The 56,458-nt window shown below is 65.1% G+C and carries 52 protein-coding genes (2 of these 52 only partly in view); 18 read left to right on the plus strand and 34 right to left on the minus strand.

The window, feature by feature from the left end; translation table 11 throughout:
• On the plus strand, window positions 1-1,105 hold the 3' portion of the coding sequence (locus llg_RS17475) for an SUMF1/EgtB/PvdO family nonheme iron enzyme (protein WP_338286078.1). 1,529 nt of this gene lie to the left of the window's left edge; only the last 1,105 of its 2,634 coding nucleotides appear in the window; the start codon falls outside the window, past its left edge; it ends in the stop codon at window positions 1,103-1,105.
• Window positions 1,098-1,508, plus strand: a complete 411-nt coding sequence (locus tag llg_RS17480; protein ID WP_338286079.1) for an OsmC family protein — start codon at window positions 1,098-1,100, stop codon at window positions 1,506-1,508. The genes llg_RS17475 and llg_RS17480 overlap by 8 nt, the downstream gene beginning before the upstream one ends.
• Before the next feature lie 146 nt (window positions 1,509-1,654).
• On the opposite strand, the gene ftsY is transcribed toward llg_RS17480, so the two are convergent.
• A complete protein-coding gene (ftsY, locus tag llg_RS17485) occupies window positions 1,655-2,563 on the minus strand; it encodes a signal recognition particle-docking protein FtsY (RefSeq protein ID WP_338286080.1) in 909 nt (302 codons plus the stop codon).
• A 45-nt stretch (window positions 2,564-2,608) separates the two neighbouring features.
• On the opposite strand from ftsY, the gene llg_RS17490 reads away from it, so the two are divergent.
• Window positions 2,609-3,913, plus strand: coding sequence for a DUF5690 family protein (locus tag llg_RS17490; RefSeq protein WP_338286081.1), 1,305 nt, complete (start codon window positions 2,609-2,611; stop codon window positions 3,911-3,913).
• A gap of 131 nt (window positions 3,914-4,044) precedes the next feature.
• Here the strand turns inward: llg_RS17490 and llg_RS17495 are convergent, their stop codons facing one another.
• The 3 genes from llg_RS17495 to llg_RS17505 form a co-directional block, all read right to left on the minus strand.
• The gene (locus llg_RS17495; protein WP_338286083.1) at window positions 4,045-6,771 is read right to left on the minus strand and encodes a fibronectin type III domain-containing protein; all 2,727 of its coding nucleotides are present in this window, start codon (window positions 6,769-6,771) and stop codon (window positions 4,045-4,047) included.
• A 119-nt stretch (window positions 6,772-6,890) separates the two neighbouring features.
• The gene (locus llg_RS17500) at window positions 6,891-9,224 is read right to left on the minus strand and encodes an endonuclease/exonuclease/phosphatase family protein (protein ID WP_338286085.1); all 2,334 of its coding nucleotides are present in this window, start codon (window positions 9,222-9,224) and stop codon (window positions 6,891-6,893) included.
• Window positions 9,225-9,448: 224 nt separating this feature from the next.
• On the minus strand, window positions 9,449-10,930 hold the full coding sequence (locus llg_RS17505; protein WP_338286086.1) for a sulfotransferase: 1,482 nt from the start codon (window positions 10,928-10,930) through the stop codon (window positions 9,449-9,451).
• Window positions 10,931-11,133: 203 nt separating this feature from the next.
• Here llg_RS17505 and llg_RS17510 point away from each other — a divergent pair, with 203 nt between their 5' ends.
• Window positions 11,134-13,035 (plus strand): HAD-IA family hydrolase, encoded by a 1,902-nt coding sequence (locus tag llg_RS17510; RefSeq protein WP_338286087.1) that lies wholly within the window; start codon window positions 11,134-11,136, stop codon window positions 13,033-13,035.
• 56 nt (window positions 13,036-13,091) lie between these two features.
• On the opposite strand, the gene llg_RS17515 is transcribed toward llg_RS17510, so the two are convergent.
• The 4 genes from llg_RS17515 to llg_RS17530 all read right to left on the minus strand — a co-directional run bounded on the left by llg_RS17515 (window position 13,092) and on the right by llg_RS17530 (window position 16,472).
• The gene (locus llg_RS17515) at window positions 13,092-13,742 is read right to left on the minus strand and encodes a DUF1080 domain-containing protein (RefSeq protein WP_338286089.1); all 651 of its coding nucleotides are present in this window, start codon (window positions 13,740-13,742) and stop codon (window positions 13,092-13,094) included.
• Window positions 13,743-13,849: 107 nt separating this feature from the next.
• Window positions 13,850-14,341 carry a hypothetical protein gene (locus llg_RS17520; RefSeq protein ID WP_338286090.1) on the minus strand — a complete coding sequence of 164 codons (492 nt, stop codon included), beginning with the start codon at window positions 14,339-14,341 and terminating at the stop codon, window positions 13,850-13,852.
• Window positions 14,342-14,433: 92 nt separating this feature from the next.
• Window positions 14,434-15,564: an 8-amino-7-oxononanoate synthase gene (locus llg_RS17525; RefSeq protein ID WP_338286091.1), complete on the minus strand. Its 1,131-nt coding sequence runs from the start codon at window positions 15,562-15,564 to the stop codon at window positions 14,434-14,436.
• Window positions 15,565-15,572: 8 nt separating this feature from the next.
• Window positions 15,573-16,472: a D-alanyl-D-alanine carboxypeptidase family protein gene (locus llg_RS17530; protein WP_338286094.1), complete on the minus strand. Its 900-nt coding sequence runs from the start codon at window positions 16,470-16,472 to the stop codon at window positions 15,573-15,575.
• 113 nt (window positions 16,473-16,585) lie between these two features.
• Here llg_RS17530 and lexA point away from each other — a divergent pair, with 113 nt between their 5' ends.
• Window positions 16,586-17,200, plus strand: coding sequence for a transcriptional repressor LexA (gene lexA, locus llg_RS17535; protein WP_338286096.1), 615 nt, complete (start codon window positions 16,586-16,588; stop codon window positions 17,198-17,200).
• Window positions 17,201-17,254: 54 nt separating this feature from the next.
• Here the strand turns inward: lexA and llg_RS17540 are convergent, their stop codons facing one another.
• Entirely contained in the window at window positions 17,255-17,944 is a 690-nt protein-coding gene (locus tag llg_RS17540) for a hypothetical protein (RefSeq protein WP_338286097.1), read from the minus strand.
• 14 nt (window positions 17,945-17,958) lie between these two features.
• On the minus strand, window positions 17,959-18,438 hold the full coding sequence (locus tag llg_RS17545; RefSeq protein WP_338286098.1) for a low molecular weight protein-tyrosine-phosphatase: 480 nt from the start codon (window positions 18,436-18,438) through the stop codon (window positions 17,959-17,961).
• 18 nt (window positions 18,439-18,456) lie between these two features.
• Between llg_RS17545 and llg_RS17550 the strand changes: the two genes are divergently transcribed.
• From llg_RS17550 to llg_RS17565, 4 genes are all read left to right on the plus strand, one after another.
• Window positions 18,457-20,118, plus strand: a complete 1,662-nt coding sequence (locus llg_RS17550; RefSeq protein WP_338286099.1) for a sulfatase-like hydrolase/transferase — start codon at window positions 18,457-18,459, stop codon at window positions 20,116-20,118.
• A gap of 71 nt (window positions 20,119-20,189) precedes the next feature.
• The gene (locus llg_RS17555) at window positions 20,190-21,596 is read left to right on the plus strand and encodes a hypothetical protein (RefSeq protein ID WP_338286100.1); all 1,407 of its coding nucleotides are present in this window, start codon (window positions 20,190-20,192) and stop codon (window positions 21,594-21,596) included.
• Between the two features lie 60 nt (window positions 21,597-21,656).
• Complete coding sequence (locus tag llg_RS17560; RefSeq protein ID WP_338286101.1) at window positions 21,657-22,088, plus strand: AP2 domain-containing protein; 432 nt, start codon at window positions 21,657-21,659, stop codon at window positions 22,086-22,088.
• Window positions 22,089-22,146: 58 nt separating this feature from the next.
• Complete coding sequence (locus llg_RS17565; RefSeq protein ID WP_338286103.1) at window positions 22,147-22,593, plus strand: hypothetical protein; 447 nt, start codon at window positions 22,147-22,149, stop codon at window positions 22,591-22,593.
• 67 nt (window positions 22,594-22,660) lie between these two features.
• Here the strand turns inward: llg_RS17565 and llg_RS17570 are convergent, their stop codons facing one another.
• Both llg_RS17570 and llg_RS17575 read right to left on the minus strand, forming a co-directional pair.
• Window positions 22,661-23,341 (minus strand): metal-dependent hydrolase, encoded by a 681-nt coding sequence (locus llg_RS17570; RefSeq protein ID WP_338286104.1) that lies wholly within the window; start codon window positions 23,339-23,341, stop codon window positions 22,661-22,663.
• A 61-nt stretch (window positions 23,342-23,402) separates the two neighbouring features.
• Entirely contained in the window at window positions 23,403-24,248 is an 846-nt protein-coding gene (locus llg_RS17575; RefSeq protein ID WP_338286106.1) for an FKBP-type peptidyl-prolyl cis-trans isomerase N-terminal domain-containing protein, read from the minus strand.
• Window positions 24,249-24,372: 124 nt separating this feature from the next.
• On the opposite strand from llg_RS17575, the gene llg_RS17580 reads away from it, so the two are divergent.
• Window positions 24,373-24,642 (plus strand): hypothetical protein, encoded by a 270-nt coding sequence (locus llg_RS17580; protein ID WP_338286107.1) that lies wholly within the window; start codon window positions 24,373-24,375, stop codon window positions 24,640-24,642.
• A gap of 8 nt (window positions 24,643-24,650) precedes the next feature.
• Window positions 24,651-25,238 (plus strand): YdcF family protein, encoded by a 588-nt coding sequence (locus llg_RS17585; RefSeq protein WP_338286108.1) that lies wholly within the window; start codon window positions 24,651-24,653, stop codon window positions 25,236-25,238.
• A gap of 87 nt (window positions 25,239-25,325) precedes the next feature.
• On the opposite strand, the gene llg_RS17590 is transcribed toward llg_RS17585, so the two are convergent.
• On the minus strand, window positions 25,326-25,847 hold the full coding sequence (locus llg_RS17590) for a hypothetical protein (RefSeq protein ID WP_338286109.1): 522 nt from the start codon (window positions 25,845-25,847) through the stop codon (window positions 25,326-25,328).
• Between the two features lie 130 nt (window positions 25,848-25,977).
• Here llg_RS17590 and llg_RS17595 point away from each other — a divergent pair, with 130 nt between their 5' ends.
• On the plus strand, window positions 25,978-26,559 hold the full coding sequence (locus llg_RS17595; protein ID WP_338286110.1) for a GNAT family N-acetyltransferase: 582 nt from the start codon (window positions 25,978-25,980) through the stop codon (window positions 26,557-26,559).
• A gap of 51 nt (window positions 26,560-26,610) precedes the next feature.
• Here llg_RS17595 and llg_RS17600 read toward each other — a convergent pair whose 3' ends face one another.
• The 4 genes from llg_RS17600 to llg_RS17615 all read right to left on the minus strand — a co-directional run bounded on the left by llg_RS17600 (window position 26,611) and on the right by llg_RS17615 (window position 32,327).
• Window positions 26,611-28,908 (minus strand): tetratricopeptide repeat protein, encoded by a 2,298-nt coding sequence (locus llg_RS17600; protein WP_338286112.1) that lies wholly within the window; start codon window positions 28,906-28,908, stop codon window positions 26,611-26,613.
• A gap of 109 nt (window positions 28,909-29,017) precedes the next feature.
• Window positions 29,018-29,860, minus strand: coding sequence for an alpha/beta hydrolase (locus tag llg_RS17605; protein ID WP_338286113.1), 843 nt, complete (start codon window positions 29,858-29,860; stop codon window positions 29,018-29,020).
• Window positions 29,861-29,997: 137 nt separating this feature from the next.
• Complete coding sequence (locus tag llg_RS17610) at window positions 29,998-31,128, minus strand: M20 family metallopeptidase (RefSeq protein ID WP_338286114.1); 1,131 nt, start codon at window positions 31,126-31,128, stop codon at window positions 29,998-30,000.
• A gap of 62 nt (window positions 31,129-31,190) precedes the next feature.
• Window positions 31,191-32,327, minus strand: a complete 1,137-nt coding sequence (locus tag llg_RS17615) for a HEAT repeat domain-containing protein (protein ID WP_338286115.1) — start codon at window positions 32,325-32,327, stop codon at window positions 31,191-31,193.
• A gap of 131 nt (window positions 32,328-32,458) precedes the next feature.
• On the opposite strand from llg_RS17615, the gene llg_RS17620 reads away from it, so the two are divergent.
• The 3 genes from llg_RS17620 (at window position 32,459) to llg_RS17630 (ending at window position 34,715) form a co-directional block, all read left to right on the plus strand.
• A complete protein-coding gene (locus tag llg_RS17620; protein ID WP_338286117.1) occupies window positions 32,459-32,899 on the plus strand; it encodes a DoxX family protein in 441 nt (146 codons plus the stop codon).
• A 70-nt stretch (window positions 32,900-32,969) separates the two neighbouring features.
• Complete coding sequence (gene pyrF / locus llg_RS17625) at window positions 32,970-33,746, plus strand: orotidine-5'-phosphate decarboxylase (protein WP_338286118.1); 777 nt, start codon at window positions 32,970-32,972, stop codon at window positions 33,744-33,746.
• A gap of 51 nt (window positions 33,747-33,797) precedes the next feature.
• Window positions 33,798-34,715: an MBL fold metallo-hydrolase gene (locus llg_RS17630; protein ID WP_338286119.1), complete on the plus strand. Its 918-nt coding sequence runs from the start codon at window positions 33,798-33,800 to the stop codon at window positions 34,713-34,715.
• Between the two features lie 18 nt (window positions 34,716-34,733).
• Here llg_RS17630 and llg_RS17635 read toward each other — a convergent pair whose 3' ends face one another.
• Entirely contained in the window at window positions 34,734-35,660 is a 927-nt protein-coding gene (locus tag llg_RS17635; protein WP_338286120.1) for a prolyl oligopeptidase family serine peptidase, read from the minus strand.
• Between the two features lie 178 nt (window positions 35,661-35,838).
• On the opposite strand from llg_RS17635, the gene llg_RS17640 reads away from it, so the two are divergent.
• Together llg_RS17640 and llg_RS17645 are read left to right on the plus strand one after the other, a co-directional pair.
• Complete coding sequence (locus tag llg_RS17640) at window positions 35,839-36,435, plus strand: protocatechuate 3,4-dioxygenase (protein ID WP_338286122.1); 597 nt, start codon at window positions 35,839-35,841, stop codon at window positions 36,433-36,435.
• Window positions 36,436-36,667: 232 nt separating this feature from the next.
• On the plus strand, window positions 36,668-37,570 hold the full coding sequence (locus tag llg_RS17645; protein WP_338286123.1) for a helix-turn-helix domain-containing protein: 903 nt from the start codon (window positions 36,668-36,670) through the stop codon (window positions 37,568-37,570).
• A 98-nt stretch (window positions 37,571-37,668) separates the two neighbouring features.
• Here the strand turns inward: llg_RS17645 and llg_RS17650 are convergent, their stop codons facing one another.
• The 16 genes from llg_RS17650 to llg_RS17725 form a co-directional block, all read right to left on the minus strand.
• Window positions 37,669-38,085, minus strand: coding sequence for a DUF5069 domain-containing protein (locus llg_RS17650; RefSeq protein ID WP_338286124.1), 417 nt, complete (start codon window positions 38,083-38,085; stop codon window positions 37,669-37,671).
• Between the two features lie 67 nt (window positions 38,086-38,152).
• Window positions 38,153-38,767: a lipoyl(octanoyl) transferase LipB gene (gene lipB / locus llg_RS17655; RefSeq protein WP_338286125.1), complete on the minus strand. Its 615-nt coding sequence runs from the start codon at window positions 38,765-38,767 to the stop codon at window positions 38,153-38,155.
• A gap of 43 nt (window positions 38,768-38,810) precedes the next feature.
• Window positions 38,811-39,512, minus strand: a complete 702-nt coding sequence (locus llg_RS17660) for an NAD-dependent deacylase (protein WP_338286126.1) — start codon at window positions 39,510-39,512, stop codon at window positions 38,811-38,813.
• Window positions 39,513-39,938: 426 nt separating this feature from the next.
• Complete coding sequence (gene ruvC, locus llg_RS17665; RefSeq protein ID WP_338286128.1) at window positions 39,939-40,442, minus strand: crossover junction endodeoxyribonuclease RuvC; 504 nt, start codon at window positions 40,440-40,442, stop codon at window positions 39,939-39,941.
• A 27-nt stretch (window positions 40,443-40,469) separates the two neighbouring features.
• The gene (locus llg_RS17670) at window positions 40,470-41,351 is read right to left on the minus strand and encodes a transglutaminase family protein (RefSeq protein WP_338286129.1); all 882 of its coding nucleotides are present in this window, start codon (window positions 41,349-41,351) and stop codon (window positions 40,470-40,472) included.
• Window positions 41,352-41,355: 4 nt separating this feature from the next.
• Window positions 41,356-43,818: a circularly permuted type 2 ATP-grasp protein gene (locus tag llg_RS17675; RefSeq protein ID WP_338286130.1), complete on the minus strand. Its 2,463-nt coding sequence runs from the start codon at window positions 43,816-43,818 to the stop codon at window positions 41,356-41,358.
• Window positions 43,819-43,834: 16 nt separating this feature from the next.
• Window positions 43,835-47,125, minus strand: a complete 3,291-nt coding sequence (locus llg_RS17680; protein ID WP_338286131.1) for a transglutaminase family protein — start codon at window positions 47,123-47,125, stop codon at window positions 43,835-43,837.
• A 43-nt stretch (window positions 47,126-47,168) separates the two neighbouring features.
• Entirely contained in the window at window positions 47,169-47,465 is a 297-nt protein-coding gene (locus llg_RS17685) for a KH domain-containing protein (RefSeq protein WP_338286134.1), read from the minus strand.
• A gap of 103 nt (window positions 47,466-47,568) precedes the next feature.
• Window positions 47,569-47,892, minus strand: a complete 324-nt coding sequence (locus llg_RS17690) for an Hsp20/alpha crystallin family protein (protein WP_338286135.1) — start codon at window positions 47,890-47,892, stop codon at window positions 47,569-47,571.
• Entirely contained in the window at window positions 47,889-48,251 is a 363-nt protein-coding gene (locus llg_RS17695) for an Hsp20/alpha crystallin family protein (protein WP_338286137.1), read from the minus strand. Before llg_RS17695 ends, llg_RS17690 begins: the two co-directional genes overlap by 4 nt.
• Window positions 48,252-48,638: 387 nt before the next feature.
• Entirely contained in the window at window positions 48,639-50,228 is a 1,590-nt protein-coding gene (locus tag llg_RS17700) for an Rne/Rng family ribonuclease (RefSeq protein ID WP_338286139.1), read from the minus strand.
• A 45-nt stretch (window positions 50,229-50,273) separates the two neighbouring features.
• A complete protein-coding gene (locus tag llg_RS17705; RefSeq protein ID WP_338286140.1) occupies window positions 50,274-52,412 on the minus strand; it encodes a penicillin-binding transpeptidase domain-containing protein in 2,139 nt (712 codons plus the stop codon).
• A gap of 6 nt (window positions 52,413-52,418) precedes the next feature.
• A complete protein-coding gene (locus llg_RS17710; RefSeq protein WP_338286141.1) occupies window positions 52,419-53,009 on the minus strand; it encodes a hypothetical protein in 591 nt (196 codons plus the stop codon).
• Window positions 53,006-53,821 carry a rod shape-determining protein MreC gene (mreC, locus tag llg_RS17715; RefSeq protein ID WP_338286142.1) on the minus strand — a complete coding sequence of 272 codons (816 nt, stop codon included), beginning with the start codon at window positions 53,819-53,821 and terminating at the stop codon, window positions 53,006-53,008. The genes llg_RS17710 and mreC overlap by 4 nt, the downstream gene beginning before the upstream one ends.
• Window positions 53,822-53,845: 24 nt before the next feature.
• Window positions 53,846-54,874: a rod shape-determining protein gene (locus tag llg_RS17720; protein WP_338286143.1), complete on the minus strand. Its 1,029-nt coding sequence runs from the start codon at window positions 54,872-54,874 to the stop codon at window positions 53,846-53,848.
• 202 nt (window positions 54,875-55,076) lie between these two features.
• On the minus strand, window positions 55,077-55,871 hold the full coding sequence (locus llg_RS17725; protein ID WP_338286144.1) for a ParA family protein: 795 nt from the start codon (window positions 55,869-55,871) through the stop codon (window positions 55,077-55,079).
• Between the two features lie 251 nt (window positions 55,872-56,122).
• Between llg_RS17725 and llg_RS17730 the strand changes: the two genes are divergently transcribed.
• Window positions 56,123-56,458, plus strand: partial view of an arylsulfatase gene (locus llg_RS17730; protein WP_338286146.1) — the 5' end (the start) only. The gene runs 1,068 nt beyond the window's last position; only the first 336 of its 1,404 coding nucleotides appear in the window; it begins with the start codon at window positions 56,123-56,125; its stop codon lies beyond the right edge, outside the window.

Below are 56,458 nucleotides of genomic sequence, written 5' to 3' on the forward strand. Positions count from 1 at the left end.
TGTCGCGGGCAGCGAGCAGGCGAAGGCGGCGGGGCTGAGGCCGTTCCACGTCCTCGTGCGATTGATCCCCTACGGACGGATCGTGATCACCACCAATCCCTCTGGAGCCTATGTACTGCTGAACAACAAGCCGATCGGCGACACCACCGTTCCGCTGGAGTATTCGAGGGTCAAGCCGGGCAAATTCTCCCTGAACGTGGCGTTGGAAGGCTACAAGCCGTGGACACAGGAGCCGGTGATGGAGGAAAATGGCAGCCTGACCTTCAATCTGGTGATGGAGGAGAACAAGGGCGTGCGCCTCGACCGGCCATGGAAGAACAGCCTGGGCATGCAGTTCGTGCCGGTCGGCGCGGAGCGCGAGCTGATGGTGTCGATCTGGGAGACGCGGATCGCGGACTACGAGGAATACAAGCCGGAGCTGAAGCGGAACCAGCGGAACAACAAGGACAAGGACGCCAAGAACCACCCGATCGCGGGGGTGAGCCGTGAGGCCGCGAAGGATTTCTGCGTGTGGCTCACCAAGAAGGAACGGAAGGAGGAGCGCATCACCTACTCCCACGAATACCGGCTGCCGACCGACCTGGAATGGAGCCAGATCGCGGGGCTGAACGAGCTGGCCAACCATACGCCGGAATGGCGGGATGTCCACGCCGCGCACGTTTTCCCATGGGGGCCGAACTGGCCGCCGCCGGATGGCTTCGCGAACCTCGCCGATGTTTCCGCTGCAGGAGGGCGTGGCATGCAGCCGGACCGGGTGATCCCCGGTTACAAGGATGGCTTCGAGCGCACCGCTCCGGTGGGGTCGTTCCCGCCGTCCCACGTTTACGCCGGGGACAAGCAATACGACATCTTCGATCTGTGCGGAAACGTTTACGAGTGGGTATCGGACGATCTCAAGCCGGTCGTGCCGCCGCATACCCACTACGGCGTGCTGCGCGGGGGCTCGTGGAGCAGCTTCCAACCGAGCAATCTCTACACCGGCTACCGCAACGCGGTGCCGCCCACGATCGCGGATGATATTTACGGATTCCGGGTGGTGCTTGCCAAAATCCCGATGAAGACGGAGAACGACGAGGAATCCACGACCGATCCCGACAATGGTTGAAATCCGCATCGATTACGAAGGAGACCTGCACTGCAACGCGCTCCATGTGCCCTCCGGCAACCGCATCGCCACCGACGCGCCGGTGGACAACAACGGCCGCGGCGAGGCCTTCTCGCCGACCGACCTCGTCGCCACCGCTCTGGGTGCCTGCATGGCCACCGTGATCGGCATCGTGGCACGCCGGAAGGAGATCCCGGTGGAGGGGATGAAGGTGGTGGCCCGCAAGCACATGTCGGAAGACCAGCCGCGACGGATCTCCAAGATCGAACTCGATATCGACGTGCCGCTTTCCGCCGATCATCCGGAGCGCAAGGTGCTGGAAAGCGCCGCCCGCGGCTGCCCGGTGCACCATTCGATCCACCCGGACATCGAGGTGGTGATGAACTGGCGCTGGAATGGCTGATCGAAAAGGTAGGGTCGCACCGCCGGGGCGACCGGGGTGCGCGGCCCGCTTGGAGTTTAGATCCGATCCGTTCCTGTTGGGGCGGAGACGTTTCTGTGAATGACGTCTTCCGCCCGGTCATCTCGGCGAGATGACCCTACCTCACCTCACAAAATCTCCTGCACGAACTTGTCCTTCTCGAACACCGAGAAGGCGTCGGGCTCTTCGCCGGTGCCGATGAAGCGCGGCGGGATGCCGAGCTGGTCGTGGATGGTTACGGCGATGCCGCCCTTGCCGGAGCCGTCGAGCTTGGTGACCACCAGTCCATCGAGCGGGCTGGCCTTGTGGAATTCCTTCGCCTGCTGGAGCGCGTTCGAGCCGGTGGTGGCGTCGACCACGAGCAACGTGAGGTGCGGCGCGGTTTCGTCCTGCTTGGCGATGGTGCGGCGGATTTTCGTCAGCTCCTCCATCAGGTTGTGGCGCGTGTGGATGCGGCCCGCGGTGTCGCAGAGCAGGAAGTGCGCGCCATCGGAAATCGCCTTCTGGTGGGCGTTGTAGCATACCGAGGAGGGATCGGCGTTCGGCGCGCCCTTCACCACCGGCAGGCCGAGGCGGTCGCCCCAGCGCTGGAGCTGCTCGACGGCGGCGGCGCGGAAGGTATCGGCGGCGGCGAGCACCACCGGGTGGCCCTTTTTCTTCAGCCAGTTTCCGAGCTTCGCGGTGGAGGTGGTCTTGCCGGTGCCATTGACGCCCACGACGAGGATCACGAACGGCTTGCCATCCGGACGCGGCGCAAGGGCCGGGGCATCGGCGGGAAGTTTCGCCGAAAGGTGCCGGCGGGCGGTTTCGACGACATCCTCGGCGGAAATCTTGCGGCCGAGATCCTTCAGCTCGTCGATGATCGCGCCAGCCGGACGCACGCCCAGGTCCGCGCCGATCAGATCGGCCTCGAGTTCATCCCAATCGATTTCGGCGCGATTGGTGATCTTGTTGAAGAGGGATTTGAAGAAGCCAGCCATGGTGCGGGTGCGCGGGAGAGTATCCCGGAGCGGGCCGCGGTCAATGGCCGGTTGCACGACAGGATTCTTGCCCGCCGGACGTTAGGCGGGGTAATGGATGGCGTGGGCAAGGACGGACTGGTGGCGCGATGGCAGCGGAAGCTCGATGACTCGGCGTTCTGGCTGGCCGTCCATGCCGCCTTGGCGGCCTTCACCGCGTATTTCTGCACCTACGCCTTTCGTCGCCCGTTCAGCGCGGCGGGTTACGCGGATGTGGAGTTTGGCTGGAGCTGGCTGAGCCCGCACCTCACTCCGAAAACGGTGTTCGTGATCGCCCAGCTCATCGGCTACGGCGTGGCGAAGTTCTGGGGCATGAAGTTCTGCTCGGAGATCCGCCGCGACCAGCTCGGGCGGGCGACGCTCGGGATGATCGGGCTCGCGTGGCTGGCGCTGCTGGGGTTCGCGGTGCTGCCGCTGCCGCTGAAAATCGTGGCGATCTTCCTGAACGGCATCCCGCTGGGAACGGTGTGGGGATTGATTGTGCGGCAACTGGAGGGGCGGAAGGTGTCCGAGCTGCTGCTGGCTGCGCTCTCCTGCTCCTACATCCTTGCCAGCGGCGAGGTGAAGCGCGTGGGCCAGTGGTTGATGGCGCACGGCGTGACGGAATTCTGGATGCCCTTCGTGACTGGCGGGCTGTTCGTGCCGCTCCTGTTCGTGGCGGTGTGGATGCTCGGCCTGCTGCGGCCACCGGGTCAGGAGGACATCCTGGAACGGTCGGCACGTGGGCAGCTCGATCACGAGGGGCGGCACGCGTTCCTGAAGCGCTTTCTGCCGGGGCTGGTGCTGCTGTGCCTCGTGTATCTCTTCCTCACCGCCTACCGCGATTTCCGGGACAACTACCAGAGCGACCTGTTCGCCGAGATGGGCATCCATGATCCGGCGGCGTTCTCGCGCACCGAGCGGCCGGTGGCCTTCGGCGTGATGGCGGCGCTGGCGTTGATCTTCCTGGTGAAGGACAACCGCGCCGCGCTGCGCTGGGTTTACGGGCTGATGATCGGAGGCCTGGTGCTGCTCGGCGGCTCGACGTGGCTTTACGCGCAGGGACGGCTCGGCGGGGAAATGTGGATGATCGCCACCGGCCTCGGCGCGTATCTGGCCTACGTGCCCTTCGGCAGCGTGTTGTTCGACCGCACCATTGCCGCGACCCGGTTCCAGGGCACGGCGGTGTTCGCGATCTACGTGGCGGACGCGCTCGGCTACACCGGCTCGGTGGTGGTGCAGCTCTACCGCGATTTCTTCGCGCCGAAGGAAACGTGGCTCGGGTTCTTCCAAGGCTTCAGCACCGCGATGGCGATCGGCGGAGTGCCGCTGATGGCCATCGCGATGGTGTATTTCCTGAGGTGGAAGCCGCGGGGGGAATGTAGCTGAAAGCTCCGGCTTTCAGAATGTAGGGGGAAGCTCCAGCTTTCCCTCTTCGGGGGTGGCGGTCGTTTGGCCTAACCAGCCGCCGCCAACGGAGCTGGCGGCGACAATCCGAAAGCGGAGCTTCCGGCTACATGTCACTCCTGCAGCAGGATGCGGAAGAAGCAGTTCGGATTCACCGAGCGATCGAAGTCCACGAACTCCTCGTGCGAGGCTCCGGAGGGCACGACGGTGCGCACCGGCACCCAGGTGTTCATGTCGTGGCTGCGCTGGACGGTGTAGTTCTTGCCGGGCTGGGAGCTCCAGCGCAGGCGCATCTGGTTGCCCTCGATGCTGGACTGCTCCATTTTCAGCGGCGCGGGCGCGGTGACGGTGAAATTGAAGCGGTTCGACACCTCGGTGTAGGAATCGTTCGTATACATCGCCACGAAGTAGTCCCCCGGCGAGAGGTTCGGCAGGTGGAAGGTGGCGCTGCCGTTGGTCTTGCCGTCGAAGTAGAGGTAGGCGGTGAGCACGTCCACGCCGGGTGTCTGGCCCTGTTTGAAGATGCCGAGGTAGTCCTTCGGGATGCCGGGACCGTTGGTGAAGTTCACGGTGAAGTCCTGTCCGGCGGGCACCTGGTTCGAGGCCATCGAGACGCCGGAGATCTGGCTGCCCACGGAGAAGGCCACGCGCTGGCTGATTTCGAAATAGCCGTCGTTCACCAGATAGACCGCGTAGTAGTAGCCCTTCGCCAGGTTCGCGAAGGCCTTCGTGCCGGAGGCCGCGGGCGTGTATTGGTAGGCGGTGGAGAGCACCCCGCTGGTGCCGGGCGTCTGGCCGACCTTGTAGATGCCGATCCAGTCCTTGGTGCTGCCGGGCGCGTTGGTGAAGCTGACGTTCACCGTCTCGCCTTGGGCGTAGGCGGCCTTGTCGGTGGTGAGCACCGGCGTGCTGCCGACGTAGAAGGGAACGCGCGGCGCGATCTCGGTGTAGCTGTCGTTGCTGAAGAACGCGGCATACCATTCCTGGCCCGCGGCGAGGTCGGTGGTGAAGTTCAGCGTGCCGCTTTTGCCGGTGACATACTTCCAGGTCGTGGATGGCGTGGATGAGCCGGCGGTCTGGCCTTTCTTGTAGATGCCCACCCAATCCTTCGCGTTGCCCGGACCGTTCTCATACACCACGGAGAAATCCTCGGCGAAGGGATAGACCTTCTTCGCGAGCGTGAGCTTCGGATCCGCCACCACGCTGCCGGTGACCTCGAAGGTCTTTGCCGCCGACCAGGCCGACCACGCGGCGTTGCTGTCGCGGTGGCGCACGCGGGTGTAGTAGGAGCCATTCGGCAGCGAGTTCGCGGCGATCGGGAACTGGAGGAGATTGAGGCCCGCGTTGATGTTCACCGGCTCGTAGAGCGGCGCGCCGGTGTCGCCATACATGTTCTCGAAGTCGCGGATCTTGTCGACTTTCAGACTGGTGAAAGCGGCATCGGTGGCGACCTGGAACCAGGTGCTGTTCAGCGTCTCCGCGGTGCTGGTGGCGAAGGCCGTGCTTTGCAGGGAAAGCGGCAGCGTGACGGTGCCCGCGAAGGTGTTGGTGAGCGAGGGCTGCGACGGCAAGGCCAGGCCGAGCTGGCGGTGGAAGGAATCGATGACGCGGCTGTTGTAGTCCCAGCGGGTGGCGGCGGGCAGCTTCACGTTCGCCTCGGCGTAGCAGGTCACATCCATGCGGCGGGCGGCCAGATCGAAATCCATAAGCTGCCAGGCCCAGTGGGCGATGGTCTTCTGGACGTCGTCGAAATCACTCTCGGTCGATTGGCCCCAGTACTGGTCCCAGGCGGTGCCGCCGGAGATGATGTGGTAAACCGGCCACTCGCGGGTCTGGCCGCGGGCGTAGAGGTGGTGGTGCGCGCCGATGTTCAGCACGTGTTTCTCGGTCTCCGCCAGCATCGGCATGATGTCGGTGCGGAACCATCCGGAGATGTCGCCCACGTATTGCTCGGCCTGGTAGGGGCGGTGGCAGACGCTGATGCAGAGGTCGGCGGTGGTGTCGGTCTTGAGCGTGTCCACCAGCGAGCGCACCCAGCCCTTCTGCTCCGTGCCGGTGTGTTCGCTGCTGGTGTGGATGAAGGCGATGTTCGCGAGCTGGTAGGAGTAGTATTTCTCGCCGCCCGGGCTGGTGACTCCGCCGTAGTTGATGTCCTCGTAGCGGAAGATCCGGCTGTAGAGGTTCATGCCGGTGTCGTAGTAGGTCTCGTGGTTCCCGATGGTGGTCATGATCGGGATGTTCGGCGAGATCAGCCCGCACTGCTTGAAGTGCAGGTTCCGGTAGTGGTCGAGCGTGCCGACGTCCACCTGGTCGCCCGGCATCAGGATGAAGTCGACGACTTCCTCGATCGGCTTGTTGTAGGTCGACTCGATCTTCGCCTTCGCGCAGGCGATCAGTTTCTCGTAGCGGTTTTCGGCGATGATCTGGTTGTCACCCATTACCAACACGCGCATGCGGCCGGTCTTCGTGCCCACCGGCGGCGGGGTGCGGAAGCGGAAGACCTCGGAAACGGTCGCGCCGTTGCTGACGCGGTAGTAGTAATAGCTGTTCGGCGACAACCCGGTGATACGGCCCGCGTGGTAGTTGTAGCCGGTGCCGAGGATGTCGAGATCCGCGGCGATGGAATTGACCAGCGTTTCCGGTGAGGTGCCCCATTCGATCAGACCGGCGGGGGCATTGTCGCTGAACCACGAGACCCAGATGGAATCGGGGCGGGGGACCTGGAGATACGGGCGGATGCCGGCAGGAATGCCGGTGTAGCCGGCGGGCAATGCGAAGCCCCGCGTGGCGAGACCGAGGGTGCCGAGGGCGGACAGACGGAGGAATTGGGCGCGATTCATGGGCGGTGGGAACTTGGAGAAACGAACGGCGAAACCGGATGGGGGAATCCGCCGGACAAGCGGGCATTTTCGTCCGCGCGGAGGCACGGATCGTCACCGAGTGTCACTGGACGGGGCGGTCACTCCGGCGTGACGGCGAGGCGGAAGAACTGCACGGGCGAACTGGAGGGCGGGGTGACCTTCACGGACATCTCCTCGCTCTCCGCACCCGCGCTGGTGACGGCGGCATCGCTGCACCAATCGGCGGCGGGGAACCAGGAGGAGAGATCCTCCGAACGCAGCACCCGGTAACGCAGGCCACCGGCGCGGTAATCGCAACCGCCACCGGTACCGCCCTTGCGGCGGAGGTAGCTGACGTGCAGGCCATCGACTTCGGTGGTCGTGCGGCAGAGTCGGGAACCATCGCCGAAGCCCGCCGGCATGCCGGAGGCGTAGTCGAGGAAGTTGCTGATGCCGTTGCCATCGTCATCACCGGTCGCGCCCTGCGGGGCACTGCCGCCGAAGCGCTGGTTCTCCCAGTGATCGGGCAGGCCGTTGGCATTGGCATCCACGGCCTTCACGCTGAACTCGGTGAGCACCGCCGCGTGGTCGGACGGCCAGGTGTTGCCCGCGATCGCGGTGATGTCGCTGTTGTAGTTGTTGAAGGTGTTTTCCACGGCGGTGTGGTAAACGGCGGAGGTCAACGCGGTGAGGCGGTTGCCCTTCGCGAACACGAAGTCGATGCGGTCCTGGGGCTCATCGCCGGTGTAGATCGGGGCCCAGGTGTTGCCGGGCATCGCCACCGGATCGGGGTGGAGCTGGCGGTAGGTGTCCACGAGCCCGGCGCTGGTGAGCGTGACGGTGGCGGGCCACGCGACCGTCTTGCCGGAGTGCAGCGAGGCTGCGGCGGGCGTCCAGTCCTGGTGGGACGGGCAGTTGAAATCGCCGCACACCAGCACCGGTGTTTGATCGGCGGCATCGAGCTGGGCTTGCATCGCGGCCATCAACGCGGTCGCCTGCTCATCGCGGTTCGAGGCGGTCTCCTCGGCCAGCGTGCTTTCGTTGGTCGATCCCGCTCGGGCCGCCTCATAGGGACCGTAGTGGAGGTAGTCGAGATGCGCCGAGTAAACGATCACCTCCTGGAGTGGATTGGCACAGAGGGTGACACGCGCGCCCACCGCCACCGAGGCGGAATAGGTGTCACTGATCGGATAACGGCTGAGCACGCCGACATCGCCGCCGCCGGGAATGCGGGTGTAATACCAGCCGATTTCGGCGGCCACGGCCTGCGGTTGGAATTGGTTCGAACCAGTGACATTGTCCGTGCTTTCCACGGTGCACACCACATCCGCACCGGAGAGCAGGATGCTGTCGATGCCCTTGCGGACGCCATTGGTCACCTTGCCCCAGCCATGGAAGAGGTTGTAGGAAAGCACCTTCAGGCGGTCTACATGCGCGGAGCCGGGAGCGAAGACCTCCACCGTGCAGGTGGCGCTGGCGTTGTTGCCCTGGAGGTCGGTGGCTTTCACCGTGAAGGTGTTCACGCCCGTGTCACCGGCGCCCGGGGTTCCACCGAGCGTGCCGTTCGCGGCGACCGTCAGCCACGCCGGGCCGGAGACCTTCGTGAACGCCAGCGTGTCGTTTGCATCCGCATCCTTCGCGTAACCGCGCACACAGCCGGTGTAGGCGGTGCCGGTGAGGGCGTAGCGCAGCGGGAATCCATTCACCACCCACTGCGGCACGGCGGGGCCGCCGCTCGCGACGATGGTGAAGGGCACGGCGGCGGCGAGGTCGGTGTAGCCATCGTTCGCCATGAAGTGGGCGACGTAGGAACCCGCGGGCAAGGTGGGCGAGGTGAAGGTGACGGTGCCGTTCTGCACCGCCGTGGCGGGCGCGGTGTGGCTGCCGTTGAGATAGTTCCAGATCAGCGAGTAATCGGTGCCGACGGTCTGGTTCGAGCGGTAAATGCCGATCCAGTCCTTCACCGTGAGCGTGTTTCCGGTGGCGCGGCCGAAGGTGGCGACGATGTTCTCGCCGGTGTTGTAGCTGGCCTTGTTCAGGCTGAAGGTCGGCGGCGCGGGCAGCACCGTGAAGGCCACGGAGGGCGCGAGCTCGGTGTAGGTGTCGTTCGAGAAGAAGCGCGCGACGTAGTTGCCCGCGGCGAGGCCGGGATTGGTGAAGGTGATGCTGCCGTTCTGCACCGCCGCGCCGGGGGCGGTCTTGGTGTTGTTGAGGTAAAACCACCGCTGCGACGGGCTGCTACCGCTGGGTACCTGGCTCGGGGTGTAGATGCCGATCCAATCCTTTGCCGCCTGGGTGTCCCCGGCCACGCGGGTCCAGGTGGCGGTGATGTTGTCACTGGAGGCGTAGGTGGTCTTGTTCACGCCGAAGGTGACGGCATGGGACCAACCGGGGATCAGCCAGGCGATGAACGCGAGGCAGCGGAGCAGGCAGGGCAATGAGACGGATTTCATCCCTGGCAGGATGCGCCAGTCCGTTCATCCTGCGGAGGGGGCGAAACCGCCGGAAGGCAGGGCAATTTCCGCAGGGGGGAGGTAGGGTCATCTCGCCGAGATGACCGGGCAGTGGAGGGCGTTCGCGGATGATGTGCCGTCCCAAAAAGACAAAGGGATGGGCCGAGCCACGGGCAGCGGACGGGGCCTTTCGACCCGGTCGCCCCGGCGGTGCGACCCTACCGCTACATCTCGTAACCGAACGCCTCGATGAACGGCTCGAGGTGGTGCATGTGGCGGGCGAGCCACGGTTCATAACGCTTCCACCGGCCGATCGAGCCGGAGTTGAACTCCTGCCCGGCGATCAAGTCCGGCGACCAGTCCAGACCGAGGAAGGTGGTGAGGCCGCGCACGGTCTGCTCCGGTTCCGCGATGAGGTCCTCATAGCGCACCCGGTGGGTCGGATGCGGCAGGATTTCCTCGAGATGCAGCCAGTGGCGCATCGTGTCCGCGTAAAAGCGGCAGGTTTCACCGAGATCGATCGCGGCCGCGCTGTCCGGGGCCATCGGCACCAGCGTGGTGTAGTAGGACATCACCGCATCGCGCGGATCACGCAGCGGCATCAGCACGCGGGACTCCGGGAACAGGCGCAGCGGCAACGGCAGGTCCGCGGTGTGGAAGGGCTCGCGGTCGAGCAAGACACGGCCTTGCAACGATTCGCCGAGCAGGGCTTCGGTGCAGCGGATGTAGCGCTCGCGGTCCGCCACCAGCAGGGCGGGGGAAAGGTTGTCCAGATTCGCGAAGGCATCGTCCATGGTCGCGGGCTGGTGGACCATCGGCCGGGTGAACTGGGAGAACAGGATGCCGGACTCGTCCGTGCCGAGGCAGCGCGGATGCTGGGTCAGGATGTGCTCCACCACCGTCGCCCCACTGCGCGGGAAACCACCCATCAGTGCCACCGGATGACGACGTGCGTCTTCAGGCAGGCTGCCGCGCCAGCGCATCCAGTCCTCGCGGGTAATGCGGCAGGTGAGTTCCCATTGGCGGCGGCGGATACGCTTCGATTGATGGAGGACGGGCAGCGACCGCGGATACAGGCCGGTCTTCGCCTTGCTAAGCTCCCGCATCGCCGCCTCGGGCTCGCCCATGCGGTCGAAGATGGTGGCGAGTTCGTAGCGCAACCGCCAGTCCTCCGGGCCGGGATGTTGCTGGAGCTGGGTGACGAGGCGGATGCGCGCGGCATCGAGATCCCCGGCGTCCATGTCGAGGTGGGCGATCAGGCGCGCGGCTTGGGCATGGGTGGGATCCAACTCCAGGGCACGCAGGGCGATGTCACGGGCCTCCGCGCCGTGGTGGGCGCGTTCGTGGACGCTCGCGAGCATGCCGAGGAGGTTGGCATTGTCCGGGTGTTTCACGAGCGCGGCATCAAGCAAACGCGCGGCGCGGTCGAAGTGGCCGATCGAGAATTCGGATTGTGCGGCCAGCAGCAACGGCGCCGGGTCGTCCATCGGCAAACCGGCGAGACGTTCGTGCAAGCGGCCCGCGGCGGTGAAATCGTAGGTGGCCCACAGCAGGGTGGCGAAGTCGGAGAGCAACGCGGGGTCGTTCGGGTTGGCCGCGAGCGCCGCCTGATAGAGCACCCTCGCGTGGTCGACGTCGCCATCGGCGGTGGCTTGCTTCGCCCGCTTGTGGAGGTCCTGGTCCTGTGCGCCCGAAATCGCTGCCATTGCATTTAGCATGACATGGCGGAGAGTGGTTCGAAAAGGTGAAATGTTAGATGGGGCTATGTTTTTTGTTAGATTGGGGCTTTGGCAACCAACGGGAACCGGCGACGAAACGGGCAAAACCGCCGGTTCGGGTGTCAATAACGTCGCGACGCGTTTTCGGATTCATCCCGGGGCACCGACGGGGCATGATCCGGCTTTGTCCGATGAATCCCTCCCACCACGTACGCCGCAGCGTCGGCTTCCGCCATCCGGTGTGGTCGTCCTACGCGCCACAGATCCTCGCGGGGATCGTGGACTTCATGCGCGAGCACGAGCTGTGGCGGCTGGCCACGGAAAACGATCTCTACGGCGAGATGGAGGCGGTGAAGCTCGATCAGGATTGGCACGGTGACGGCCTGATCCTGTTCCGCGCCACGGAGGAGGAGCTGGCGGTGTTCCGTCAACGCGGCCAGGCGGTGGTGCTCACCAGCACCGAGGGCCCGGATCTGGGATTCCCGCGGGTGGTGACGGACAATGCGATGATCGGCGCGCGCGCGGCGGAGCATTTGATCGAGTGCTCGGTGCCGCGCTTCGCGTTCCTGGCGCGGGGCGAAACGTATTACCGCGAGGAACAGTTCGCTCCCGGTCACCGGCGCTATTCCCGCGAACGGCTTGGTGGCTTCCGCGCGAAGCTGGCTGAATACGGCCGCGAGCCGGTGGTGCACTATCTCAAGGGGCGGCCGTTGTGGAAGGCGCAGACCTGGCGGGAGATCGAGACGGAGGTGATGGCGTTCCTCGACACGCTGCCTTCACCGTGCGGACTCTTCGTGGCGGATGATCCGCTCGGGGCGGTCGCGCTACGGGCGGCGGACCGGCTGGGTCGACGGGTGCCGGGCGATCTGGCGGTGGTGGGTTTCGGCGATGACGCGGTGTGCTGCTACGCCACCTACCCGGCCCTGAGCAGCATTGCCTATCCCGGCCGCGAGGTCGGCAAGCGCGCGGCGGAGCTGCTGTGGCGGCAGATGAATGGCGAAACCGGGCTGACCGGGCGCACCGAAATCCCGGTAGGCAACGTCATCGCGCGCGAGTCCAGCGATACCCTCGCCATCGCCGATCCGGAAATCCGCGAGCTGGTGCGCCACATCCGGCTGACCGCGCCGCACGACCCGCTGCGGGTATCCGAACTGGCCGAACGCAGCCCGCTCTCCATGACCACGATCAAGGCCCGCTTCTCCACGCTGCTGGGCCATGGACCGAAGCAGGAAATCCAGCGGGTGCGCCTCCAGCACCTGCGCCACCTACTGGCCCACACCGACCTCAGCCTGGCCACCATCGCCCGCGACATGAACTTCGTCTCCGCCCACGAACTGAGCCGCTTTTTCCTCTCCGAAACCGGACAGCGGCCCACCGAGTTCCGCGAGTCGCTGGAAAAGAGCGATGGAAACCGGGGCGGTGTGGGGATCCAGGCGGTGGTGTTCGACATGGATGGCACGCTGTTCGACACCGAGCCGCTTTACTACGAGGCCTATCGTAGAGGTGTGGCCTCCCAGGGCGGAGTCCTGGAAAAGGACGAGTATTTCCAACACCACGCGGGCACCACCAACGCCGCGATCGAGGAACGGTTCGCGGTTCGCTTCGGACCCGGGTTTTCCATCGAACGCTTCCGGGCCGATTGGCATGCCGCATGGAAATCCCTGGCCACGCCGAAGGCCCTGCGGGCGCTGCCGGGCATCCGGGAGGCGCTGGAGGTTCTGTCCGAAGCCGGGCTACCGCTTGCCATCGCCAGCGGCAGCGACCGGGTCGACATCGATCTCTGCCTGCAATCATCCGGGCTCGCGCCATGGTTCCGCTCGATCAGCTCGGGGGACGAGGTGGTCCAGGGCAAGCCCGCGCCCGACATCTATGAACTCGCGTGCCGACGCCTCGGGATCGAGCCCCGCCATTGTCTCGCCATCGAGGACACCGGCCACGGCGTGAATGCCGCGCTCGCCGCCGGGCTGCGGGTGATCAAGGTCGGAGAACCGCTGGACGAACCGCGTGCGGGACTGATCCACGCCGGGTCCCTGGACCGGATCGACCGCGCCGGATGGGCCGCTCTTCTCACCGGCGCGGGCTTCGGATCCTGACACGAAAAAGGGTGACCCGCCGCGAGACAGGCCACCCTGGGTGAGAAAGGGAATGATCAGAGTTCCTTGATGCGGATGTCACGCCAGCGAACGTGGGTGGCCTTGCCGGCGTGGACCTGGAACGCGAAGAAGCCTTCGGGGATCGCCTCGGCGGCGGTGTCGGTGTAGTCCACGGTCTTCTCGCCGTTCAGCCAGATCTGGATGTGGTTGCCCTCGCAGAGCACGCGGATGCTGTTCCACTCACCGGCCTTGTAGCGCTTGGTGTTCGCGGCGGTGAAGGCGGCGGCCTCCTCCTTGTTCTCCTTGTTCGGGACGAGCCAGCCGCGCGGCATGGCCTCGCAGTAGAGACCGGCGGTCCAGCAGCGCGGGCTGGGGTCGTGCTCGCACTGGTAGCCGTAGACGCGGCCGTCTTCCTTGTCGGTCTTTTGGAGACCACGGATCATCACGCCGGAGTTACCCTCGGCGGTGTCGAACTTCATGTCGAAGCGCAGGTCGAAGTTCTTGTAGGTCTTCTCGGTGCGGAGGAACGTGTTGTTCTTCACGTTCTCGCCGATGCCGACCAGTTCGGGACCTTCGGCCTTGTATTCGCCGAGGCCGTTGACCCGTTTCCAACCGGAGAGGTCCTTGCCGTTGTAGAGAGCCGTGAAGCCTGGCTCGATGGCCGCCACTGGCAGCACCAGCGCGAGGAGGGGTAGAAGGAATTTCATAGCGATGAGATAGCCGATGGTCGGATACTATACCGCAGGTGGCGAGCTGAAGTTGCACGCCACTTGTAAATTTCTTTGGAAATTGGGAAAAGCCTTTTCAGCTCCGCTTACAGGCCGGTCTTTCGGTCGGAAGACTCCTTGTCGATGATTTTGCCATCCTCGGCACCGGTGACGGAGTAATCGTTGAGCGCCTTGTAGCTGAAGGTGAGCTCGGTTCCTGCTTCAACCGCTTTGGTGAAATGACCATCGTTGGGATGGGTGTGGTAGGCGTTCACGATCAGTTTTTTCGGGCCAGCCTTGGCCGTGACCTGGACTTCCTTCCACCCCTTGCCGCTGGCGATTACCCGGGCGGTGATATGCTTGAATGGTCTCGCCCATTTCTGGACATAATCTTGATCTGCTTTGGAGAGCTTCGAGCACTCCAGCCAAATGGTCTTTCCGTCCTTGATGGAAAGCTGGACCGAAGAACTGTCCAACTTCTTGTCGAGGATCTTGGCGGTGATTTCGCGATCGCCTGCCACTTCCTTCCATTGACGGAAGTCTTCGGCAACGGCGGGCAGGGAGGTCAGGAACAGCAGAATGAGAAATCGGGGGATCATGACGGGAGGTATCCCATCATGATCAGATAATCTGCTCCGAGTCAATATGAGCGAGGCTGAATGCAAATCATTCTCGCCATCAAATCACATCACTAGACAGGTAACAGTGACCGCAATTTTTCGATGCTGGATGATTCATGCGCCGCGGAGACGCTCACCCGCAATCTCGCCGAACCGCGCGGCACCGTGGGATAACGGATCGCGGGCACCATGAAACCTTCCGCCTCTAAACGCCGCGAGCCCTCAAGGGCGGCTTCGTTCGTGCCGAGCACCACCGGCAGGATCGCCGAGCTGGCATCCGCTGACAACAGCCGCACATTCTCCTTCAGACGTTCCCGTAACTGGCTGCCATCCTCCGATTGGATCAGCCGCAGCGATTCGCGGGTCGCGTGGGCCAGGGCGGGTGGGGGAGCGGTGGAATAGATGAAGGCGCGGGCGCGGTTCACCAGCAGGTCGATCCACACCCGCGAGGCAGCGACATAGCCTCCGGACAAACCGGCGGCCTTGCTGAATGTGCCCATCTGGAAAGCCACCCGGTGTTGGCACCCAAGGGCCTCCGCCAGGCCCATGCCGCGATCCCCGAGCACGCCGAAGGCATGCGCCTCATCGAGCCACAGCAGGGCATCGTGCTCCTCCACCGCGTCGAGTAGCTCAAGCAGCGGGCACAGGTCGCCATCCATGCTGAAAACGGATTCCGTGACCACCAGGATGCGCCCGGAGGCATCCTTCGCGCGGAGCGTCCCGAGCAGTTTCCGCAGCTTCGCGGTGTCGTTGTGCGGAAACACCCGCAGGGTCGCGCCGGACAGCTTCGCGGCATCGATCAGCGAGGCGTGGCACAGCTTGTCCAGCACCACGGTATCGCCCGCACCGACGATGGCGGGCAGGCAACCGATGGCGGTGGCGAAGCCGGAGGAAAACACCAGAGCGGCCCCGGTGCCCTTGGCGGCGGCGAGATCCTCCTCCAGCGCGGCGTGCGGCGGGAGGGTGCCCGACACCAACCGCGCGGCGGCCGCACCGGCACCGTAGCGTTTGACTCCCTCGATGAAGGCCTCCGCCAGTGCCTGGTGGCAAGCGAGCCCGAGGTAATCGTTCGAGGCGAAATTGTGCAGTTCGCGCCCGTCACGGGTCACCACCGGACCGGCGGGCGACTGGAGCGGACGCAGGACACGCCGCAGCCCGGCCGCGGCCAGGCTTTCGAGTTCAGCGGCGGGATCGGCAGCCATCGGCCGGATCAGTGCTCCAGCGACCAGCGCAGGAGCTTCTCGGAATCCTTCCAGATGTTCGGCGTGTTCGACTTCAGGACGACCACGATGGTGGAGCGGCCGTTGAGCGACCCGGTGCAGACCAGGCAGCGGCCGGCCGCATCGGTGGTGCCGGTCTTCATGCCGTTGCAGTAGGGCACGCTCTTGAGCACGCGGTTGGTGTTCTCGAGCAGCTTGGTGTGGCCGTCCGCGAACTGGAAGTCGTAGGCCTTGGTGGCCACGAACGAGCGCAGCAGCGGGCTGCGGTAGGCATAGCGCGCGGCGATCGCCATGTCGCGGGCTGTCGAGTATTGGGCGGCGTTCGGGAGGCCGTTCGGGTTGAGGAAATGGGAGTTCCGCATGCCCAGAGAGGCGGCCTTCTGGTTCATCAGGTCCGAGAAACCCTCCTGGCTGCCGCCCACGTCACGGGCCAGCGCGCGGGCCACGTCGTTGCAGCTCTTCACCATCAGGGATTTCAGCAGGTTGCGGCGGGTGTAGGTATCGCCGGCCTTGAGATCGAGGCGGGTCGGTTCGCAGGCGGTGTCCGACTTGTCAATGGTCACCGGGCTGTCGATGTTGCCGCCATCGATCACGCAGAGCGCGGTGATGATCTTCTGGGTGCTGGCCACCTGGCGCCGCACGTCGGCGTTCTTCGCGTAGAGCACGCGACCGCTGTCGGCATCCACCACGATCGCGCTTTCCGCGGCGATCGCCGGCGGGGCGGACGGGGGAATCGTGCCGAAACGGACCGGCGAAGCGGCCACCGGAGCCTGCGGGCCATTGTAGTTTCCGGAGGAAACCGGGCGGGGCGGCGGATTGACGGCGCAGGCCGTCGAAAGAGCGGCGGAAAGGAAAATCGCGGCGAAGCGGGCGATATGCGGACGCGGCATGCGGGGGATGTGCACAATACCGGCCACCGCTTCAAGGTTCAATCGGCGGACTCTTTCCGCTTGCCGAATGATTTTTGCCGTGGTTTGTTCCGTTGAACACTGTTCACAACGCCATGTCGCAGGGACTTACCTCACGCCAAAAGGAGATCGTCGAGTATCTGAAGGAGAGACAGCGCAGCACCGGCTTCATGCCGTCGACCCGCGAGATCCAGCACTACTTTGGATTCGCCAGCCAGACGGCCGCGATGAGCCACCTCCGCGCCCTGGAGAAAAAGGGCGTGATCCAGCGCCTCGCCGGCAAGGCCCGCGCCGTGGTGTTTCCGGAGGATCTCGACCGCGAGGAGATCGTGGACATCCCGATCTACGGGGAAATCGCCGCGGGTATGTCCCAGGACGCCGAACCGGAGCGCCGGGGCTGCCTGTCGATCGACATCACCTCCCTCGGCATCCCGCGCAATGCCCGCACTTTCGCCCTCAAGGTCCGCGGGGATTCGATGATCGACGCGCACATCTGCAGTGGGGACACCGTGATCCTGGAATTCCGCGAACCGCGGAACAACGACATCGTCGCCGCGCTGATCGACGGCGAAACCACGCTGAAGCGCTACATCACCGACAAGGGCCGTCCGTTCCTGCGCGCGGAGAACATCGATTTCCCGGACCTGATTCCGGCTCGCGAGCTCATCATCCAGGGCGTGCTCGTCGCCCTGCTGCGCCAGGCGGCGTAAAGGCAGGGTGGCGGCGGTTGGAAACCGCCGCCGCGGTTTGAAAAACCTTCGCTCTCAATCCACCATCCCGCGGTAGCGCCAGGGCGCGTAGCCGTTGGTGACGAGCTTGTCCTTCCGCATCGCGGCGGCATTGACGCGCCAGACGGGATACGGGCCGGCCTCGTAGGCGAGGATCATGGTGCCCGGCTCCTGCCAGCCGGCGAAGAGGATGACATGGCGGTAATTGAGAAGGATGTCACCGGGCTTCAGTTCCTCCCAGGAATCCAGCTTTCGGCAGATGTAAGGCAGCTCCTTGGTGGAAAAAGGGCGGGGGAGATTCCAACAGCGGGAGACGAGTCCGGAGCAATCGATGCCAGCGGCCTGTCGGCTCACCGCGTGATCGCCCTTCTTCTGTTTCTCGTCGGTGGAAATGTCTCCGGCGTAGTGGCCTTTCGCGAGCGCGGCCTTGAACGATTCAGGGGTATCGAAGCCGCCCCACTTGTAGGGCATGCCGGTGGCGGGTTCGCCGGGTTTCCACCAGCCGTTCTTGAGCCCGGCCTTGGCGAGATCGACATCCGGGGTGTGCACCGTGATGCCTTTCTTGTCCGGGCCGTGGTAGGCCTGCGCGGCCTGCGGGGTCCAGGAAACGGTGGAGTAGCGCCAGGCGGTGTCGATCGCTTCCTTGCGGGTGGCGATGCCGGAGGAGCAGGAGGACAGCAGGGCCGCGGGAATCAGCAGCGCGGCGGCGAGGGAAATGCGGGTCATGTGGCGTCTAACGGCTACGAGAGGGAGCGTAGGAGACCGCGGGATGCGTCTTCAACCAGATCCGCGACATGTTCGAAACCCGCCTGGCCGCCATAATAAGGATCGGGGACTTCGGTGGCGGCGTGGCGCTTCCCGTATTCCATGAACAGGCGGATCTTGTCGTGGCGGGTGCCCGCGGGATCGAGCGCCCGGACGTTCCGTAGGTTCTCCTGGTCCATGACCAGCACCAGATCGAAGGCATCGAGATCCGCGGCGGTGATCTGGCGGGAGGCCCCGAAAATCGTGTAACCGCGCTCCTTCAGCGTGGCGGCCATCCGCGGGTCCGGTCCCTTGCCAGCGTGGAAGCCGATGGTTCCGGCGGAATCGGTGGCGATGGCGTCGGAAAGGCCGGCCTGGGTGACCTGGTGGCGGAAGACGATTTCCGCGGCGGGCGAGCGACAAATGTTCCCCATGCACACAAAGAGCACGCGGAAGGGCTTGCGGGTGGCGTTCATGAAGGGCAGATGACCGTCATGCTCTCCGTCCGCCGCTTTCTCGCAATCGCAAATGCCATCCTGCTGGGAGTGGCCGCGGCGGCGGATTCCCCGAACGTGCTGGTTTTGTCGACGCCGGGCTCATCCGCCCCGGAGCTCAAGCCGCTGCAGGAGCAGGGTACTTCGTTTGCCGCCTGTTATGCCTCGCCCTCGCCGGTGAAAACGCTGGCGGCATGGCTGACCGGTTGCCACGAACTCCGTGCCGGGGTGGTGGACGAACGGGGTGGGCGGAACTTCATCCGGCCGGACGTGCCGCTGGTGTCGGACGCGTTCAAGGCCGCGGGCTACCGCACCGGCTTGTTCGGCTCCTGGGGATTGGGCGACGCCCTGCCGTTCCGGCCCGAGGATCGGGGCTTCGTCGACGTGCTCGTTGATGGCGGTGGCCTGCCTGGCGACCACTGGGGAAACACACATGATTCTCCGTGGCTCCGGACCACCACCGGCTGGAAACACCACGAAGGCCGCTTGGAAACCGTGCTGTCCACCGAGAGCGTGGCGTGGATCGAGGCCCGGAAGATCGCCAAAGAGCGCTTCTTCCTACAGGTGAACCTGCCCGCTGGCTGTGAATCCTCCGCCACCACGATCCTCGCCGGGCTTGATCGCCTTGGGCTGACCAAGGATACGATCGTCGTTGGCTTGGGGCTTGGCGGCAAACCATCTGCAAACAGCCCGGAAGCCCAGTCCTCGCTGGTGATCCGCTGGCCCGACCATGTGGCTGCCGGAAAGACGGTGCAGACCCCGGTGGCGGTGTATGATGGTTTCCCGACGCTTGCCGGCCTGTGCGGTGCCCCCTTGTTTCGGGATGCGAAGCCAGACGGGGTGGATCTCAAGGATGCTCTCACGGAGCCGGAAAAGCCACAGCCCGAGCGGACGTTTTATTTCCATCCGGGAGGCTGGCCGGCCGATCAGGTGGCGGACCGGTTCAAGTCGGAAGGGTTCGTGGTGCGGCGGGGCAAGTGGCGGCTCTCCGGGCTCGAACTCCAGGATCTCAGCCAACCTGCTGACAAGCGTGGCAATGAGTTCGAAAAACAGGCGGATCTGGCGATGGAGCTGATGACCGGTTACGGAGCTTGGTGGCAGAGCGTCCGCCCCACGCTGGCGGACCGGACCCGTATCATCGTGGGCGATACCCGCCAGCCGGTGGTGCCGCTGACCTGGGGCGATTGGTGGCCCAGCCGGGAGTCAACGAAGGCCAACGGCCCCCACCAGATCCCGGACCACGCCGCACTGAAGCGACTGCTGGCGGATCTCGCAGACCCGGAGAAGGCAAAATTGGTGCCCGCCACCTCTGGAGTCTGGAAGATTCACGCGAATCAAACGGGCCACTACAAGCTGACCCTGTGGAAGGTGCCCGCCGAGGCCGATGCCGCGGAGCGAGACCGCCTCGGCAAGCTCAAGGCGGGGCCCGTGCATGCCCGGTCCGGCAAATACGAGGTGAAGTCCCAGCTCCTGGAAGGGGCGACTTCCATTTCGCTGGGAGTGGATTTGAACGAAGGTGATTCGGATCTGGAGGCGTGGTTTGAAAGCCAAGCCGGACCGGATGCCTTGATCGGGGCCTTTTTCGCCACCATCGAACGCGTGGGTGAGCGCAAAATGCCCGATCCTGACTTCAAAGCGCGTCCGAAAGAGGACGCGAAGTGAAAAATTGACAGAAACTTTCCCCGAATGGCGGGGTTTGATTGGCGTCGAAACCGATACTTCCTCCTCTCCTCATGAAAAATCCCTGGATCCTTCCTGCTGCCGCTCTCCTCGTCGGAGGTGCCGGTGGCTTCCTCGCCGGTAAGAATGGCGGTAGCTCCCAAGCCTCCTCGGCCCCGGATTCGCTTTCCCTTTCCGCCTCCCGCTCGAACCGCAGCGGCAGTGCCTCCACCGACAACCGCGCGAACCGGGCCAAGTCGCTGGCGGACATCCGCAAGACCCCGGGCCAGAATGGCCGCATCCAGGCGCTGCTCGACTATTACCAGAACCTCACTCCGGACCAGATGGAGGCGGAGGCCGCCAAGCTCGAGAATATGCCGATGAACGAGCGGATCATGGCCTCGATCCTCCTCTTCGGCCGCTGGGCTGAAACCGATCCGAAGGCGGCGCTGGCCTTCTCGGACAAGATGGGCATGGCCGGGATGTTTGCGAAGCCGACGATTCTCCAGAGCTGGGCCAGTGTCGATCCGGAGAACGCCGCCAAGTATTTCGCGGAGAATCCGCGTGAGTTCCAGATGATGGGCATGGGTGGCCCGGGTGGCCGCGGCGGCAACAGCGGTGCTTCCGTGATCGCCGGTGAGTGGGCCAAGAGCGACCCGCAGGCTGCGCTGGCCTGGGCCGAATCCCTGCAAGGCCGCGACAAGACCCAGGCGATGACCGCCGTGGTCCGTGAACTGGCCACCTCCGATCCGCAGAAGGCCGTGACCATGGCTGCCGCGATGGAAGGTGACGCCCAGAAGGACGCGTATGCCTCGATCGCCAGCCAGTGGGGTGCCAAGGATTTCACCGCTGCCGAAGCGTGGATCAAGTCCCTGCCAGCCGACCAGCAGGCGTCCGCGATGGCGGAAGCCATCGGCAGCCTCGCCAACACCGATCCCCAGCTCGCCTCGCAGAAGATCGCCTCGATGGCCGATGGCCGTGAGAAGCAGGACGCGATCAACTCCGTGGTCAACTCCTGGTCCCGCGAAGATCCGAAGGCCGCCGCCACCTGGCTGCTGGCGCAAGGAGGCGAGGATGTCTCCCGCAATGCGATGCGCGATCTGATGCGCAACTGGTCCAGCCAGGATGACGCGTCCGCCGTGGCATTCATCAGCCAGCAACCGAGCGGCACGGTCCGCGATGAAGCGGCCACGTCCTACATCTGGTCGAACCGCTCCGACAACCCGCAGGCGGTCGTGAGTCTGGCGGAATCCATCACCGACGAGCGCAGTCGCGAGCGTGCGATCGCCGTGTCCGCCGAGCGCTGGATGCAGAGCGATCCGGAGGCCGCGAAGGCCTATATCCAACAGTCCACGCTTCTCAGCGATGAAGCCAAGCAGCGCATCCAGGAAGGCAACCGCGGTGGGTTCGGCAACCGTTTCGGCGGTGGCGGACAAGCGGGCGGCAACAACAACGGCGCCGGTCGCCGCCGGGGTAACTGAGTCACGCTCGCCGGTTGACACGGCGGGATACTGACCCAAGGGTTCCATGGACATTCCGACATGGAACCCGGACGGGACAGCCGCGGCATCATCCGCCTCGATCAGCCGAAGACCGGCACCTACGGGTGGCAGGTCCGGTTGCAACGGGGCGGGGTGAAGTTCGCCCGCTATTTCGCGGATCGGGGCGCAGGTGGGCCGGAGGCTTCGTGGGAGCAGGCGCGCGCCTGGAGGGATGAGTTGTTGGAGCGTTTCGCCCGAGAGGCGGCGCAGGCACGGGTGTGCCGGACCTCGGCCCGGAATTCATCCGGCGTGGTGGGGGTGTCCCGGATCACGGTGCAGGTGGCCGGCGGGGTGAGTTATCATTTCTGGCAGGCCTCGTGGAGCCCGGCTCCGGGCGAGCGCCGCAGCATCCGGTTCTCGGTGAAACGCCACGGCGACAAGCAGGCGTTCCGGCTGGCGGTGGAGGCACGCCGGGAGGCCACGGGTTTCTGAGGTGGCAAGTCGCTTGGTGCTTGGACAAAGCCGTGGCAACGGTCAAAACCACGGCATCATGTTCAGCGCGAGCAAACTGACTGGCGAACAAAAGGCGGCCCTCATCCAGTGGGCCGCGGAGGGAGCGACGATGGCGGATTTGCAGCGCCGCTTGAAGGAGGAGTTCGAACTCGGGATCACCTACATGGACACCCGCTTTCTGGTGCTCGATCTCGGGCTGGAACTGAAGGAAGAGGAGAAGGCTCCGGAAAAGAAGCCGGAAGACGAAACCTCGGCCAAGGTGCCCACCGGTACGGTCTCGGTCACGGCCGACGAACTGGTGCTGCCCGGCGCGCTGGTCAGCGGCCGCGTGACGTTCAGCGATGGCGAAGGCGGCACGTGGTTGATCGATCAATCCGGCCGCCCCGGTCTGGACCCGGATTCCGCGAACTATCGCCCTTCGCCGGAGGATATCGCGGAGTTCCAGGTGCAACTGCGCGCCCTGCTGCAGAAGCGCGGGTATTGAGGTGGACGGGACGCGCGGGGAGCTTCGCGAGTCCTCCCAATCGCAAGTTGGAAACCTGCGCGACGTCTCACAGCCCGATCGTCTCGCCGATGGCGGGCAGCAGCAGTTCCACGCCATTCGCGGCAAAGGTGGCCTTGGCGGCGTCCTTGTCGATGACGATGGGCGGGAAGGTGTCATAGTGGACGCCCACCACGCGCTTCGCGCCGCACCATTCCGCGGCGATGGCGGCGTCGTCCGGTCCCATGGTGAAGTTGTCGCCGATCGGCAGGACGGCGAACTCCAGTTGGTAGCGGTCCGCGATGAGCTTCATGTCGTAGGTCAGCGCGGTGTCGCCGGAAACGTAGAAGGTGCCTTCCGGGGTCTCGATGACGAAGCCGCCGGCGTTGCCGCCATAGGAGCCGTCCGGAAAGGACGAGGAGTGCACGGCATTGACGTATTTCACGCGGCCGAAGGGGAAATTGAACGCTCCGCCGTGGTTCAGCGGGTGGCCGTGGGTGAGCCCCTTTGCTCCGTACCAGGTTACGATCTCGTAGTTCGAGATCAGGGTGGCCCCCGAGTATTTCAGGATGGTCTCGGCATCCGCCACGTGATCGCCGTGGGCATGGGTCAGCAGCACGAAGTCCGGCCGCAGCGAGGTGATCTCCACCTTCGAGGCGAGCGGGTTCGGCGTGATGAAGGGATCGAAGAGCAGGCGATGGCCGGAGACTTCGATCAGGATGGAGGAATGGCCGAGGAAGGTGAGTTTCATCAAACGAAAAAGGGTGTCGGAATGTCCGACACCCTTTCGCAAAATCAGGAAAAAGACAAGATCACTCGCCCTGGCCGTGGCCCTTGAGGAGATCGCCGAGGCCGCCACCTTCCGGAGCCGGAGGCGCGTCCTTGATGTCGACGAGCTCGAGTTCGAAAATGAGGAGCTGGTTCGGAGCGATCTCCACGCTGCGGCGCTGGTCGCCGTAGGCGAGCGCGCCCGGGATGAAGAGCTTCCACTTCGAGCCGATCGGCATGGTGGTGAGGGCTTCCTTGAAGCCATCGATCACCTGCAGGGTCATCGGAACGGTCTCGCCTTCCGGGGATGCGTCGAACTGGGTGCCGTCGATGAGGGTGCCCTTGTAGTTGACGAGGAACTCCTTGTTGTCTTCCTTGCCGTCCTTGGGAGCCTGGTACTTCTTGTCGCCGCCCTTGGTGAGGACCTCATACTGGAGGCCGCTCTTGGTGGTGATCACGCCCTGGCGCTTGCCGTTCTCCTCGAGGAACTTCTTGCCGTCCTCCAGGTTCTTGGTGGCGACGTCCTGCTCGCGCTTCTGGAGCAGATCGCCCAAGGCCTTCATGGCGGCCTGGAGCTTCTCCTCGCTGAGCTCGGGCTTGCCGCCCTTGAGCGCGGCGCTGAAGCCCTTCACGAAGGCTTCGGTGTCGATATCGGCGGCACCGATACCGAATCGGCCGTATTCCTGTGCGAAGCTGCCGCCGGTGCGGAAACCGAGGGCGTAGGAGGAATCCGGTTTCACCGTGGCCGGGTCGGCAGGGGCGGGAGCGGCCTTGTCGGCAGCCTTGCCAGCGGCGGGCTTGGCAGGGGCATCCGCGGCAGCCGGAGCTTCAGCGAAAACGGCGGTGGCGAGGCCGAGAGCCAGTGCGCCAGGGATCAGGGTGCGGATCATGGAATCAGGATTGGGAATGGCGCGGACCCTAGGCGCGGGCCGCGGCGGTGTCGAGGGCGGGTTTTGATCCGGGACCGGTTGAAGGGCATTGCGTCAGGTCGCATCCCCCGCTTGGTTCCTGGCTGTGGATTTGGACGAGATGACGATGCTGGCGGATTGGATTCATTTCCGTCCGATGAGTTATGTGGTGCGCGGTCTGATGGGGATCGGCGCTTTTGTCGCGGCGATGAATGTGGACCACACGTGGTCCCGGGTGACGGGGTTCGTATTCCTGCTCCTGGTGGGAGTGGGTCTGCTGTTGGCCGGTATCTCGCACGGTACCTGGATCGATATCCTAGTCGGCGTCGTGGCGCTTTCCGCGGCCGGTTATTCGTGGTGGTATACCCGGCATTGAACCCTGCGATGAAACGCCGCCGCTGGTTTCGATTCCTGCTGTTCTTGCTCTTGTCTGGAGTGGCTGCCGTGCTGATCGGCACGGGAATCCTCGTGATCGCCGGGCTGCGTGATGTACCGGGAAAGGCGGATGTGGCTCTGGTGCTCGGGAGCAAGGTGGAATTGGACGGAACACCCTCGCGACGGCTCCAGGCGCGCCTGGACAAGACGGTGGAGCTTTACCGGGCGGGCAGTTTTCCTGAGATCATCGTCAGCGGTGGCTTTGGCAAGGAGGGGTATGACGAGTCCGTGGTGATGCGGGATTACCTGGTGGCGCAAGGAATCCCGGCCGGATGCATCCTCCTGGATGGCGATGGGGTGACGACCTACGCGAGCGCGAAAAACACCCGTCAGATCGCCGACCAGCATCATTTCCAGAGCGTGCACGTGGTGACGCAGTATTTCCATATCCCCCGGTCGCGGCTGGTGCTGGAACGCTTCGGATTCAAGGAGGTGTATTCCTCCCACGCGGAGTTGTTCGAGGCGCGGGACGTGTATTCCTCGCTGCGGGAGTTTTTCGGCTACCTCAGCTATCGATTCCGAAACATGGAGTCGTGACGGGAGATGAGCCGGGGATAGTCTCCAGAGGACTGGAGGTGTGGAGAGCTTCGTAAATTCCCACACACACGCCGGGCCAAGCTTGGCTCAGAGAAGGCCCGAGTAGCCCTGTCCGGGCCAATCGCCATCGCCGGGCGGGCCTTCGAAGTGGGAAGAAATGAAGTCCTGCCAGGACGCAAGATCCGCGGGAGCCAACCGGCTCACCAGGTCACGGGTGCACTTGTCGCAGATCAGCAGGGGCAGGGGGCCTTCGATGAGATCGCCGGTGGGGTCGAACAAGGCCGAGATGCCGTAGCCCGCCATGTGTTCGCGCGGGGTCCGGCAGCCGATGCAGCAGGCGAAGCGGCTCTCCAGGGTGGAGTCCATCATGAAGTCCTCGACGCGCGCGTCCCAGTCGATGCGGGTGGCGAGGAACTCGCGGACCGCCGCCTTCGATTGCTCCGAAAACCCGGCGGAAGTCTGATTCCGGCACGGCTCGCAGATGGCGTATTCCATCATGCATTCCTCGTGCTTGTAGTCCTTGATGACCAGCCACCGGGCATCGATCTCCAGCAAGGGCAGCCGACAGCGGATACAATGGTGGAACGGTTCGCCCGTTTCCTCCGACATCAGCCAAGGGGACAATCCATGCATCGGTCGATTCCACCACGTTCTTTTGGATTCGTGAAGAAAGTAAATGGCCGATTTTGAGGCGGCTTTTGAGGTGGCATCCGCAGGTCGGTCCGCTTTGCTTCGGGACATGATCGAAGTGCGGCGAGTGACGGGGCTGGGCATTGAACCTTACTTGAAGGATCTCGCATCCCTCAGAATCAGCGTGTTCCGTGAGTTTCCCTACCTTTACGATGGCTCGGAACACTACGAATCCGACTACTTGCGCTCTTACGCCACCTCGTCCGGCGGGGTGATCGTGCTGGCCTTGGACGGAGAGAAGGTGGTGGGGGTATCCACCGGGCTGCCACTGGCGGAGGCGGACGAGGCGTTCCAAACGCCCTTCCGGGAGGCAGGCATTCCGGTGGAGGAGGTGTTCTACCTCGGGGAATCGGTGCTGGCGAAGGAGTATCGCGGCCGCGGGATCGGACACCGGTTTTTCGACGAGCGGGAGGCCCACGCCGAGGAGCTCGGATACAAGGTCACGTCGTTCTGCGCGGTGGAACGTCCGGCGAACCATCCGCTGTGCCCGGCGGCCTACCATTCGAACGACGTGTTCTGGACGAAGCGCGGCTACGTGAAACGCCCGGAGCTGCAATGCCGCCTGTCGTGGAAACAGGTCGACGCGGAGGATGAGGTCGAGAACGTGCTGACGTTCCGGACGCGAGGATGAAGTGGCGAGAAGCCCGCTCTCTGCCTGTGGGGTGCCCTTGGGGGGGCGGCTTTAGTTCAGGCCGAGTTTCTTTTCGAGGGAAACATCCGGCAGGGCACCGAACTCGAGGGACTTCATATACATCCGCTTGCCTTCCTCCTTGCGATTGCTCTTCGAGCAAAAGAGCGCGAGGTTGTAGTAGGGCTCCGGAGAGGTGGGATCCGCCATCATCGCCGCGCGGGTCGAGGATTCGGCTTCAGCGGTGCGGCCTTGGCGGAGGTAGAGCGACCCGAGGAAGAGGTGGCCGCGGGCATCGTCCGGAGCGAGCTGCACGGCACGAGTGAGGGCCTGCTCGGCACCGGAGGCATCGCCCAGTTTGAGCAGCGAGACCCCCAGCATGAGATGGGCGTAGGGGTTCGAACCGTCGATCTCGGTGGCGCGCTGGAAGACCTCGGCGGAGGAGGGATAGTCCTCCAGCTTCATTTGGATGAAGCCCAGCTTGCAGAGCGCGCTGGTGTTGCCGGGATTGTCATCCACGGACTGGACGTAAACCTCCTTCGCCGCGAGCAGGCGGCCGGCCTCGAAGGCCTTGGTGGCGATGCTGTCGCTGGCGCTCCAACCGTCTCCGAGTTGCGTGAGGTTTGCGGAAACCTTGCCGCGGCTCTGGGCATGGGGGGAACTGAGCGCGATGTCCGCCTTGGAATCGGCGATGAGCTTCTGCTCCTCCGGGGTGAGGGTGACGTCGATGCCGCCGAGGAGATCCGCCGCGTCCTTGACGGCTCCGCCGCCTTCGCCGAGCTGCTTCACGGCGGTCATCAGTTCCTCGCGCGCTTGCTGGCGGCGGTTCTGGGCCTGGAGCTGCCGTTTGATGACCTCGCGGAGGGTCTTGACCTCCTCACTGTTCGCAGCACCGGAGGCGAGGGCGTCTTGTTCGGATTTGAGACGGGTTTCGAGTTCCTTGAGACGTTTGTCCTGTTCAGCGCGTTCACCTTGGAGGCGGCCGATCTGGTGCTTGGCGATGGCGAGGTCGCGCAGGGCCTCGACGTAGAGGTCCTTGTCCTCGTTGCCAGCTTCGGAGAGCTTCTTGACCCGCTCCTCGGCCTCGCGGAGCTGCTTGGCAAGCGTCATGTTCTGCTCGATGAGATCCTGAATGCGTCCGGATTCATTGAGTTTCAGCAGCGCGGACATCTGCTCCTTCTCACGCAGCAGGCCATCGCGCTCGGTCTGGAGCTGGGCGTAGGCCGCCTGGCTTTCGCCGAGTTGCTTGGCAAGGGTGTCGATCTTCTTGTTGGCGACGACGATTTCGGCATCGCGCTGTTTGAGGAGTGTCTCAAGATCCTTCTTTTGATCCATCAGCCCCTTGACCACATCATTGGCGGTCTTTTGCTGTCGGTCGGTGTCCCGTTTGAGGTCGGCATGCTTCTGCTGGAGGACGGCGAGATCGGCCTGCAGGGTGGCTGTCTTCACCTTTTCACCCGCGAGCTGGTCACGGCTCTGGGTGAGGGCGCGGTTGAGAGTATCGCGCTCGAGGTCGAGCTTGCCGATCTGGGTTTCGAGCGATTTGTAATCGCTTTCCACCGGTGCCGCGGCGAGGCGGGCGCGCATGGCATTGAGTTCGCCTTGGGCGCGGCTGAGTTCCAATTGGGCCTGATCACGCTGGATCTCCATGTCCCGCATCCGCGACATGGCGCGGGAGAAGTCGATCTGATCTTTGGGAGCTTGGTTCTGGAGTTGCTGCGTCTGCGCCTGAGCCTCCCGGAGTTGCTTCTGGAGGCGGGCGACGTCCGCTTCCAGGCGGGCGACCTGCTTGGATTCCTCCGGATCCACCTGCTGGATGGGCCGGATCGGGGCCGTGGGCAGCGGCTTGAGAGGGGCGGGAGCGGAATTGGGGACCGGCGCGGGCTTGTCCTTGTCCTTCGGCTTGCCGCTGTCGAGCGGCTTCGGCAGATCGGCGGTGGCCTGCGGTTTCGCGCCCTTGGAGGGATCGATGAGCTGCCCGGAAACCTTCGTGCCGCCTTCAAGTTCGGCGACGATCTGCTGCTTCTTCAGGCGCAGTTCGTTCGCCTTCGGCTCGATCTTGGCGATGGACTCATTGGTCATCGCGCCGCGGTCCTTGACCATGTCCGGCTTCCAGTCCGGATAGTAGAGGCGCACGGCATCGAACATTTCCTTCGCGCGCTTCAGCTTGTCGTGTGCCCCGATGATGTCGCCTTCCTTCTCCAGGGTCTCGGCGTCGCGGGCCGTCAGGTAGCCTTGGAAATAAACGTCGGAGGGGTCGAAAGTGCGGCGAGGCGTCGGCTGCGGTGGGTCCACCGTGACCTGAGCGATGGCTCCACCCGACAGCGCGAGCACATAGAGTGCGGCTGCCAATACGGGGGGGAGGCGCAAAAAGGAAGCTGCCCGGCGGATCATGAGTCGCGGACACTAGGAAACCCGGAGGGCTACCGCAAGTGGGAAGTCGCCGGGCGGATCTAACGCTTCACGGGGCCTCCCGGGCGGTTTCCAGTGCCTTTTCGAGGGTTTCCGGAGCGAGTTCGGAGAGATCGTTGTGATGGCCGCCGGGGATTTCGACGAACTGGGCGGTGTTCGGGGCTGCCGTGGCAAGGGTGCGGCCCATGCTCACGGGGATCACTTCATCCTCCGCCCCATGGAGGATGACCACTTTGCCGGAGCCGGCGGCCTCGATCTCGCGGAGGCGCGCCAAATTGTCATAGCGGTGCCAGAGCAGGAAGCCGAGGGGGACGCCGGTGACCACGCGGGTCATGTCCATGGTGCTGGTGAAGGGAGACATCAGCACGCCGCGGCGGATGCCGTATTCCTTCGCGGCCATCAGGCAAACGGCATTGCCAAGGCTGTGGCCGAAGAAGCGGAGCTTCCCCTGGTCCGCGGGGAGCGACCACCCGAGCGAGTTCATTGCGGTCGGAACCACCGCCCGCAGGCTGCGGCGGATCGATCGCGGGCTGGGCGACCCGGCGCAGGCCCCGTAGCCGGGCATGTCCACCAGCAGCCAGGCGTCGTCACGCGGGCCGTGTTCGCGGAGCCAGTCCGACCAATCGAGCGCCACGGTGCCATTGCCGCCGCAGACGATCCACAGGTGCTGCGGGCGAGGTGTGCGCTGGATGAGGTAGGCCTGCTGGGGGCCGTCGCTGGTCTGGTAATCGAGGATCTTGTTTCCGGATTCCTTCGACCAGTGGCTGACGCGGGTGGGTGGGTAGGGGCGGGGGAAGTAAATGAAGCTGCTCTGGCAGCCGGTCAGACCGAGGAGCAGCAACAGAACGCCGCAGGATATGAGCTTCAGGAGTTTGAGCAGGAAGCGGCGCATGGCGGTTGGGGAGGATGGGACCGTTCGGAATGAACTGAACATGCATGGGTCCGCGAGGATTTTCCCACTCACAAGTTGGAAACTTGTGCTACTTGCGGACTGAAGTCCGCGGTCCAATTGAGGCTCGTGTCCGGTGTTCAGAGCAGGCTCTTCACGAGCTTGCTGAACATGGCCGCGCCTTCCTCGAGGGCGGCGATGTCGATGAACTCGTCGATGGTGTGGGCCTGGTCGATCGAGCCGGGTCCGATGCAGACGCTCGGAACACCGCCGTGGGAGAGGTGGGCGGCATCGGAGAACCACGGGGCACCGGCGAGGCCGACCTTCGGATCGACCGCGAGCATGGCCTGGATCATGCGATGGTCCGGCGCGGTGTCCATCGGCGTGTTCTCGTGGGGTTTCACGATCTCCAGCGGCAGGTTCAGCGCGGAAATCGAGTCCTTCAACAACTGGAGGGCTCCACCGGACGACGCGAGCGATGGGGTGATGCGGATGTCGATCTCGGCCTCGGCGAGGTCCGGCACGATGTTCGGCCGCGAGCCGCCGCGGATGACGCCGACGTTCATCGTGCTGTGGCCGAGCACGGGATGGGTGAAGGTGGCGAGCTTCGTCGGCAGGTTGCGGTCGAGGACGTCGAGCGAGCGCGCGAGCGTCATGACGGCATTGCTGCCACGCTCCGGCTGCGAACTGTGGGCGGCCTTGCCGGTGGCGCGGAGGGTGGCCCACAGCGAGCCCTTGGTGACGTTCACGATCTGCATCGAGGTCGGCTCGCCCACGAACGCGAACTCATAGTCGCTGCCGTGCTTTTTCACGAAATCCTTGGAACCCCATTGGCCGGATTCCTCGCCCATGAAGGCGACGAAATCCATCGCCACCGGAGCTTCCGCAAGCTGGTCGCGGGATTCATAGAGCGCCCACAGCATCGCCGCCATCGGGCCTTTGGTGTCGGAGGCGCCGCGACCCCAGATGCGGCCATCGCGGATCTCGCCGCCGAAGGGATCGACGATCATGCCGGCGACGCCGACGGTATCGAGGTGCGGGCCGAAGAGGATGCGCGGGCGGCCATCGAGCGGGGCGAAGCGCGCGATCAGGTTCGGGCGGCCGGGCTGGATCGTTTCAAGGGTGACGTGCGCGCCGATGCCCTTGAGCCAATCGGCCAGGAAATTCGCCATGTCCGCCTCGCCGGTGAGGTCGGTGCCCGGCGAGTTGTCCGGGTTCACGGACGAAATCCGGACCAGTTCCTGAAGCAAGCTGACGACGTCCACGGGCATGCCCGCTTTGTTAGCCGCGGACCCGGTGCGGGGAAAGGCCCAAAGTCAGTGAAACGCCATCGTCACTTCAAGGCATTGGCCGCGGCCTGGCGCACGCTTTCATCGAGATCGCCGGTGGCCATCACGCGCAGCAGGACGAGGTCCTCATCGGTGCGGGAGCGGGAAAGCGCGCGCACCACGATCAGGCGGATGCGCGGATTGGCATCGGTGCGGAAACGGGCGAGCACCTCGCGGGCCTTCGGATGGCGGTTGGTGAGCAGGACGCGGGCGGCGTCCTCGCGGAATTCCTCGGCGAGGCGCTCGCCTTCCTCGGCTGGACCGTAGGCCGGGGTTTCATGCGGATTGACCGCGAGCTTCTTCGCCAGCGCGTCCACGGCGGCTTCCGCCGGGCGGCGGCCGAGCGCCTGCATGGCGGTCCATTGCAGCCAGCCTTCCTTGGTCTCCATCGCCTGGATCATCGGGGCCACGATGCGGTCGTCATCGTAGGCGGCCAGCGTCTGGGCGGCGGGCATGGCATCGTCGTCCTTGCCGGTGAGCATCTTGTTCGCGAGCAGGTCGATGTTCGCGGCGAGGCGTTTCGGGTCCGCGGCCACGACCCGGACGCGGGCCTCCACGCTGATGACGCCCTCGGATGCGGAAGAATGGCGGGTGCCTTCCACCCAATCCGTCTCCTTCTCATTGAGGCTGGCGATGCGCTTGGCAGTGACGACGTAGGTGCCCGGGGTGGTGATTGCACCCCATTCGGAAAGCAGCAGGCGGGCGGTGTATTTGTCCCGCGGCAGGAACGACTGCTCCATGAACTCCGGCGGCGCGGTGACCAGCACGGGGCCCTCCGGCTGGGGCACGGGCTGGCCGGTGGCATCGGCGATGGAAAGCGATATCATCCGCGGGCGATCACCGAAGAAGGTGGGCTCGGCATACGTGCGGAGGGTGAGGGGGACGCGACCGGCGTTCTGGAGCTGGTAGGTGAGGAACAGCGGCTCGCCGACCATGACCTCGGCCTTGTCCGGGACGAGCGCGGCTTTCACCGGCCACCCATTGATGGCGAAGGTGGTGCCTTGGATCGCAGCGGGTTCCTGCGGTTGCTTCCGGGCCGGGGCGGGCGCGGGTGCCGGGGCCTTCTTGGGGCGGGTGGTCTTGCCAACGGCGGCGGACAATCCAAGGGCGAGGCAGGCGACCGTGACGACGGGAAGTTTCATGGAACGGAAAAGCAGCGGGACGGAACAGGCGCGCGGGGCGCGGCCAGACGTTAACGGTCGCGCACGGGAGGGCAAGAAGCGAGCATGGCCCGTGCTTGCGCGGTCCGGAAAACGGCTCTTTAGTCGCGCGGATGCCGCCGAACCGCCCCCTGCCGATCCTTGCCCTGGTGCTGCGTGTGTTGCTGGGCGTGTGGTTCGTTTATTCCGGCGGGGAGAAGGTGTTCGGCACCGGACTCACCGAGTTCACGCGGGCGGTGGCGAACTACCGGATCGTGCACGCGCCGTGGGATGCCGTGGTGGCCTACACGCTGCCGTGGTTCGAGATCGTGGCCGGTCTGTGCCTGGTGCTGGGTGTGCTGCGGCAGGGCGCGCTGCTGCTGGTGGCCGGGATGACGGCGGTGTTCGCCTTCGGGGTGGGCCACGCCTGGCGGGAGGGCCTGAACATCGCGTGCGGCTGCCGGGGATCGGACGCGCCGATGAACTACGGCGCGAAGTTCGCGGAGTTCGGGGCCTATTTCGCGGTGATCGGGCTCGTGTGGTGGCAGGAGCGGAAGGGGCGGGTTTCCTTGTAGCCGCGTTCGGGAGAACGTGGCCACGTCATGAAGACTTGTCGCCGCGCGCCGCTCCGCCCACGGTCCGGACATGCGCTACACCGAACGCCTCCAAGCCCGCATCGCCGCCACCGGTTCCCGTCTCTGCGTCGGACTCGATCCACGCCCGGGTGATGGTGGAGCCGCGGAGGCGAAGGAGTTCCTGCGCCGCGTGATCGGGGAAACCTGGCAGCACGCCGCCGCCTTCAAGCCGAACATGGCCTACTTCGAAGCCCTCGGCATCGCCGGCGTGCAGGTGTTGGAGGAACTCCTCGCCGAGATGCCGAAGGAGGTGCCGGTGATCCTCGATGCCAAGCGCAGCGACATCGGCGAGACCCAGAAGTATTACGCGCAGGGGTATTTCAGCCGTTGGAATGTCGACGCCGTGACGCTCAATCCCTTCCTCGGCTATGACTCCATCGAGCCGTTCCTGGATTGGGAAGGCAAGGGGATCTACCTGCTGGCGGTGACCTCGAATCCGGGTTCCGCCGATTTCCAGCGCCAGACGCTGGCGGACGGCCGCTCGGTGTTCGAACTGGTGACCGCGCTCGGCGACCGCTCGGTGGCGGAGGGCCGGAAGACCGACGTCGGCTACGTGGTGGGCCTCACCAATGCGGCCGGGGTGCTGGAGCGGGTGCCGGACGCACCGCTGCTGGTGCCCGGTCTGGGTGCACAGGGCGGCGACCTGGCCTCGCTGGCGGGTGCTGGGCGCACCGCTCCGGACACGATCAACGTGTCCCGCGGTATCCTGTATGCCGGTGATGATCAATCGTTTGAGGCGCGGGCCAAGGCGTGGGCGGAGAAGATCGCCGCGGCTTATGCCGGATGAGGTGATTTTTCCCGCGAAATTGGCACGAACCGGGCGTAGGATCGGAGCGCTTTGAAGGAACCCGGACCCAGCTCGAAGAAACGCTCCGCCTATTCCGGACTGCTGCCGCAGAAGGGCTGGCCGCAGCGGAACTACCAGTTCTTCCGACATCGCGTCGTCCCCGGCATGTTCAAGAAGGCCGGGGGCGAAATGCTCCAGCCGGTGGCGGCCCCGCCGGAGGACGGCCGGGTCCGCATCACCTGGATCGGCCACGCCTCGTTCTTCCTCCAGTTCGCCGGGCACTCGGTGATGGTCGATCCGAACTGGGCGGGCTGGCACGGGCCGGTGAAGCGCCAAATCAAGCCGGGACTGAAGATCGGCGACGTGCCGGAGGTGGACCTGGTGCTGGTGACCCACGCGCATTTCGACCACCTCCACAAGCCGAGCCTCAAGACGCTCCAGGCGCGCAATGGCATCGTGGTGCCGCGCGGCAGCGGCTCGCTGGTGAAGAAGCTCGGCTTCCCCGCGGTGCACGAGGTGAAGGTGTGGGACGAGCTGTGTTTCGACACGCTGGAGATCATCCACACGCCCAGCCACCACTGGGGCGCGCGGTTCCTGCACGACACCCACCGCGATTACGGCGGCTACATCGTGCGGACCGGCGGCAAGAGCGTGTTCCACTGTGGCGACAGCGCGTATTTCGAGGGCTTCGAGGAGATCGGGCGGCGGCACTCCATCGACGTGGCGCTGATGCCGATCGGCGCCTACGACGCACCCAGCGGCCGCGACGTGCATCTCAATCCGGAGGAGGCCGTGCGGGCCTTCGCCGACCTCGGGGCGAAGGTGATCATCCCGATGCACTACGGGACCTTCCCGCTCGGCAACGAGCCGCTGCACGAACCGGTGGAACGCCTGCTCGCGGAGGCGGACCGGCTGGGCATCAGCGACAAGGTGCTGATCCCAGAAGCGGGCGTGGGGATCGAGTGGTGAGCGTTCGCGGAGCGGGTCTCACAGTTTCACCGCGGCCTCCAGCTCCTTGGCGTCGATCTTGATCGAGGTCGCGGGGCCGCTGTCCTCGATGACCTTCTTCGCCAGCAGGCGGGTGACCGGGGAGAGGATGCTGAAATGGTTCACTCCGGAGACCGGTTCGAAGCGGATCTCGGGATTGCGGCTGGCCTTCGCGAGGATGCGGAGGGACGCGATGTTGCTGGTCTTCTCGGTGCCCTCGAAGACGTAGGTCGGATTGTGGATGGCCTCCAGCCACTGGACCGGCGCGCGGAAATTGGCTTCCTTCTCGTCCTTGATGTCGAAGGGCAGCAGGTCCTTGCCATAGCCGACGACCTCATCGGCGGGGCCGAAGGAGAACACGGCGCGGAAGCGGTCGCTGGAGGCGGCAACCAGCAGCGCCAGGGTGCCGCCGGTGCTGTGGCCGCCGAGGTAGATGCGGTCGGGGTCGACATTCGGCTGGCGGGACAGGTAGTCGCGGGCGGCGAGCACGTCGTTGACCTCGCCGTAGAAGCCTTCCTGGAAGCCGGGGTTCTTGTTTCCGCCGCGCAGCGAGGGATACATCATCACGATTCCGGCCTCGCGGAAGGCGCGGGCGGATTGGTCGTTTGCCGCCGGGGCGGGTTGCCACGCGGTGTCGCCGATGCCGTTGGAAAAGCCACCGAACAGCCAGATGATCGCCGGATGCTTCGCGCCATCGCCGGTCGGCGGGGTGAGGTAGGCGGCCAGTTCGCCGGCGGGTGAGGTGTAGTGAACCAGCTTGAACACCCCCTCGGGCGGATGCTCCACGGCCTCGCCGTCGCTGGTGCGGCGGGTGAGGTGGGTCACGAAGTCCCCGCGGGCCTCGAGCAGCGATTCCTTCGCGGCGGGCCGGGACGGCTTGCAAGCGGTCAAGAGCGACAGCAGGAGCAGGACGACGGGGAGTCTCATGGAGGCCCGGAGTGTGGCCCGGAAAACGGTCCGCTGACAAGACCAACGGCATGCGCGGCGTCTTGCTTCCCGCATCATTCCGTGCCACGTGTGAGGCATGCACTTCCCGGATTGTCCACTATGCCATCGCCGGAATTTCCTCAAAACGGCGCTGGCCGGGTCCGCTGCGTTTTTCACCGTGCCCGGGGCCTTCGCCGAGGCGCTGATGCCGACCGCGCCGCAGACCGAGGGGCCGTTCTACCCGGACAAGCTGCCGCTCGACACCGACAACGACCTGCTCATCCTCAATGCGGGCCTCACTCCAGCGGTGGGCGAGGTCACCCACCTCACCGGCGTGGTGATGGACCTGAAGGGGCAACCGGTGCGCAACGCGCTGGTGGAAATCTGGTCCGCGGACAACAGCGGCATCTATCTCCACACCCAGGCCGACCACCCGGAGAAGCGCGACAAGAACTTCCAGGGCTACGGCCGCTTCCTCACCGGCTCGAAGGGCGAATACTACTTCCGCACCATCAAGCCGGGCCAGTATCCCGGCCGCACCCGCCACATCCACGTGGCCGTTTCCCTCAAGGGCAAGCGGGTGCTGACGACCCAGTGCTATCCGGCGGGTGAACCTGATCAGGACAAGGACGGCGTGATCCGGGCGATCCGCGATCCGAAGGCGCTCAAGACGGTGATCGTGCCGTTCACGCCCATGGAGGGATCGAAAACGGGCGAGCTGGCGGCCCGTTTCGACATTGTGCTGGGTCTTACCCCCGATGACGGGCATTCATAGATCGCGGAATACGCGCAGGGTTAAGCAAAGGATGCGGAGCAAGTTTTCGCGGGGTCGTTCATGATTACCCACCCCCAAGGTGTCTCATGCTTGCCCGATCCCTCCACGACTTCCATGTTGCCGCTCCGAGAGCGGACGTGACAAACGACTTCGGAAACCGGAGCATGAACCTGTTTTACCCCCGGGAGGATTTGTGTTCCCGCTTTTCCGCGGAATGAGCCCGGTGCCCGCCATGAACCCTGCCAATCCACCCTTTGAATCCCTCCTTCAGCAGCGGCTGAAGGCCTCGGAGACATTCAAGGTCTACCAAGAGGCCTTCCGGACGGCCACCGGCCTGCCGTTGCAATTCTCCGGCATCGATTTCGAGGACCGCTGCGTGGAGCTCGGCACCATCGGAACGGCGGAGCTGTGCGAGGCGCTCAACCTCTGCAAGAGCTCCTGTTACGCCTGTGTCGACACGAACCGGCGCCTGCTCGAGGAAGCCGAGGTGAAAGGGCCCGCGTCCTGCCACTGCTTCGCGGGTCTGGTGTCGTCCGCGATTCCGGTGCGGTTCCGCGATTCGATCATCGGTTATCTCAAGACCGGCCAGGTGTTCACCAGCCAGCCGACCGAGGAAGCGTTCGCCATGCTGCTGGAGAAGATCGGCCGCAACGGCATGGATCCACCGACCATCGATCTACTACGTTCCACGTTTTTCCAAACCCGCGCGGTGGAGCCGATCCGCTACGCCAGCATGATCTTCCTGCTCCAGAGCTTCGCGCTCCAGCTCGGGCAACAGGCCGAGACGCTGGCGGTGCAGGGGCGGAAGGAGGAGCCGGCGTCGGTGGGCAAGGCCCGGGTGTTCATCGAGCAGCATCTCGCCGAGCCGCTCGGACTCACCACGGTGGCACGGGTGGCGGGCCTCAGCGAATCGCATTTCTGCCGGATCTTCCGCGAGGTGACCGGCCAGACGATGACGGACTACATCAGCCGCCGCCGGATCGAACTGGCGAAGAAGGCGTTGATGAACGCGGACGCACGGGTGTCGTGCGTGGCGTTCGACGTGGGGTTCCAATCGATCTCGCAGTTCAACCGGGCGTTCACGAAGGTGACGGGGATGTCGCCGACCCGCTGGCGGGCGCAGCAGTGTAGCTGAAAGCTCCGCTTTCCCTCTGCCGGGTGGGAGTCACCCGGCCTGAACTCCCTCCGCCAACGGAGCTGGCGGATACAATCCGAAAGCGGAGCTTCCGGCCACTATGGCCGCTCCTCGGCGTCCATCAGATCGAAGAAGGTCTGGATGTCCTCGCGGTCCTCGAAGCCGGCTGCCTGTTTCGCTTCGACGAGACCGGCCTCGTCGTTCCAGCCGCGCTTGCGCATGAAGGCGTTCCAGACGTCGATCTGCTCCTGGTCCGGCTTGCGGCCGTGGTCGAAGCACCAGTCGAGGATTTCCTCGTAGGTGCCGCCCTCAAGCGTGCGCTTCTGGAGATCCTCGAATTCGATGCCGAGCAGGCGGCAAACGCGGTCGTCGAAGGTGCGTTTGCCGGGGATCACGCCGATGTGGTAGCCTTCCGGGAGCTTGCCTTCGGCATTGAGACGGATCTTGTCGAGGATGCGGCCGAACACGGAGATACCGCCGATCATGTCGCGCGGGCTGCGGATGGGGAATGCCATGGCCGCAGTGTCGTTCCTGCCCGCCGGACGTCAACCGCCGGAGTTGTAACGTAGGCCGGTTTTCCGGTTACCAATCCGTCGCCAGTTCCGCCGCGATCACGTCCGCCACTTCCTTCACGGTGACGGGTTTCCCGGCTTCCTGTTCGATGCTGGTCATCGACACGCCATCGAGGCCGCAGGGGGTGATGGCGAAGAAGGGTGGCAGGCTCTGGTTGGTGACGTTCAGGGCGAAGCCGTGCAGGGAGATCCATTTCCGAACCCCCACGCCGATGGACGCTAGCTTGCGGTTCTCCACCCACACGCCGGTGAGGCCCTCGCGGCGATCGGCGGGCACGCCGAACCGGTGGCAGGTGCGGATGATCGCATCCTCCAGGCGGCGCAAGTGGGCGTGCAGGTCGCGATCGCGGGTGCGGAGGTCGAGCACCGGGTAGCCGACGAGCTGGCCGGGGCCATGATAGGTCGCCTGGCCGCCACGGCTGATCTCGAAAACCGGGTGGGGAAGGTGCTCCCGGGAACGCAGCGACGATTGGTCGCGCAACCGTCCGATGGTGTAGACGGGCGCGTGCTCCAGCAGGAACAGGGTTTCCTCCGTGGTGCCGTCCAGCACACCCGCCACGGCCTCGCCCTGAAGGCGCAGGCCTTCCTCGTAGTCCACGTTGTTTCCGAGATCGACGACCTTCATGTCCGCGGGGAGGGAAGCGCGGTTCCGCGGCGCTGGCAAGGGGCTATCGCTTGGCGATCAGGTCGCGGACCAGCTTCGGGACGGTTTCGGTGGCCGGGCCAAAGAGGCGTTCATCGAATTCGTTCGAGCGGGCGGTGGGGGCGAGATTGATCTCGATGGTGGTCGCGCCGTGCATGGCGGCCATGGCGAAGAACTGGGCGGCGGGATAGACCACGGCGGAGGTGCCGATGGCGATGAAGACATCGGCGTCGCGCAGGGCGATCTCGATCTCATCGAGGTGATAGGGCATCTCGCCGAACCAGACGATATCCGGGCGCATGCCGCGGGTGGAGCCGCATTGGCCGCAGCGATCCGCCGTATCGAGCACGGCCGCGGGTTCGCAAGGGGTCACCTCGCTGCACCATTGGCAGCGCTTTTTCAAAAGCTCGCCGTGCATGTGCAGCACGCGCTCGCTGCCCGCGCGCTCGTGGAGGTCGTCGACGTTCTGGGTGATGAGTAGGAAGTCATTGCCGAAAGCCGCTTCCAGCTCGACCAGCGCCACGTGGGCGGCGTTGGGGTGGACCTCGGCGAGCTGGTGGCGGCGCTTGTTGTAGAAGTCATGGACCAGCGCGGGATCGCGATCGAAGGCCTCGGGCGTGGCGACGTCCTCGATGCGATGACCTTCCCACAGGCCGTTGTGGTCGCGGAAGGTCTTCACGCCGGACTCCGCGGAGATGCCAGCGCCGGTGAGGATGACGATTTTCATGGAAACGTGCTCACGGAACGCGAGGGAGGATGGATTGGCGAGGACAAGTTGGTGTGGCTCACGGGACTCTTGCAAACGCATCCACGTATCGGCGAACAGGCCCTTCTTTTTGGAGTGCGGCGAGCAATCGCCGCTTTGGGCACAGGAGAGAATCGACGGAGGTGGTGCGGAGGTGGAAAGGGAGAAGTTGGAGCCAGAGATGAAGTGGTTTTGGAAGGTGGGAGCGACTTTGCGAAAGCAAGAGTTCTTCCCGGCGATGACTCGCCTCCGCTCAAAGCGGCGATTGCTCGCCGCACTCCATATTCAGATTGTCGAGCCGGTCTTGTCCTGCACCTCGATGGCCATCAGGAGGACTGGAGATGCCAAGGTGGTTCGCGGGTCTTCCCCGCCCACGCTCTCACGAGCGCGGCTACGACGGAAAGGCGTTCAAACCAGCCGCCGCTCCAGCAGCTTCGCCTTCAGCGGATCGGACGACTGCAAGTGGGCGAACGCGATGGCCAGGGCGTCCGCGGCGTCGTGCGGCGGGGTTTCGCTGAGGCCGAGCAGGGCGCGCACCATGAAGGCGACCTGCTGCTTGTCCGCGGTTCCATTTCCAACGATGGCCTTCTTCACCTTCTTTGGCGCGTATTCGTAAACCGGCAGGCCACGGTCCGCGGCGGCGATGAGCGCGGCTGCACGGGCGGCCCCCATGCTGATGGCGGTCTGGTGGGATTGGACGTAGATGATGCCCTCGACCGCCACCTCGTCAGGCACGAACTGCTCGATGAGGTGGCTCAGGTGGGTCCGCACCGCGGCCAGCGCGGCGGACTGGGCCAGCCGGGCGGGAATATGGATCACGTCGTAGGCCAGCACCGTGGGCCTGCGCGGATCTCCATCAAGCACGGCATAGCCGGTATTGCGGATGGCGGGGTCGATGGCGAGGACACGCATGAACGGCCAAGTGAATCAGGAACCTGTTCATTCGTCCACTGGTAGTACATCGACCCCGACGAACAATTTCTGATCCCCGGCCCCCAGCGTCACACCGCGCAAGGGGCTGACATCGGCGAAGTCGCGGCCCCAGGCCACGGTGATGTGGCGTTCCTCCGGGAAAATGCCATTGGTGGGATCGGCATCGATCCAGCCATGGTCGTCGCCGCAGAACACGGACACCCAGGCGTGCGAGGCATCGGCTCCCACGAGGCGTTCCTTGCCTGGCGGCGGATCGGTTTCCAAATAGCCGCTGACGTAGCGGGCCGGCAGCCCGAGCGATCGCAGGCAGGCGAGCATGAGGTGGGCGAAGTCCTGGCAGACCCCGGCCTTCCGCTCCAGCACCTGGTGGACGGGCGTGGCGACATCGGTGGCGCGGGTGTCGAACTTGAACTCGCGGTGGATGCGGTTGGTCAGATCGCGGACGGCGGCGAGGATCGGGCGTTTCGACGTGAAATCGGTGCGCGCGTAGTCGGCGAAATCGCGGGCCACGGGGACCATCGGCGAGCTGAAACGGAACTCGCCGGCGGCGGAAGCGGGTGTCAGCGACTGCGCCTGGCAGGCATCGCGGATGGTTTCCCACGGCGGGGTCTTCTCCGGGCGCGGCAGCTTGGAGGGCTTCACGTCCACCAGGCTGCGGGCCACCACTTCCAGCACGGTGTGGCTGCCCTCCATCTCGAAATAGGTGGTGATGTTTCCGAAGGCATCCGAATGCACCGCGCGGCCCACCGGTTGGGGCGTGATCTGGATCTCGTGCCACGGGCAGTGCTGGGTGGGCAGCGGGCGCGGTGCGAGGTGGGCCAGGTGATGGGACACCGTGACAGCTCCCTCGTAGACGTAGCGCGTGCGATGGATGATCCGGTAGTGCATCGGCTCAATAAACCCGGCGGACCGAGTGGCTGAAGTAATGTTGCGTGAGCAGGTCCGAAAGCTCCTCGAAGGACGAGGCGCGTTTCACGAAGCCGGCGCTGTCCGGCACCTCCGCGGAAGGACCGGAGGCCTGCACCAGGGAGGCGACGTGCTCGCGGATGCGCGGCAGCAGACCCGCATCCCGATCACCGGGCAGGGGTTGGCACTGCACCGCGAGGATCGCCGCCTGGGCCGCCGCGCTGCGCGGGTTGGTGGGATCGGCGAGCAGCAGCTCCGCCACCGACGACCAACGGGGGCGCGAGAAATGGCGGCGGCGGTAGGTCATGGTGCTGTCGCAGGTTTCCAGAAGGGGCTCGAGCGCCGGGCAATCGGCGAGCTGGGTACCGGGAGCGGAAGCGAGCAATGAGAGCACCCCGAGCGCGCGTTCGATGCGGCGGCCGATTTCCAGGAACCGCCAGCCGTGGCCGCGGGTCATGTTTTCCGCCTGCATCCCGGCGAAGGCCGCGAGGTGGAGCACCAGTGCATCGAGCGTCTGCACCAGCGCGCTCGCGGTGGGGTGCGACGCGTCCGATTGCAGCAGGTCCTCGAGGCGGTTGAACAAGCGCCAGGTGTCGTCTGAAAGGCGGTCGCGGGCCGAGGCCGCGTTCCACAGCAGCGAGCGGATCAGCGACGGCAACCCGTGCGGCGCGGAGGGGTTGTGAACGAGGCGCGCGAGCACCGGCAGCGGTTGCGGTGGCAGCGAGGTGGCCTCGGTCGGGAGGATTTCCAGGCCGCGCAGCAGGGCGAAGCAGGCATCGCGCTGGGCGCGGCGGGCGGGCGTGAGTTCGCCGCCGAGGCGCTTCACGGTCGTGCGCAGCAGGCGGGTGGCCAGCTCCAGGCGCTCGGCGTAGCGGCCGACCCAGAACAACTGCTCGGCCATGCGGCTGGGGACCTCGGCCCCGGTGGGATCGCGGGCGATCTGGTGGCCATCGAGACGGATCGTCGGCTCGTCGAGCGCGGCGGTGGTTTCGTCCGGGATCCACACGTCCTTCGCGGTTTGCTCGGTGCTGGAGTAGCCATCGAGCAGGATGCCGTTTTTCGCGACGATTCCGAGGCCGCCACGGAGACAGACCGGGCCATCGGCCGATTGCAGGCAGAACGAGCGCCAGATCACCGGGCGGGAGTGGAACTCGCCATCCTCCATCACCGGCGCGAGGCTGGGAGAAACATCGCGCTGCACCACGAAATCGTGCGGCTGCGATTCCAGCACCGAGTGCCACAGGCGGCGCGCGCTTGGAGTCAGTTCCGAGCAGCGCACCGGTTCGCCGGGACCGAAGGCGGGGAAGATGATGTAGCGCTGGAGATCGGCGAACACCTGCTGGCGGACCGGGGCCTGGCCGAGCCACCACGTTTCCACGAACGGCAGCTTCAGGTCCTCGCCGAGCCATTTCCGGCAGATGCCGGGCAGGAACGGCATCAACGCCATGGTGCCCGCGAAGGCCGTGCCGGGCGCGTTCGCCAAGGCCACGTTGCCGGAGCGCCAGACCTCGGCGAGGCCGGGCACCCCGCCACCGCCGTGTGTCCAGAACTCGAGCGGATCGACCGAATCGTCGTCGAGGCGGCAGACCAGGACGTCGACGCGGCGGAGGCCGGAGAGGGTCTTCAGGAACAGTCTCCGCTCGCGCACGGTGAGGTCCGCGGTTTCCACCAGCGGAATGCCCAGCACGCGCGCCTTGTAGGCGTGTTCGAAGTACGAGGGATGTCGGAATCCGGGCGTGAGCAGGACCACGTGCGGCGAGTCCGCACGACCGGAGGCCAGCGAGCGAAGGGTGTCGCGTTCCAACTCGAAAAACGGGGCGATGCCCGCCACGCGGCAGTCCTCGAACTCCGCCTGCAGCACGCTGGCGGTGACGCTGCGGTTCTCCAGCGTCTGGCCGAGGCCGCCGGGAATGCGGGTATGGTCCCGCAGCACCCGCCAAGCCCCCTCCGCGTTCCGGATCAGATCGAAGCCGGCCGAGGAAAGGTAGTGGCCGCCGGTCGGCACGATGCCCCGCAGGTTGGTGAGGAAATGGGGATTGGCGTGGACGAGGTCCGGCGGGATCAAGCCTTCCTCCAGCAGCCGCTGCGGGCCGTAGAGGTCGGTGAGGACCATTTCCAACAGCCGCATGCGCTGGCCGAGACCGGTGGAGACTTTCTTCCACTCCACGGGATCGACCAACAAGGGCAGGGGATCGATGCGCCACGGGCGACCGCTGCCGCCGGCATCGCTGTAGATGTTGTAGGTGGCTCCGAGGTCCTCCAGCAGGCGATCGGACGAGGCGGAGAGGCGGACACGTTCGTCCGGAGACCAGTGCTCCATCGAGCGCGCGAGCCGCTGCCAGAGCGGGCGCACCTTGCCGGTGGAGCCGGTCATTTCGTCCCACGCGCCGCCTTGACCGTGACCGGAGAGCGACGCGACGGGGAATAGATATGGGCCGGAATGCGACATGCTGGGGAAACCCGCCTCAGGGGCTCGGCGGGATCATCCGCAAATCGAGCGTGAAGGGGAAGTCCGGGCTTGCCGGGATCGGTTGGGGCCGGACCCGCCCGCCGGTGTGGCCCTCGCGGAAGAAGCGCGCCTTGCGGCGGGCCTCGGCCTCGTAAGAGTTCACCGGGAAGGTGGTGTAGTTCCGGCCGCCGGGGTGGGCGACGTGGAAGGTGCAGCCGCCCAACGAGAGCTCGTTCCAGCCATCGATCAGGTCGAACACCAGCGGCGTGTGGACGCGGATGGTGGGGTGGAGGCAGTGCGGCGGCTGCCAGGCGCGGTAGCGGATGCCGCCGACGAATTCGCCGCGGGTGCCGGTGGGATGGAGCGGGACGGCGAACCCATTGCACGCCAGTCGATGGCGTTCCCCGGTGAGGCCGCGGACCTTCACCTGGAGACGCTCCAGCGAGCTATCGACATGGCGGGCGGTGCCCCCGGCGCCACCTTCCTCGCCGAGCACGTGCCACGGTTCCATGGCCCCGCGCAGTTCCACCTCCACGCCGCCGGCCACGAAGTCGCCGATCTGCGGGAACCGGAACGCGACGTGCGGCTTGAACCAATCGCGCTCGACCGGATACCCGGCGCGCTGGAGATCCGAGATCACGTCGTGGAAATCCGTCTCGATGAAATGCGGCAGCATCCAGCGGTCGTGGAGCGTGCTGCCCCAGCGCACCAGCGGCTTCTCGTAGGGGTGTTTCCAGAACCAGGCGGTGAGCGCGCGCAGCACCAGGTGCTGGGCCATGCTCATCTCGTGGTGCGGCGGCATCTCGAAGGCCCGCATTTCCAACAAGCCGAGGCGGCCGGTGGCGGTGTCCGGGCTGAAGAGCTTGTCGATGCAGAACTCGGTGCGGTGCGTGTTCCCGGTGAGGTCGGTCAACAGGTTCCGGAACACGCGGTCCACCAGCCATGGCGGCGCGGTGTCGTGGGACTTCAGCGTGGCGAAGGCGATCTCCAGCTCGTGGATGATGTCGTGCCGCGCCTCGTCCAAGCGCGGGGCCTGCGAGGTGGGGCCGACGAACAGGCCGGAGAACAGATAGGAGAGGGACGGGTGGTGGTTCCAGTAGGTGATGAAACTGCGGAGCAGGTCCGGCCGGCGCAGGATCGGGCTGTCCGCGGGCGTGTCCCCGCCGAGGATGATGTGGTTGCCGCCGCCGGTGCCGGTGTGGCGGCCATCGAGCATGAACTTCTCGGTGACGAGGCGGGTTGCGCGGGCCTCCTCGTGGAGGATCTCGGAGTTCGAAACCAGCTCCTCCCAACTCGCGGCGGGGTGGAGGTTCACCTCGATCACGCCCGGGTCCGGGGTGACCTTGAAGTTTTGAATGCGGTGGTCGTGGGGCGGCGGCGTGCCCTCCAGCACCACCGGCATGTTCAGCCCGGCGGCGGTTTGCTCGATCACCTCGACCAGCGCGAGGAAGTCCTCGGCGTGTTTCACCGGCGGCAGGAAGATGTGCAGGCGGCCGTGGCGGGGCTCGACGCAGATGGCGGTGCGGACGATGCCCGAGGCGGATTCCTGCGGCGCGGGCTTCTTCTCCGGCTCCTCCTCGGCCACCCCAGGCACCTGCATCACGAGGTCGCGGCCGGGCAGGGGACCCTGTGGGGCCATCGGGTCCTGGGGAATGATCCAAGGGTAATCCTCCTTCTTCACCCACGGCTGCGAATCGAGCGGAAGGCGGAAACCCATCGGCGAATCGCCGGGCAGCAGGTAGAGCGTTTCATCGGGCAGGAACCACGAGCCGCTGCGCCAGCGCGAGGCTCCGTTCTCCTGGATGCGCTGGAGCGGCAGCACGTAGCCGACCACCGAGGTGGGGCCCTGCGAGAAGATGCGGGCCAGCCGCGCGCGCTCCTCGGGATCCTCGAGCCGGGATTCCAGCGGATCGACGTTCACCGGCAACCGCCGCTCCCGCCACAGCAGGTGGAAAATGTCCTCGTGCGCGGCCATCAGCATCTTCGGGTTCACGCCGAGCGCGCCCGCGAGCGCGGTGCCGAAACGTTTCGCCTCCGGACTACGATGACCATAGTCGACCCGCTCATCCGCGATCCAGCGGTCATCCTCCCAGGCGGGGACGCCGTCCTTCCGCCAGTAGCAGGCCAGCGCCCAGCGTGGCAGGGACTCGCCGGGATACCATTTCCCCTGGCCGTAGAAGAGCACGCCGCCGGGGGCGAAACGCTTGCGCAGGCGCTTGATCAGGTCGCCAGCCAACGCGCGCTTGGTGGGGCCCATCGCGGCGGTGTTCCATTCCTCGGCCTCCGGATCGTCCATCGAGACGAAGGTCGGCTCGCCGCCCATGGTCAGGCGCACGTCCATGTCCCGCAGGTCGCGGTCGACGTCGTGGCCAAGGCGCACGATGTCATCCCACTGCTCGCCGGTGTAGGGCTTGGTAGTACGGGGAGTCTCGTAGATCCGGCGCACCTCCATGACGTGCTCCATGTCCGCCTCGCACTCGTCGAGCACGCCGGTGACGGGGGCCGCGCTGGTGGGATCGGGCGAGCAGGCGAGGGGCAGGTGGCCCTCGCCCGCGAGCAGGCCGGAGGTGGGATCGAGCCCGATCCAGCCCGCGCCGGGCAGGTAGACCTCGGTCCACGCGTGGAGATCGGTGAAATCCTCGTCCGCGCCGGCGGGGCCGTCGAGCGATCGGATGTCCGGCTTGAGCTGGATCAGGTAGCCGGACACGAACCGGGCCGCGAAGCCGAGATGGCGCAGCACCTGGACCAGCACCCAGGCCGAGTCCCGGCACGATCCGGAGCCCTTCCGCAGCGTTTCCTCCGGCGCCTGCACGCCCGGCTCAAGGCGGATGGTGTAAGCGATGTCTTCCTGGAGCTCGCGGTTGATCTCGACAAGGAGGTCGATGGTCCGGCGCTCCGACCCACGGTAGCGGGCGATCCGTTTCGCGAGCAGCGGCTCCGGCTTCTCCAACAGCAGGAACGGCGCGAGCTCGTGGTTCAGCGACTTGTCATAGGCGAACGGGTGCGTTTCCGCGGCCGGTTCGAGGAAAAAGTCGAAGGGGTTCGACACCGCCATCTCCACGACCAGGTTCACCTCGATGTCGAGGCGGTCGGTTGGGTCCGGAAACACGATCCGGGCGAGGTGGTTCGATTGCGGGTCCTGCTGCCAATTGGTGAAGACCTCGCACGGCCCCACCTTGAGGCTGTAGGAAAGAACCCGCGTCCGGCAATGCGGCGCGGGCTTCAGACGGATGACATGGGGACCATGCCCGACCCACCGGTCGTAGCGATAGCTGGTGCGATGGTGGAGGGCGACGTGGATGGACATGGCGGGTGACTTCTGTTTGAGCAACCGTCATGCCAGAGCCTTCTCAATGACCGTCTCCGCGTGCCATCATCTCCGCTTCCTCTTCATGGGAGTGGATCTGAAGGCTGGCGTGGACGCCCTCGCGGTCTGCGGCGGCTTTCATCACGCTGCGGATGGCGGAGGCGGTGAAACCATTCCGGCCGATCAACAGGGCCACGTCAGTCTGGGTCAGCACCAGCTTGAAGCGCAGCTTCTTCGGTGCCAGTTCCGTGACCTTGAGCTGGGCTTGCGCCGGGTGCTCGATGAACTGCACGGCCACGTACTGGAGAAAGCCGCGCAATTTTTCCGTGATGACCTGCATGGCATCATGATGCAGGCGGAGCCCTGATCCTGCAAGGCGAAGGTGAAAGATTGGCGTGGCGACAAACCGCGCCACGCCAATCCCCCAGCCAACCCACTCTCTATCAGGAAATCGGGATCGAACGCGGAAGCGCCTCCTCGCGGAGCGGGATGAGCGCCTCCAACACGCCGTTCTCATGCCTCGCCTCGATCCGGTCGCCATCGAGCCTGCGCTCGAGGGGACTGGTCAGGCGATAGAGGGTGTCGGTACCCGCGCGTGGGGCCTCCAGGTCCAGCACGCCCTCGCGGACGGTGAGCTTCAGGTCCTCGCGGCGGACGCCGGGGAGGGCGACGCTGAGGTGGACCCCGCGCTCGTCCTCCCGCACCTGGAAGGCGGGGCGGATGTTGCGGGTGCGGGTGGCTTCGGCGGTGGAAACTTCGGTGCTCATTGGATGTCGATGGTGCGGGGTTCGTCCGAGGCGGCCTGGCGCTTCGGTAGGGTGAGTTCGAAAAGGCCGTTTTCGAGGCGGGCGGAGAGCTTCTCCGCATCGATGTCCGGCCCGACCCGCCAGGAGCGGGTGGCCTCGCTGACAAAGGCGCGGGGTTCCGCCGGGGTGACGGTGAGGGTCAGGACGCGGTCCTTGAATTCGAGCTTCAGCTCCTCCTTGCGGAGGCCGGGGAGATCGATGGAAAGGACGAAGGACTCGGGCGTTTCGGCGATGGATTCACGGAACCCGGAGGTGCGGGAACCATCGGCACGGCTGCGCCGGTCCGAGACGCGATAGCTGCAATAGGAGGGTCGGTTCATGAGGTTTCAGATGTTCGAAACCTGGTATTGCAGGAGGCATGCTAGACCCGGAGATCCGATTGTATTACATTCAAAATCAATGAAATACATCAATGTTGCTCCGGCTTCCCCACCTGAAATCACCCGCCAATTGATACAACTTGTCGCACGGGATACCGGAACGACGCGGCCATTTTGACCGAGCGAGGTAGCTGAAAGCTCCGCTTTCAGAATGTAGGGGGAAGCTCCAGCTTTCCCTCTTCGGGGGAGGACGTCGTTCGGCTCAACCCGGCCACCGCCAACGGAGCAGGCGGAGACGATTCGAAAGCGGAGCTTTCGACCACAACGCGAAAACGCCCGCGGGAATCTCTCCCCGCGGGCGTTGGCTGAAGGTGTTGGAACCGGTGCTCAGTTCTGTTCGATCGCGCGGTCCGTGGCCGCGTCGATGATCGCGAAGCGCTCGCGGTGGAGCGACGGATCGGAGCGGAAGATCAGGCGGCCGGAGTGCTGGCGCTCGATGTCCACCAGCAGGTGGCTGTCCTCGGTCTTGAAGCGGTTCAGCACGTCGGCGTTCACCACCACCACGATGTCGCCGAGCGACTCACGGTGCTTCTGGATCACCGAGTTCAGCTTGCGCTGGATCTCCACCGACATGGTCATGGTGGTCTTCACGCGGCCGCGGCCCTGGCAATACGGGCAGGGTTCGAACATGGTCTCGCGCAGCGACTCGTTGAGGCGCTGGCGGGTCATTTCCATGAGGCCGATCGGGGAAATCTGGAGGACCTGGGTCTTCGCCTTGTCCTTCTTCAGGCGGTCCTTCATCGCCTTGTAAACCGCCTGCTGGTCCTTGCGGTGGCGCATGTCGATGAAGTCGACCACCACCAGGCCGCCGATGTTGCGGAGGCGGAGCTGGCGGGCCACCTCGACGGCGGCCTCGACGTTGGTCTCGAGGATCATCTTGTCCACGTCCTTCGAGCCGCGGTTGCGGCCGGTGTTGACGTCGATCGAGATGAGGGCCTCGGTTTCATCGATCACAATGTAGCCGCCGCAGGGCAGCCAGACCTGGCGCGAGAAGGCCTCGTCGATCTGCTTCTGGATGCCGACCTTTTCGAAGATCGGGGTGGGGGCGGCGGCCAGGTGATGGATGCGGCGCTTGGCGCGGCGGGAAATCTTGCCGGCAATCTCGCGGATCTTCTCGGTGGTGGCGAGGTCGTCGCAGAGCACCTGCTCCACCTCGTCGGTGAGGAAGTCGCGGGCCGTGCTCTCGATCAAGCCGGGCTCCTGGTAGGTGCAGACCGGGGCCGGGTGGCTGTCCCGCTTCTCCTCGACTTCCTGCCACTGCTCCAGGAGCATGGCGAGGTCACGGACGAAATGGCGGGCGCGGGTGCCCTGGGCGACCGTTCGCATGATGATGCCCATGCCTTCCGGCACGGACAGCTTCTGCACGATCTTGCGCAGGCGCTGGCGCTCCTTCGGGTCCTCAATCTTGCGGGAGATACCGAATTGCTCGGTGTAGGGCATGAGCACCAGGTAGCGGCCGGCCAACGAGATGTTGGTGGTCACGCGCGGGCCCTTGGTGCCGATCGGCCCCTTGGACACCTGGATCATGATCTCGGAGCCCACCGGATAGATGTCCGGGATGTCCTTCGAGGTGATCTTTTTCTGCTGCTTCTTCGGGCGGCCTTCGCGCTCGATCTCCTCAAGACCGGCGTCGAGGGCGGCGGGAATGGCATCCCAGAAGTGAAGGAAGGCGTTCTTGTCCTGGCCGATGTCGACGAACATGGCCTTGAGGCCCGGTTCGATGTTTTTGACGCGGCCTTTGAAGATGCTGCCAACGATGTTCTGGTCGCCTTCGCGCTCGACGGTATATTCCTCGAGGATACCGTTTTCAAGGAGCGCAACCCGGCGCTCAAGGCGCTCGATGTTGATGATCAGGCTGTTTCCCTGCGTCGGATCGGGCTTGCCGATGCCTAGCATTCGTTTGATACGTTGAATCATTTGGGTGTGGATGGAAAGTAGTTTCATGGTGTCCGCGGGGTCGGGTCAGCGGACCGGGATGGCCTTCGGGATGGTGCCCTCCTCGTCGACGCCGGGGTCGATGGTCGGAATCGGGGTCGGAATGGTTTTCTCGGGCTCGACCGGGACCGGGGCGGTGGCGTCGTCGCCCATCACCTCGTCACCGGTGTCGTCCCCGGCGGTGTCGTTCGGATCGGCCGGCGGCACGTCCTCGAGCGCGGCGATGCTCTCGATCGCCTTCATGTGGCCGCCGTATTCCTTTTGGACGGCGAGCGGGAGCTTGGTGCCGCGGTCCTTGCCGATGATGCCGCGGATGATGTGCTGCACGAGCGGGCCGGCGGTGTGGCCGCCGGAGCCACCGTCCTGGACCATGACGACCACGGCGTACTTCGGCTTCTCGAAGGGGGCGAAGGCGACGGTCCAGCAGTCGTGGGTCTTGAGCAGCAGGTTGACCTGGGCCGTGCCGGTTTTGGCGCCGATCTGGATATCCGGGAGCTTCACGGCGGAAGCGGTGCCACCTTCGTTCACGGCCATCCACATGCCCTTGCGGATCGTCACCAGGTCGGAGTCCTTGATGCCTTCCCGCAGGAGGTCCACCTCGAGCTTCGGTTTGTCCGGGATGACGGTGGAGCCGTCCATGGCGACCACCTTCTTGATGATACGGGGTTGATAGTACTTCCCGCCATTGGCGATGGCGGTGACCATCGAGCAAAGCTGGAGCGGGGTGGCGAGCACGCTCTGGCCGATCGAGAACAGGGCCACATCGTGCGGGGTGGGGGTGGCGCCGGGGTGGGAGGCGCGCCACTGGCGGTTGCCAAGCACCACGCCGCCGGCCTCGCTGGGCAGGTCGATGCCGGTCGGTTTGCCGAAGCCGAGCATCGTGAAGCCGTCGGTCATCGCCTTCGGGCCGATGGTGTTGGCGAGCTTGTTGAAATACGGGTTGCAGGAGTTCTTGATCGCCACCGGCAGCGTTTCAGAGCCGTGGGAGCCGCGGCTCTTGTTCCAGATCCAGCAGCCGACCGAGGCATTGCCGTATTGAACCACGCCATCGCAGGAAAACACGCGGTTCGACTGGCCCTTGAGCGCGCCGCTGAGCGCGGTGCCGAGCTTGAAAGTCGATCCCGGCACGAAGTTCGAGATGCACCGGTTCATCAGCGGTTTGGCCGTGTTCTTGTTGTAAGCCAGCCACTTCGCGCCATCGATCTTCGGGATGAACTCGTTCGGATCGTAGTCCGGCACCGAGGCCATCGCCAGCACCTCGCCGGTTTCCACGTCCATCACCACCGCGGCCGCGCGGCCGGCATGGCGCAGGGTGTCCTCCGCCAGGTATTGGATGCGGGCATCGAGCGTGAGTTCCACCTTGGCTCCCGTACCGGGGCGGACGTAGCCGACCATGCCGCGGATCGCACCCTTCTCGTCCTTCAGCATCTCGCGGGTGCCCTCGGGACCGCGCAGGTACTGGTCCATCGTCGACTCCACGCCCGCGATGCCCTTGGCCTCACCGATATAGTGGTCGTATTTCCGGTCCGCGCCCTCCGGGATATCGCCCTTTTCCCAGCCCTTCAGGTAGCCCAGCACGTGGGAACCGAGGCTGCCGTAGGGATACTGGCGCTGGGAGTTGAGGCTCAGGGAGACCCCCGGCAGCTCGAGGTTGTGCTCGGCGAACTTCGCGAACTCCTCGTAGGTGAGGTCGGCGCGGTAGGTGAAGGGCACCAGCCCGTGGTGGGTCAGGTAGTGGGCCCGCAGCGCCTTGGCGCTGAAATTCTTCGCCAGCCCGAGGTTCTGGAGCGGCGGGATCACCGTTTCCATCACGATGCCCACGATGTCGCGCTCGGTGCGCTTGCGGAGCATGCCGTGCTCCATGGTCACGCGCTCCAGTTCGGGGCGGTCGGTGTGCTGGCGGCGGTAGGCGGCGTCGATCTCGGCGAGGTTGAAGGTGACCTCGTAGTCGCGGACGTTTTTCGCCAGCGTGATGCCGTTGCGGTCGGTGATCTCGCCGCGGGTGCCGGGTTCGCGGATGGTCACCTTGGTGTCGCCGGGGACCAGTCCCAGGAACTTGTCGCGGCGCACGATCTGGAAGTCATGGAGACGCATCAACAACGCCCCGAAGCCCACCAGGACGGCGGCGGTCAGGAGATAAAGCCGGAAACGATAGCGGGGTTCCATGACGGGTCAGGAATAGCGTTTGCGGTTGCGACGCTTGATGCCATCGAAGCGGATCGTGTGCTGGCACCAGTTCGCGATGTGGAACAACAGCCAGAATACCAGCGGGGAGAGGAGCATCGTCAACAGCGCGTTGAACGCCATGTTCATCAGCGTGGCGTGGGTGAGCACGGGACCGCCGCGGACGAAGGTGATCAGGGAATACTCCGCCGCCAGGTAGAGGAAGATAGCGATGCCGGAAAGCAGGGCGGAGAACTGCCACTTGCCCTGGCGGAACAGCGGCTGGATGCCCTGCATCAGGTAACCCATCGCCCCGAACAGCAGGATCGAGTAGCCGAAATGCAGCGCCTCCACCGGCTGATTGTAGATCTCCGGGTCTCCACCCGCAGGTCCCAGCGTGTTCTGGGCGTCCCACAGGAAACCGCCGAGGAAGGCCAGCACCAGCATGGTGGGCGTGCCGACGGTGACCGCGGCGCAGAGGAACACGAGCTGGACCAGCAGGATACGCGCGTTGTGCAGGCCGGTGAAGGCCGGCAGGAACTGCTGCAGCACGAAGGCGGCCAGAACCAGGAGAATGGTGATGAGGGTGTAGCGGATCACGGTTTCTTGTCGGCTTTGAGCAGCACGACAAAGACTGTTTCCAGATCCGCGAAGTTCACCGAGGGACGGACGAGAGCTTCGGAATCCAGAGAGCCTTTTTCGACGGACTCGACGGTTCCCAAAAGGATATTGGCCGGGAACAAGCCGCCCCGGCCGGTGGTGAAGACGCGCTGACCCTTCTTGATCGTCGCATCCTTGGATAAAAAGCGTAGCCGCAGCAAGGGTGTGCCTTCGAATTGTCCGCGCTGGCCGCTCAAGATCCCCACCTCCGGGGTTCCCTCGACCTTCGCGGACACCTGGCACTTCTCATCGGTCAGCAGCACCACGCTGGCGCGGTCCTGGCGGACGAGGTCCACCTTGCCGACGAGTCCTTCGTTGGAAAGCACCGGGAGCTGGGGCCCGATCTTGGAATCCTCCCCGCGGTCGATCTCCACCGTCTGCCACCAGGTGGTGGGCTGACGGCGGGTGATACGGGCGGCCACCACGTCGAACTTCGTGGCGGCGGTGAATTTCACGGCGTCCCGCAGGTTGGCGTTTTCCTTCTCCAGGTCGCGGAACCGGCCCTCGATGATTTCCAGCCGCCCGACCTTCTTTTCCGCTTCCTGCAGCCGGATCTCCAGTTCCTTCGAGTGCTGGGTCTCCTGCGTCATGGCGCGCGCCTTCGTCTCCAGCGTGGAGCCGGATTTCAAGAACGGCGAGATCGCGGAGTAATACCCCGTCTGGATCTCGCGCACGGCGTTTTCATTCCGGGTGAGAGCCCACACGGCCCCTCCCAGGAACAGCAACAACGCGATCAGGTTTTGCGGCTTCATGGCCAGTCAGCCTGCCGGCTCGGTTCAGCGGTCGGTGTTGGTCACCCGCTTCAGGAACGAGAGCTCCTGAAGGGCCTTGCCCGTGCCTTCGGCCACGGCGCTGAGCGGATCCTCCGCGATGTGAACCGGAAGGCCGGTCTCCTCGCGCAGCAGGCGGTCCAGGCCCTTGAGCAGGGCTCCGCCACCGGCCAGCACGATGCCGCGGTCCACGAGGTCCGCCGCGAGTTCCGGGGGACAACGCTCCAGGGTGGTGCGGACAGCGTCCACGATCGTGTTGAGAGGATCGGACATGGCCTCGCGGATTTCCTGCGAGGTGATGGTGATGGTTTTCGGTAGACCGGCGACGAGGTCGCGGCCCTTGACCTCCATGGTCATTTCCTTCGGCAGCGGCGCGGCCGAGCCGAGGCGGATCTTGATCTCCTCCGCGGTGCGCTCACCGATCATGAGGTTGTAGGCCCGCTTCATGTAGTTGATGATCGCCTCGTCCAGCTCATCGCCGGCGGTGCGGACGGAGCGGGCGTAAACGATGCCGGAAAGTGAAATGAGCGCCACCTCCGTGGTGCCGCCGCCGATGTCCACGATCATGTTGCCGGAGGCATCCTGCACCGGCAGGCCCACGCCGATCGCGGCCGCCATCGGTTCTTCGATCAGGTAGACCTCACGGGCACCCGCCTGCTCGGCGGACTCGCGCACCGCGCGGCGCTCCACCTCCGTGATGCCGGAGGGAATGGCGATCAGCACCCGCGGGTTCGACCGGCGGCGCGGATTCACCTTGCGGATGAAGTGGCGGAGCATGGCCTCCGTCACCTCGAAGTCGGCGATCACGCCATCCTTCAGCGGGCGGATCGCCACGATGTTGCCCGGCGTGCGCCCGAGCATGCGCTTGGCATCGTCGCCGACGGCGAGCACCTCGTTGGTGCCGGCCTTCACCGCGACCACCGACGGCTCGCGCAGCACGATGCCGTGGTCCTTGACATTGACGAGAGTGTTCGCGGTGCCGAGATCGATGCCGATGTCGTTGGAAAACCAGTTTCCGAAAAACTTTTTGAACATGGATGAGATGGGAAAATCAACGTGGTGCCTGATCGAACGGGTCCGAGGGGCGCTTGGGCAGCCGGATTGCGTGAGCCGGTGACAACCAAGGAGTTGGACGGAACCCCGCCGAAAGAGGCGGAAGTGTTGACAGCCCCCTGTGACAGGTCAAGCGGGAACGGTGTTCCACGCTTGTATTCTCAATGTTCCACGCGTTAGGGCCTCAGGACGCGGCGACCGCCGCCGCCTTGCCCGCGCGCCGGGCCAGGAACTCGTCCGCCAGCGCGCCATAGGCATTCGAGCCCGGGCCCACCGGATCGTGCTCGAAAATCGACTTCCCGTGGCTCGGTGCCTCCCCGATGCGGATGGTCCGCGGGATCACCGATTGATAGATTTGATCAGGGAAAAACTTCGAGACTTCCTCCACCACCTGGCGGGACAGCAGCGTGCGGCCATCGTACATCGTCATGACGATGCCTTCCAGGGTCAGCTCGTCATTCGCACCCGAGCCGCGGATCTGCTCCAGCACGTGCACGATCTTCGCAAGCCCTTCCAGACCAAACCATTCGCACTGCAGCGGGATGACGATTTCATCCGAGGCTGCGAGCGCGGAAGTCATCAGCACGCCTAGTGATGGGGGAGTGTCGAGGATGCAGTATTCAAACAGATCGTTCGGCTTCAGTCCCTGCAGGATGTTTCGCAGGCGGGTGAGGTGGTCCTCGGCGCGGGCGAGCTCGATTTCGACCCCCGCGAGGTCCATTTCCGACGGCACGATCGAGAGATTCTCGCGACCGGTCGGCAGCAACTGCTCAAACACCGTGCGCTCGCCGATCAACACCGGATACATGCTGCCGCCTTCCGGAACCTCGATGCCAAGACCGCTGGTGCAGTTCGCCTGCGGATCGAGGTCCACCAGCAGCACGCGCTGGCCACGCAGCGCGAGCGCGGCGGAGAGGTTCAGGGCGGTGGTCGTTTTACCGACGCCACCTTTTTGGTTGGCAATGGCGATGACTTTCATGCGGCAAGCTGGACCGACGGAACAAGCAGTGTTCCCGCCAAGCCCTCCGCTGGCAACCAAAACCAACCGGAGCCCCTCAACTCCCGCTCCACACGACCCCAAAGGTGCGATGGGAAACATTGCCCATGGTGAACCGCCCGTGTTCCCCGTATCAAGGAGGCGCGGCGGTTTCCCCTGAAATCCGACATCCGGCTACAACCGTCTCGCTCCGGCAGGGTTTCCTGTGGGAACCTTTGTCTTCTGTTTGTCCTATGCGCCTGATCTTCCATCTCCTCGCCCTGTTGTCCCTGGCCGTCCCCGGCGTCCGCGCCGCCGATGCTCCGGAGGCCAGGAAGCCCAACATCGTGTTCTTTCTCATCGATGACCTCGGTTATGCCGACTGCGGGTTCAATGGCGGCAAGGACATCAAGACCCCGAACATCGACAAACTGGCCCAAGGAGGGACGATCCTCGATTCACTCTACGTCCAGCCCGTGTGTTCTCCCACCCGCGCCGCACTGATGACCGGCCGCTACCCGACCCGCACGGGCGTTTACACCATCGTCAAACCGCACGCCGCCTGGGGGCTGCCGCTCGGCGAGCGCACG

Origin of the sequence: Luteolibacter sp. LG18, from assembly GCF_036322585.1 — a bacterium.
GTDB lineage: Bacteria > Verrucomicrobiota > Verrucomicrobiia > Verrucomicrobiales > Akkermansiaceae > Luteolibacter.

Excerpts from the sequence above, each read along its gene's own strand:
- llg_RS17605 (WP_338286113.1), bottom strand. The coding sequence starts at position 29,860 with ATGCGCCGCTTCCTGCTCAAACTCCTGAAGCTCATATCCTGCGGCGTT.
- llg_RS17675 (WP_338286130.1), bottom strand. The coding sequence starts at position 43,818 with ATGTCGCATTCCGGCCCATATCTATTCCCCGTCGCGTCGCTCTCCGGT.
- llg_RS17635 (WP_338286120.1), bottom strand. The coding sequence starts at position 35,660 with ATGAGACTCCCCGTCGTCCTGCTCCTGCTGTCGCTCTTGACCGCTTGC.
- llg_RS17585 (WP_338286108.1), top strand. The coding sequence starts at position 24,651 with ATGAAACGCCGCCGCTGGTTTCGATTCCTGCTGTTCTTGCTCTTGTCT.
- llg_RS17590 (WP_338286109.1), bottom strand. The coding sequence starts at position 25,847 with ATGTCGGAGGAAACGGGCGAACCGTTCCACCATTGTATCCGCTGTCGG.
- pyrF (WP_338286118.1), top strand. The coding sequence starts at position 32,970 with ATGCGCTACACCGAACGCCTCCAAGCCCGCATCGCCGCCACCGGTTCC.
- llg_RS17700 (WP_338286139.1), bottom strand. The coding sequence starts at position 50,228 with ATGATTCAACGTATCAAACGAATGCTAGGCATCGGCAAGCCCGATCCG.
- llg_RS17725 (WP_338286144.1), bottom strand. The coding sequence starts at position 55,871 with ATGAAAGTCATCGCCATTGCCAACCAAAAAGGTGGCGTCGGTAAAACG.
- llg_RS17555 (WP_338286100.1), top strand. The coding sequence starts at position 20,190 with ATGAAAAATCCCTGGATCCTTCCTGCTGCCGCTCTCCTCGTCGGAGGT.
- llg_RS17610 (WP_338286114.1), bottom strand. The coding sequence starts at position 31,128 with ATGCCCGTGGACGTCGTCAGCTTGCTTCAGGAACTGGTCCGGATTTCG.
- llg_RS17510 (WP_338286087.1), top strand. The coding sequence starts at position 11,134 with ATGAATCCCTCCCACCACGTACGCCGCAGCGTCGGCTTCCGCCATCCG.
- mreC (WP_338286142.1), bottom strand. The coding sequence starts at position 53,821 with ATGAAGCCGCAAAACCTGATCGCGTTGTTGCTGTTCCTGGGAGGGGCC.
- llg_RS17500 (WP_338286085.1), bottom strand. The coding sequence starts at position 9,224 with ATGAAATCCGTCTCATTGCCCTGCCTGCTCCGCTGCCTCGCGTTCATC.
- llg_RS17530 (WP_338286094.1), bottom strand. The coding sequence starts at position 16,472 with ATGCCGCGTCCGCATATCGCCCGCTTCGCCGCGATTTTCCTTTCCGCC.
- llg_RS17720 (WP_338286143.1), bottom strand. The coding sequence starts at position 54,874 with ATGTTCAAAAAGTTTTTCGGAAACTGGTTTTCCAACGACATCGGCATC.
- llg_RS17560 (WP_338286101.1), top strand. The coding sequence starts at position 21,657 with ATGGAACCCGGACGGGACAGCCGCGGCATCATCCGCCTCGATCAGCCG.
- llg_RS17645 (WP_338286123.1), top strand. The coding sequence starts at position 36,668 with ATGAACCCTGCCAATCCACCCTTTGAATCCCTCCTTCAGCAGCGGCTG.
- llg_RS17680 (WP_338286131.1), bottom strand. The coding sequence starts at position 47,125 with ATGTCCATCCACGTCGCCCTCCACCATCGCACCAGCTATCGCTACGAC.
- llg_RS17690 (WP_338286135.1), bottom strand. The coding sequence starts at position 47,892 with ATGAGCACCGAAGTTTCCACCGCCGAAGCCACCCGCACCCGCAACATC.
- llg_RS17515 (WP_338286089.1), bottom strand. The coding sequence starts at position 13,742 with ATGAAATTCCTTCTACCCCTCCTCGCGCTGGTGCTGCCAGTGGCGGCC.
- llg_RS17565 (WP_338286103.1), top strand. The coding sequence starts at position 22,147 with ATGTTCAGCGCGAGCAAACTGACTGGCGAACAAAAGGCGGCCCTCATC.
- llg_RS17615 (WP_338286115.1), bottom strand. The coding sequence starts at position 32,327 with ATGAAACTTCCCGTCGTCACGGTCGCCTGCCTCGCCCTTGGATTGTCC.
- llg_RS17540 (WP_338286097.1), bottom strand. The coding sequence starts at position 17,944 with ATGACCCGCATTTCCCTCGCCGCCGCGCTGCTGATTCCCGCGGCCCTG.
- llg_RS17660 (WP_338286126.1), bottom strand. The coding sequence starts at position 39,512 with ATGAAAATCGTCATCCTCACCGGCGCTGGCATCTCCGCGGAGTCCGGC.
- lipB (WP_338286125.1), bottom strand. The coding sequence starts at position 38,767 with ATGAAGGTCGTCGATCTCGGAAACAACGTGGACTACGAGGAAGGCCTG.
- llg_RS17570 (WP_338286104.1), bottom strand. The coding sequence starts at position 23,341 with ATGAAACTCACCTTCCTCGGCCATTCCTCCATCCTGATCGAAGTCTCC.
- llg_RS17550 (WP_338286099.1), top strand. The coding sequence starts at position 18,457 with ATGCTCTCCGTCCGCCGCTTTCTCGCAATCGCAAATGCCATCCTGCTG.
- lexA (WP_338286096.1), top strand. The coding sequence starts at position 16,586 with ATGTCGCAGGGACTTACCTCACGCCAAAAGGAGATCGTCGAGTATCTG.
- llg_RS17545 (WP_338286098.1), bottom strand. The coding sequence starts at position 18,438 with ATGAACGCCACCCGCAAGCCCTTCCGCGTGCTCTTTGTGTGCATGGGG.
- llg_RS17685 (WP_338286134.1), bottom strand. The coding sequence starts at position 47,465 with ATGCAGGTCATCACGGAAAAATTGCGCGGCTTTCTCCAGTACGTGGCC.
- llg_RS17650 (WP_338286124.1), bottom strand. The coding sequence starts at position 38,085 with ATGGCATTCCCCATCCGCAGCCCGCGCGACATGATCGGCGGTATCTCC.
- llg_RS17670 (WP_338286129.1), bottom strand. The coding sequence starts at position 41,351 with ATGCACTACCGGATCATCCATCGCACGCGCTACGTCTACGAGGGAGCT.
- llg_RS17575 (WP_338286106.1), bottom strand. The coding sequence starts at position 24,248 with ATGATCCGCACCCTGATCCCTGGCGCACTGGCTCTCGGCCTCGCCACC.
- ruvC (WP_338286128.1), bottom strand. The coding sequence starts at position 40,442 with ATGCGTGTCCTCGCCATCGACCCCGCCATCCGCAATACCGGCTATGCC.
- llg_RS17495 (WP_338286083.1), bottom strand. The coding sequence starts at position 6,771 with ATGAATCGCGCCCAATTCCTCCGTCTGTCCGCCCTCGGCACCCTCGGT.
- llg_RS17705 (WP_338286140.1), bottom strand. The coding sequence starts at position 52,412 with ATGGAACCCCGCTATCGTTTCCGGCTTTATCTCCTGACCGCCGCCGTC.
- llg_RS17620 (WP_338286117.1), top strand. The coding sequence starts at position 32,459 with ATGCCGCCGAACCGCCCCCTGCCGATCCTTGCCCTGGTGCTGCGTGTG.
- llg_RS17480 (WP_338286079.1), top strand. The coding sequence starts at position 1,098 with ATGGTTGAAATCCGCATCGATTACGAAGGAGACCTGCACTGCAACGCG.
- llg_RS17525 (WP_338286091.1), bottom strand. The coding sequence starts at position 15,564 with ATGGCTGCCGATCCCGCCGCTGAACTCGAAAGCCTGGCCGCGGCCGGG.
- llg_RS17695 (WP_338286137.1), bottom strand. The coding sequence starts at position 48,251 with ATGAACCGACCCTCCTATTGCAGCTATCGCGTCTCGGACCGGCGCAGC.
- llg_RS17520 (WP_338286090.1), bottom strand. The coding sequence starts at position 14,341 with ATGATCCCCCGATTTCTCATTCTGCTGTTCCTGACCTCCCTGCCCGCC.
- llg_RS17595 (WP_338286110.1), top strand. The coding sequence starts at position 25,978 with ATGATCGAAGTGCGGCGAGTGACGGGGCTGGGCATTGAACCTTACTTG.
- llg_RS17505 (WP_338286086.1), bottom strand. The coding sequence starts at position 10,930 with ATGGCAGCGATTTCGGGCGCACAGGACCAGGACCTCCACAAGCGGGCG.